The 55,172-nt window shown below is 57.3% G+C and carries 58 protein-coding genes and 1 pseudogene (1 of these 59 running past the window's edge); 27 read left to right on the top strand and 32 right to left on the bottom strand.

Annotated elements, in window-relative coordinates:
• From AC0QKW_RS03060 to AC0QKW_RS03045, 4 genes are all read right to left on the bottom strand, one after another.
• On the bottom strand, positions 1-1,045 hold the 5' portion of the coding sequence (locus AC0QKW_RS03060; protein WP_473149583.1) for a fumarate reductase/succinate dehydrogenase flavoprotein subunit. 683 nt of this gene lie to the left of the window's left edge; only the first 1,045 of its 1,728 coding nucleotides appear in the window; its start codon is at positions 1,043-1,045; its stop codon lies off the left edge, out of view.
• Between the two features lie 85 nt (positions 1,046-1,130).
• Positions 1,131-1,682 (bottom strand): 1,2-dihydroxy-3-keto-5-methylthiopentene dioxygenase, encoded by a 552-nt coding sequence (locus tag AC0QKW_RS03055; protein WP_473149582.1) that lies wholly within the window; start codon positions 1,680-1,682, stop codon positions 1,131-1,133.
• A 99-nt stretch (positions 1,683-1,781) separates the two neighbouring features.
• Positions 1,782-2,699, bottom strand: a complete 918-nt coding sequence (locus tag AC0QKW_RS03050) for a TauD/TfdA dioxygenase family protein (RefSeq protein ID WP_473149581.1) — start codon at positions 2,697-2,699, stop codon at positions 1,782-1,784.
• A 28-nt stretch (positions 2,700-2,727) separates the two neighbouring features.
• Entirely contained in the window at positions 2,728-3,423 is a 696-nt protein-coding gene (locus tag AC0QKW_RS03045; protein ID WP_473149580.1) for an NIL domain-containing protein, read from the bottom strand.
• A gap of 507 nt (positions 3,424-3,930) precedes the next feature.
• On the opposite strand from AC0QKW_RS03045, the gene AC0QKW_RS03040 reads away from it, so the two are divergent.
• The 6 genes from AC0QKW_RS03040 (at position 3,931) to AC0QKW_RS03015 (ending at position 9,429) form a co-directional block, all read left to right on the top strand.
• A complete protein-coding gene (locus AC0QKW_RS03040) occupies positions 3,931-4,464 on the top strand; it encodes an OsmC family protein (protein ID WP_473149579.1) in 534 nt (177 codons plus the stop codon).
• A gap of 69 nt (positions 4,465-4,533) precedes the next feature.
• Positions 4,534-5,685, top strand: coding sequence for an acyl-CoA dehydrogenase family protein (locus tag AC0QKW_RS03035; RefSeq protein WP_473149578.1), 1,152 nt, complete (start codon positions 4,534-4,536; stop codon positions 5,683-5,685).
• A gap of 21 nt (positions 5,686-5,706) precedes the next feature.
• Positions 5,707-6,552, top strand: a complete 846-nt coding sequence (locus AC0QKW_RS03030; RefSeq protein WP_473149577.1) for an ABC transporter ATP-binding protein — start codon at positions 5,707-5,709, stop codon at positions 6,550-6,552.
• A 34-nt stretch (positions 6,553-6,586) separates the two neighbouring features.
• Positions 6,587-7,861 (top strand): ABC transporter substrate-binding protein, encoded by a 1,275-nt coding sequence (locus AC0QKW_RS03025; RefSeq protein ID WP_473149576.1) that lies wholly within the window; start codon positions 6,587-6,589, stop codon positions 7,859-7,861.
• A 111-nt stretch (positions 7,862-7,972) separates the two neighbouring features.
• Entirely contained in the window at positions 7,973-8,749 is a 777-nt protein-coding gene (locus AC0QKW_RS03020; RefSeq protein ID WP_473149575.1) for an ABC transporter permease, read from the top strand.
• A gap of 71 nt (positions 8,750-8,820) precedes the next feature.
• Positions 8,821-9,429 carry a TetR/AcrR family transcriptional regulator gene (locus AC0QKW_RS03015; RefSeq protein ID WP_473149574.1) on the top strand — a complete coding sequence of 203 codons (609 nt, stop codon included), beginning with the start codon at positions 8,821-8,823 and terminating at the stop codon, positions 9,427-9,429.
• Between the two features lie 83 nt (positions 9,430-9,512).
• On the opposite strand, the gene AC0QKW_RS03010 is transcribed toward AC0QKW_RS03015, so the two are convergent.
• A complete protein-coding gene (locus AC0QKW_RS03010) occupies positions 9,513-10,964 on the bottom strand; it encodes an iron uptake porin (RefSeq protein ID WP_473149573.1) in 1,452 nt (483 codons plus the stop codon).
• Positions 10,965-11,463: 499 nt separating this feature from the next.
• On the opposite strand from AC0QKW_RS03010, the gene AC0QKW_RS03005 reads away from it, so the two are divergent.
• A complete protein-coding gene (locus tag AC0QKW_RS03005; RefSeq protein ID WP_473149572.1) occupies positions 11,464-13,755 on the top strand; it encodes an FAD/NAD(P)-binding protein in 2,292 nt (763 codons plus the stop codon).
• A 62-nt stretch (positions 13,756-13,817) separates the two neighbouring features.
• Here the strand turns inward: AC0QKW_RS03005 and AC0QKW_RS03000 are convergent, their stop codons facing one another.
• Positions 13,818-14,411 (bottom strand): Uma2 family endonuclease, encoded by a 594-nt coding sequence (locus AC0QKW_RS03000; RefSeq protein ID WP_473149571.1) that lies wholly within the window; start codon positions 14,409-14,411, stop codon positions 13,818-13,820.
• A gap of 123 nt (positions 14,412-14,534) precedes the next feature.
• A pseudogene (locus AC0QKW_RS02995) lies at positions 14,535-15,540 on the bottom strand (isopenicillin N synthase family dioxygenase).
• A 529-nt stretch (positions 15,541-16,069) separates the two neighbouring features.
• On the opposite strand from AC0QKW_RS02995, the gene AC0QKW_RS02990 reads away from it, so the two are divergent.
• Together AC0QKW_RS02990 and cpcA are read left to right on the top strand one after the other, a co-directional pair.
• Complete coding sequence (locus AC0QKW_RS02990; protein WP_473149570.1) at positions 16,070-16,591, top strand: phycocyanin subunit beta; 522 nt, start codon at positions 16,070-16,072, stop codon at positions 16,589-16,591.
• Positions 16,592-16,715: 124 nt separating this feature from the next.
• Positions 16,716-17,207, top strand: a complete 492-nt coding sequence (cpcA, locus tag AC0QKW_RS02985; RefSeq protein WP_473149569.1) for a phycocyanin subunit alpha — start codon at positions 16,716-16,718, stop codon at positions 17,205-17,207.
• 254 nt (positions 17,208-17,461) lie between these two features.
• Here the strand turns inward: cpcA and AC0QKW_RS02980 are convergent, their stop codons facing one another.
• Both AC0QKW_RS02980 and AC0QKW_RS02975 read right to left on the bottom strand, forming a co-directional pair.
• A complete protein-coding gene (locus tag AC0QKW_RS02980; RefSeq protein ID WP_473149568.1) occupies positions 17,462-18,460 on the bottom strand; it encodes an MBL fold metallo-hydrolase in 999 nt (332 codons plus the stop codon).
• Complete coding sequence (locus tag AC0QKW_RS02975) at positions 18,457-19,164, bottom strand: cation diffusion facilitator family transporter (RefSeq protein WP_473149614.1); 708 nt, start codon at positions 19,162-19,164, stop codon at positions 18,457-18,459. Before AC0QKW_RS02975 ends, AC0QKW_RS02980 begins: the two co-directional genes overlap by 4 nt.
• An 85-nt stretch (positions 19,165-19,249) precedes the next feature.
• On the opposite strand from AC0QKW_RS02975, the gene AC0QKW_RS02970 reads away from it, so the two are divergent.
• Positions 19,250-20,317 carry an IS4 family transposase gene (locus AC0QKW_RS02970; protein ID WP_473149567.1) on the top strand — a complete coding sequence of 356 codons (1,068 nt, stop codon included), beginning with the start codon at positions 19,250-19,252 and terminating at the stop codon, positions 20,315-20,317.
• Between the two features lie 289 nt (positions 20,318-20,606).
• Positions 20,607-20,750: a hypothetical protein gene (locus AC0QKW_RS02965; RefSeq protein ID WP_473149566.1), complete on the top strand. Its 144-nt coding sequence runs from the start codon at positions 20,607-20,609 to the stop codon at positions 20,748-20,750.
• A gap of 184 nt (positions 20,751-20,934) precedes the next feature.
• On the opposite strand, the gene AC0QKW_RS02960 is transcribed toward AC0QKW_RS02965, so the two are convergent.
• The 4 genes from AC0QKW_RS02960 to AC0QKW_RS02945 all read right to left on the bottom strand — a co-directional run bounded on the left by AC0QKW_RS02960 (position 20,935) and on the right by AC0QKW_RS02945 (position 24,135).
• Positions 20,935-21,246 carry an NIL domain-containing protein gene (locus AC0QKW_RS02960; protein ID WP_473149565.1) on the bottom strand — a complete coding sequence of 104 codons (312 nt, stop codon included), beginning with the start codon at positions 21,244-21,246 and terminating at the stop codon, positions 20,935-20,937.
• A gap of 11 nt (positions 21,247-21,257) precedes the next feature.
• A complete protein-coding gene (gene cysW, locus AC0QKW_RS02955; protein ID WP_473149564.1) occupies positions 21,258-22,136 on the bottom strand; it encodes a sulfate ABC transporter permease subunit CysW in 879 nt (292 codons plus the stop codon).
• On the bottom strand, positions 22,129-22,974 hold the full coding sequence (gene cysT / locus AC0QKW_RS02950) for a sulfate ABC transporter permease subunit CysT (RefSeq protein ID WP_473149563.1): 846 nt from the start codon (positions 22,972-22,974) through the stop codon (positions 22,129-22,131). Before cysT ends, cysW begins: the two co-directional genes overlap by 8 nt.
• Positions 22,975-23,058: 84 nt before the next feature.
• Positions 23,059-24,135: a sulfate ABC transporter substrate-binding protein gene (locus tag AC0QKW_RS02945; protein WP_473149562.1), complete on the bottom strand. Its 1,077-nt coding sequence runs from the start codon at positions 24,133-24,135 to the stop codon at positions 23,059-23,061.
• 322 nt (positions 24,136-24,457) lie between these two features.
• On the opposite strand from AC0QKW_RS02945, the gene AC0QKW_RS02940 reads away from it, so the two are divergent.
• The 6 genes from AC0QKW_RS02940 to AC0QKW_RS02915 all read left to right on the top strand — a co-directional run bounded on the left by AC0QKW_RS02940 (position 24,458) and on the right by AC0QKW_RS02915 (position 29,078).
• A complete protein-coding gene (locus AC0QKW_RS02940) occupies positions 24,458-25,489 on the top strand; it encodes a sulfate/molybdate ABC transporter ATP-binding protein (protein ID WP_473149561.1) in 1,032 nt (343 codons plus the stop codon).
• 283 nt (positions 25,490-25,772) lie between these two features.
• Positions 25,773-26,576: a sulfite exporter TauE/SafE family protein gene (locus tag AC0QKW_RS02935; protein WP_473149560.1), complete on the top strand. Its 804-nt coding sequence runs from the start codon at positions 25,773-25,775 to the stop codon at positions 26,574-26,576.
• Positions 26,573-27,043, top strand: a complete 471-nt coding sequence (locus tag AC0QKW_RS02930) for an HAD family hydrolase (protein WP_473149559.1) — start codon at positions 26,573-26,575, stop codon at positions 27,041-27,043. The genes AC0QKW_RS02935 and AC0QKW_RS02930 overlap by 4 nt, the downstream gene beginning before the upstream one ends.
• A gap of 54 nt (positions 27,044-27,097) precedes the next feature.
• A complete protein-coding gene (locus AC0QKW_RS02925; protein ID WP_473149558.1) occupies positions 27,098-27,604 on the top strand; it encodes a DUF7980 family protein in 507 nt (168 codons plus the stop codon).
• 8 nt (positions 27,605-27,612) lie between these two features.
• On the top strand, positions 27,613-28,257 hold the full coding sequence (locus AC0QKW_RS02920; RefSeq protein ID WP_473149557.1) for a phosphatase PAP2 family protein: 645 nt from the start codon (positions 27,613-27,615) through the stop codon (positions 28,255-28,257).
• 35 nt (positions 28,258-28,292) lie between these two features.
• The gene (locus AC0QKW_RS02915) at positions 28,293-29,078 is read left to right on the top strand and encodes a phosphate/phosphite/phosphonate ABC transporter substrate-binding protein (protein ID WP_473149556.1); all 786 of its coding nucleotides are present in this window, start codon (positions 28,293-28,295) and stop codon (positions 29,076-29,078) included.
• A 54-nt stretch (positions 29,079-29,132) separates the two neighbouring features.
• Here AC0QKW_RS02915 and AC0QKW_RS02910 read toward each other — a convergent pair whose 3' ends face one another.
• The 8 genes from AC0QKW_RS02910 to AC0QKW_RS02875 all read right to left on the bottom strand — a co-directional run bounded on the left by AC0QKW_RS02910 (position 29,133) and on the right by AC0QKW_RS02875 (position 35,126).
• Positions 29,133-29,333 carry a hypothetical protein gene (locus tag AC0QKW_RS02910; protein ID WP_473149555.1) on the bottom strand — a complete coding sequence of 67 codons (201 nt, stop codon included), beginning with the start codon at positions 29,331-29,333 and terminating at the stop codon, positions 29,133-29,135.
• Between the two features lie 229 nt (positions 29,334-29,562).
• A complete protein-coding gene (locus AC0QKW_RS02905; protein ID WP_473149554.1) occupies positions 29,563-30,798 on the bottom strand; it encodes a tetratricopeptide repeat protein in 1,236 nt (411 codons plus the stop codon).
• A gap of 161 nt (positions 30,799-30,959) precedes the next feature.
• Positions 30,960-31,391, bottom strand: coding sequence for a YidH family protein (locus tag AC0QKW_RS02900; RefSeq protein ID WP_473149553.1), 432 nt, complete (start codon positions 31,389-31,391; stop codon positions 30,960-30,962).
• A 64-nt stretch (positions 31,392-31,455) separates the two neighbouring features.
• Positions 31,456-32,133 (bottom strand): cadmium resistance transporter, encoded by a 678-nt coding sequence (locus AC0QKW_RS02895; RefSeq protein WP_473149552.1) that lies wholly within the window; start codon positions 32,131-32,133, stop codon positions 31,456-31,458.
• A 442-nt stretch (positions 32,134-32,575) separates the two neighbouring features.
• Complete coding sequence (locus AC0QKW_RS02890) at positions 32,576-32,851, bottom strand: hypothetical protein (RefSeq protein WP_473149551.1); 276 nt, start codon at positions 32,849-32,851, stop codon at positions 32,576-32,578.
• Positions 32,852-33,010: 159 nt separating this feature from the next.
• Positions 33,011-33,649: a hypothetical protein gene (locus tag AC0QKW_RS02885; protein ID WP_473149550.1), complete on the bottom strand. Its 639-nt coding sequence runs from the start codon at positions 33,647-33,649 to the stop codon at positions 33,011-33,013.
• A 91-nt stretch (positions 33,650-33,740) separates the two neighbouring features.
• Positions 33,741-34,352 (bottom strand): cadmium resistance transporter, encoded by a 612-nt coding sequence (locus tag AC0QKW_RS02880; RefSeq protein WP_473149549.1) that lies wholly within the window; start codon positions 34,350-34,352, stop codon positions 33,741-33,743.
• 18 nt (positions 34,353-34,370) lie between these two features.
• Positions 34,371-35,126 (bottom strand): cadmium resistance transporter, encoded by a 756-nt coding sequence (locus AC0QKW_RS02875; protein ID WP_473149548.1) that lies wholly within the window; start codon positions 35,124-35,126, stop codon positions 34,371-34,373.
• 165 nt (positions 35,127-35,291) lie between these two features.
• Between AC0QKW_RS02875 and AC0QKW_RS02870 the strand changes: the two genes are divergently transcribed.
• Positions 35,292-36,212, top strand: coding sequence for a LysR family transcriptional regulator (locus AC0QKW_RS02870; RefSeq protein WP_473149547.1), 921 nt, complete (start codon positions 35,292-35,294; stop codon positions 36,210-36,212).
• A 111-nt stretch (positions 36,213-36,323) separates the two neighbouring features.
• Here AC0QKW_RS02870 and AC0QKW_RS02865 read toward each other — a convergent pair whose 3' ends face one another.
• The 8 genes from AC0QKW_RS02865 to AC0QKW_RS02830 all read right to left on the bottom strand — a co-directional run bounded on the left by AC0QKW_RS02865 (position 36,324) and on the right by AC0QKW_RS02830 (position 42,855).
• Complete coding sequence (locus AC0QKW_RS02865) at positions 36,324-37,190, bottom strand: prohibitin family protein (protein WP_473149546.1); 867 nt, start codon at positions 37,188-37,190, stop codon at positions 36,324-36,326.
• A gap of 139 nt (positions 37,191-37,329) precedes the next feature.
• Positions 37,330-37,782: a YidH family protein gene (locus tag AC0QKW_RS02860; protein WP_473149545.1), complete on the bottom strand. Its 453-nt coding sequence runs from the start codon at positions 37,780-37,782 to the stop codon at positions 37,330-37,332.
• Between the two features lie 63 nt (positions 37,783-37,845).
• Positions 37,846-39,015: a YeeE/YedE family protein gene (locus AC0QKW_RS02855; protein WP_473149544.1), complete on the bottom strand. Its 1,170-nt coding sequence runs from the start codon at positions 39,013-39,015 to the stop codon at positions 37,846-37,848.
• A gap of 20 nt (positions 39,016-39,035) precedes the next feature.
• Positions 39,036-39,242 (bottom strand): hypothetical protein, encoded by a 207-nt coding sequence (locus AC0QKW_RS02850; RefSeq protein ID WP_473149543.1) that lies wholly within the window; start codon positions 39,240-39,242, stop codon positions 39,036-39,038.
• A gap of 140 nt (positions 39,243-39,382) precedes the next feature.
• The gene (locus AC0QKW_RS02845; protein WP_473149542.1) at positions 39,383-40,333 is read right to left on the bottom strand and encodes a sulfurtransferase; all 951 of its coding nucleotides are present in this window, start codon (positions 40,331-40,333) and stop codon (positions 39,383-39,385) included.
• 161 nt (positions 40,334-40,494) lie between these two features.
• Positions 40,495-41,076: a beta-class carbonic anhydrase gene (locus AC0QKW_RS02840; protein WP_473149541.1), complete on the bottom strand. Its 582-nt coding sequence runs from the start codon at positions 41,074-41,076 to the stop codon at positions 40,495-40,497.
• A gap of 114 nt (positions 41,077-41,190) precedes the next feature.
• Positions 41,191-42,393, bottom strand: coding sequence for an NAD-dependent epimerase/dehydratase family protein (locus AC0QKW_RS02835; protein ID WP_473149540.1), 1,203 nt, complete (start codon positions 42,391-42,393; stop codon positions 41,191-41,193).
• On the bottom strand, positions 42,394-42,855 hold the full coding sequence (locus AC0QKW_RS02830) for a protein tyrosine phosphatase family protein (protein WP_473149539.1): 462 nt from the start codon (positions 42,853-42,855) through the stop codon (positions 42,394-42,396). It abuts the gene before it with no gap.
• A 232-nt stretch (positions 42,856-43,087) separates the two neighbouring features.
• Here AC0QKW_RS02830 and AC0QKW_RS02825 point away from each other — a divergent pair, with 232 nt between their 5' ends.
• From AC0QKW_RS02825 to metX, 6 genes are all read left to right on the top strand, one after another.
• The gene (locus AC0QKW_RS02825; protein ID WP_473149538.1) at positions 43,088-43,663 is read left to right on the top strand and encodes an MgtC/SapB family protein; all 576 of its coding nucleotides are present in this window, start codon (positions 43,088-43,090) and stop codon (positions 43,661-43,663) included.
• 53 nt (positions 43,664-43,716) lie between these two features.
• A complete protein-coding gene (locus AC0QKW_RS02820; RefSeq protein WP_473149537.1) occupies positions 43,717-44,007 on the top strand; it encodes a hypothetical protein in 291 nt (96 codons plus the stop codon).
• Between the two features lie 37 nt (positions 44,008-44,044).
• Positions 44,045-44,275 (top strand): hypothetical protein, encoded by a 231-nt coding sequence (locus AC0QKW_RS02815; RefSeq protein ID WP_473149536.1) that lies wholly within the window; start codon positions 44,045-44,047, stop codon positions 44,273-44,275.
• Between the two features lie 88 nt (positions 44,276-44,363).
• On the top strand, positions 44,364-45,359 hold the full coding sequence (gene cysK / locus AC0QKW_RS02810) for a cysteine synthase A (protein WP_473149535.1): 996 nt from the start codon (positions 44,364-44,366) through the stop codon (positions 45,357-45,359).
• Positions 45,360-45,393: 34 nt separating this feature from the next.
• Entirely contained in the window at positions 45,394-46,686 is a 1,293-nt protein-coding gene (locus tag AC0QKW_RS02805) for an O-acetylhomoserine aminocarboxypropyltransferase/cysteine synthase family protein (protein WP_473149534.1), read from the top strand.
• 115 nt (positions 46,687-46,801) lie between these two features.
• Complete coding sequence (gene metX / locus AC0QKW_RS02800; protein ID WP_473149533.1) at positions 46,802-47,944, top strand: homoserine O-acetyltransferase MetX; 1,143 nt, start codon at positions 46,802-46,804, stop codon at positions 47,942-47,944.
• 115 nt (positions 47,945-48,059) lie between these two features.
• On the opposite strand, the gene AC0QKW_RS02795 is transcribed toward metX, so the two are convergent.
• From AC0QKW_RS02795 to AC0QKW_RS02785, 3 genes are all read right to left on the bottom strand, one after another.
• Positions 48,060-48,707, bottom strand: coding sequence for a Crp/Fnr family transcriptional regulator (locus AC0QKW_RS02795; protein ID WP_473149532.1), 648 nt, complete (start codon positions 48,705-48,707; stop codon positions 48,060-48,062).
• A gap of 532 nt (positions 48,708-49,239) precedes the next feature.
• Positions 49,240-51,942: a MobF family relaxase gene (gene mobF, locus AC0QKW_RS02790; RefSeq protein WP_473149531.1), complete on the bottom strand. Its 2,703-nt coding sequence runs from the start codon at positions 51,940-51,942 to the stop codon at positions 49,240-49,242.
• A gap of 10 nt (positions 51,943-51,952) precedes the next feature.
• Complete coding sequence (locus AC0QKW_RS02785) at positions 51,953-52,270, bottom strand: hypothetical protein (RefSeq protein WP_473149530.1); 318 nt, start codon at positions 52,268-52,270, stop codon at positions 51,953-51,955.
• Between the two features lie 605 nt (positions 52,271-52,875).
• Between AC0QKW_RS02785 and AC0QKW_RS02780 the strand changes: the two genes are divergently transcribed.
• The 3 genes from AC0QKW_RS02780 to AC0QKW_RS02770 are packed head-to-tail and all read left to right on the top strand — an operon-like array spanning position 52,876 to position 54,928.
• A complete protein-coding gene (locus AC0QKW_RS02780) occupies positions 52,876-54,009 on the top strand; it encodes a ParM/StbA family protein (RefSeq protein ID WP_473149529.1) in 1,134 nt (377 codons plus the stop codon).
• Between the two features lie 44 nt (positions 54,010-54,053).
• On the top strand, positions 54,054-54,542 hold the full coding sequence (locus AC0QKW_RS02775) for a hypothetical protein (protein ID WP_473149528.1): 489 nt from the start codon (positions 54,054-54,056) through the stop codon (positions 54,540-54,542).
• A complete protein-coding gene (locus AC0QKW_RS02770; protein WP_473149527.1) occupies positions 54,539-54,928 on the top strand; it encodes a hypothetical protein in 390 nt (129 codons plus the stop codon). Before AC0QKW_RS02775 ends, AC0QKW_RS02770 begins: the two co-directional genes overlap by 4 nt.
• Positions 54,929-55,172: the final 244 nt, after the last annotated feature.

Here is a 55,172-nt window from a genome sequence, read left to right as displayed (position 1 = left end):
TCATCTCGACGCCGTGGGTGCGGTAGTTTTCGCCCCGGCCCTCGTGGAAGCGGCCCCGGCTGGGCCGCTCGTTGGCCCAGAGAATTGACTCGATTTCTGCAATCGTGTCGTCGTCGAGGTGGTACATCTTCAGGTTGACGGGGCCGTTGCCGGAGTTGAGTTCTTTGTAGATCTCCAGCATCATCTGGCCGCTCCAGTAGTCGCAGTTGATGAAGCGGTGGCCCTCGGCGTTGGCGGTGTAAGCGCCAAAGGGGCTGGCCACGTAGGCGCAGGCGGGGCCGTTGTAGTCTTTGATCAGCGGGTTGATCTGAAAGCACTCGATGTTGGTCAGTTCGGCCCCGGCGTGGTAGGCCATGGCGTAGCCATCGCCCGCGTTGGTGGGGTTTTCGTAGGTGCCGTAGAGGTATCCGGAGGCGGGCAGGCCCAGGCGACCGCAAGCCCCGGTGCAGAGAATCACGGCTTTGGCCTGAATTACCACAAAGTCGCCGCTGCGCACGTCAAAGCCGACGACTCCTGTGGCGCGCCCGTTTTGCACGATCACGCGGGTGGCCATCACCCGGTTGGTGACCTTGACCCCGTGGCGCTTCACCTGGCGGGTGAGAATTTTTTTGAGGTCTTTGCCTTCGGGCATGGGCAGGACGTATTTGCCCACCCGGTGTACCTGCTTGAGGTCGTAGTTGCCGTCGGGGTCTTTTTGAAATTTCACCCCCCAGCTTTCGAGTTCTTGGATCACCTCAAAGCCCAGTCGCCCGGTTTCGTAGACGGCTTTTTGGTTGACGATGCCGTCGTTGGCGATGGTGATTTCGCGCACGTACTGCTCGGGGGTAGAGTTGCCGGGAATGACGGCGGTGTTGACCCCATCCATGCCCATGGCGATCGCCCCGCTGCGGCGAATGTTGGCCTTCTCTAAAATCAGCACGTCGCTCTCGGGGTTGGCCTGCTTCGCCTTGATGCCCGCCATGGTGCCAGCGGTGCCGCCACCGACTACCAGCACATCGGTCTGAATGCGCTGGGTTTTAAAGTCGAAATTCTCTGCTGTGGTCACGCTATCTCTCCAAACGCTACGCAGGGGCAGCCACGGGAGTCGGCCCCTACAGATCCAAAATCCAAAATCGCTAATCCAAAATTCATTACGCGGCCACGGGCTGCACCTGAATCTCTCGCCCCGTATACTCTGGCACCCAGCCTTCGGTGGTGGTGAAATAGCGCACGGCTTTGATGCGGCGGCTGTCGGTGAGCACAAACCAGTGCTCGGTGCCAGCGGGCACGTAAATATATTCTTCGGGTTCGATGGTCAGTTCCACCTGGGTTTCGTCGGGCAGCACAAAGCCAAAGACGCCTTCGCCATCGACGATGTAGCGAATTTCGCTGTCGGCGTGGGTGTGAATCTTGTCGAACTTGGCCAGCAGATTCTCCAGGTTGGGCACCTGCGGGTTGAGCACGATCAGGTCGCGGCTTTGGTAGCCGTCGGACTCCTGCAACTGCCGGAAGTAGTGGTCTAACCCAGTCAGAACGGTGTCTTTTTCAGCATCGTCCAGGCTTTCTTTAGCGAGGAGCGATCGCAGCTCAGCATTCTCCCCAATGGGCCAATGGTGCAGATGAATGCCCAGCGGGGCCAGGGTGGCGGCAATGCTGGGCAGGTCAGTGATGGTGAGGCCATTTTCAAGACGAATTTTTGCCATGGTTTTTTGAGGAAGTGGATGGATGGGGAGCTGGAGGTTAGGGGTAAGGGAAACTCAAAGTTCAAAATTTTGCCTTTCTACTTTTGAATTTCTCGCCCTTTAAGAAACCGCCGCCAACAGCCCGTTATAGGCCGCAGAATCACCCTTGAGGGCTACGCTGGTTTCGCCGCTGGGGCTGACGGGCAGATCGCCGACGATGGTGACGCGCTGCACGCGGCGGGGTTGGTGGCCGTAGTCTGCGATCGCATAGTGCTGGGTGGCTCGGTTATCCCAAAAGACCACATCGCCCGGTTGCCAGCGCCAGCGCACGGTGTTTTCGGGCCGGGTGACGTAGCTTTGCAGGGTGCGCAGCAGATCCTCAGATTCTGCCTGAGAAAGCCCCTGGAAGCGGCGCACAAAGCCGCCGAGCACCAAGGATTTTTCGCCTGACTCGGGGTGAATGCGCACCACCGGGTGGCGCGTTTCAAACACGGTCGATTCAAAGGTTTGACGATACTTTTTGAAGTAGTCGCTGAGATGGGTGGCCCCGGTGGTGTAGTCGTAGGCATTGCTGTGAATGGCCCAGAGGCGATCGGCCAGGGCCTGGAGCGGTTCGGGCAGGTCGTCGTAGGCGGTGACGGTGTTGGCCCAAATCGTATCGCCGCCCACGGGGGGAATCTCTACCGCCCGCAGCACCGCACCCAGCACTGGCCGATCAATAAAGGTGACATCGGTATGCCAGTAGTTGGCGTAGCCGTGATTTTTGCCGTAGTTCAAATCCAGCACCTCGGGGCGCTGCTCCAGCGGCGGCAGGGTGGGGTGGGCGGCGGTGATGGGGCCAAAGCGGCGGGCAAAGGCAATTTGCCCCTCTGAATCCAACTCGTGCTGGTGGCGAAAGAAAATCACTTTGTACTGCACCAGGGTGCGCCGAATCGCCTGGATGACGTCGTCGCCAAGGTTACTGCTCAGGTCGAGGCCCACAATTTCGGCACCGATGCGACCGGCAACGGGCCGAACCTCAAAGGGTTGAAGAGTCATAGAACTGTCCGTTATCCGTAAAAATTTTCTAAGACTGAAGCCACAGGGCGCAGTCGGACTGGTTAAGGGTGGCGATCGCTGCTTCAAGCCGCGTGGGCAACCCCCAAAGTTCCAGCTCAAACCAGCCGTCGTGCTCACCGTGGCTAGGCAGGGAGGCGCTTAGAATGGTGACCGCCACGTCGTGGTCTTTGACCAGGTCAGAGATTACCGGCTGGGGATGGCAGTGGGCCGGAATGTGGAGCTGGAGACGAATGCGATCGCATCCCCTGGGCAATACCACCGGCTTCTGCTCTAGGGATTCCCCCTCATTCAGCAGTCTGGGTGTGGTCTTGATATCTCGCTTTGGCACAAACTGCACCTGCAAGTCTTTCAAGTAGGCCAGCGAACTTGCCTGCTGCTGAGGCCCGCCCCCCAGCGCCAGCACAAACTCGCCGCCCCGCTTGCGCCGGGCCGACAGTGCCGCCCCCAAAATGTTGACTGTCACCCCAAAGCGCGAGGTCAGCCGCGACAAAATTGGCAGCCGCTGGTACGTCGGCGGAATCACTACCTGACACACCACTGGCTCGGTAGGCGATGAACTTGCCTGGGGTGTGGCTAGGGGACGTGGGTAGCGCTGGTGCTCCCTAGGGGGAGAGAACGTCAGCGGGCGCGGCAACCCCACCGGAGCCGAGGGGAACCAGGGTTCCCCATTCACCAGTTCATATTCTAGGTTTGAGTACCACATGGCAGAGCAAAAAGTACAGAGTCTGACCATCCATCTACGGCAATCTCAGACATGGCATAAATTTACCGTTAGCAACTAAATCACAATCCTGCTCGAATTGTAAGTAGAGCGAATTACATTTGAGATTTAACTATACAGTCTGCATGCCTGCACAACTGGATCGATGTGTGCGCTACGACGACGTCACCTTAGGGATGAAACCAGAAGTTTGGCGAGAGGGCTGCCCGACCCGCTCAAAGCTAGACTAGAGCTTCTGCGATCGTCGAGCGCCTTATTGCATAGGATCCGCACTGAGACAACCCCGTAAAATTAGATTTCAGTTGAAATTCAGCCAACTTGCAATTCACTTCAGATTGTGGCACTCTTCGAACATGGTCATTGCCCCCTGGAATGTCACGGATAATGACTGGGACAAATGCTGGGCTTAGCTAAATAGCTTCCTGAGATACAACTCGGCAAGTACTATGCTGATTCAATTGTGTAGAACGTTCTATTTGAAGCATTGCTATGACTCAACTCACCGCTGAAAGCCAAGGATTGCGCCCTGTAAGCCAGGAGGGCCTCAAGGGACTGGCTGAGAAGGCCCGCAACAACCCCAATGCGATTGCCACCGTGCGCGCCAAAACCGTTTGTGAAGGTCAGTTTCGCAACCTCACCTACGTGCGTGATCTGCCCGCCCACGTGATCGACGAGCCTCCTACTCTACTGGGTCAGGACACAGCACCCAACCCCTCTGAAGCGGTGTTGGCAGCGTTGGGGTCTTGCCTCTCGGTAGGCATTCACGCCAACGCCATCGGGCGCGGCATTCAGCTCACCAAGCTAGAGCTAGAGCTGGAGGGCGACATCAATATCACCGGGGTTTGGGGCATTGGCGACCTGTCAGAAAAGCGCCTTGGCTTTAGCACCATTCGCGTCAAGGTCGATATCGAAGGCAACGCCAGCCGTGAAGAACTGGATGACTTGGTGGCCCACGCTAACGCTTGGTCGCCCGTGGCCAACACCCTGCGGCTGCCTGTGAATATGGAGGTCGCTTTGGCCTAATGAAGAAGAGTGAGGAGTGGGGAGTATCTGCCCTCACCCCTACCCCCTACCCCCTACCCACCCAATCCCATGCACCCCAACGCTCTACTTGATCGCACCGCAGAAACCTCCCCACCAGCGGCGATTCCTTTTGACCTCGCAAAGACTCAAGCCACAATCGCACAGCACCTCGCCCCCCTGGTGCCTGCCATCGACCAAGATGGACTGTATCCCCGTGAGTTTCTGCACCGCCTGGGTGCCTTGGGGGGCTTTGGGCAAAGTCTGACTCCCGCTTTTGGTGGACAGGGTCAGGGGTTTCGCTCGGCAGTGCAGGTGATTGAGGCAGTGTCGCAAACCTGTCTGTGCACAGGGTTTATGACCTGGTGCCACATTGCCTGCGTTTGGTATGCTCAAAATACCGACAATACTGTGCTGCAAAGCCAGGTGCTGCCTCAGATTGCTACGGGTGAGGTGCTGGCGGGGACGGGGCTATCGAACCCGATGAAGCACTTTGCAGACATTGAAAAAATTGCCCTGGTGGCTGAGCGGCGAGAGGGGGGCTATGTGATCGAGGGGCTGCTGCCTTGGGTGTCGAATCTGGGGTCGGGGCACTACTTTGCGGTGGTGGCCAAAATTGCCGACAGCGATGACTATTTAATGGCGATCGTCTCCGATCGCCTGCCCGGTCTCACTCTCAAATCGACCGCTCACTTCATTGCCCTGGAGGGTAGCAACACATTTAGCTGCCAGCTACGCCAGGCGTTTGTGCCTGACGAGTGGATCTTGGCCGCCCCCTGCGCTGACTACATTGATCGCATTAAGCCGGGTTTTGTGCTGGCCCAGGTAGGCATGGGGCTGGGGCTTACTCAGGCCTGCGTGGACAGCATGAAGCGCTCAAATCAGCGCTATGGCCATGTGAATGGCTATTTGGATGACTCGGTGGATCGTATTGAGGCGGATTTGGAGCGGCTGCGATCGCAGACCTACGCCCTGGCCAACACCCTCAACGCCCAGCCCCCCTATACCGAACCCGGCTTTTTTCGTCGGGTGGTGCAGGCCCGTGCCGACGCTTCGGAGCTGTCGCTGCGAGCCTCTCAAGCCGACATGCTCCACGCCGGGGCCAGGAGCTATTTGCAGGGGGGCGCGATCGAGCGTCGCCTGCGCGAAGCCTACTTTGTGGCCATGGTCACCCCAGCCCTCAAGCATTTAAAGAAAGTCTTGCAGACTCTGCCTGCTACCTGATAACTAGAGTGAGTCAGTTCCATGAGCAGTCAATTGCGTTCGTCTTCATTCCCTGTGGCCCAGGGTATTCAAAGGGCATCGCCTGACCACGCCACCCTGGTCGTGGAGGATCTGACCAAGCAGTACGCCACCGCCCAGGGGCCATTCACCGTCTTCGATAGCATTCACCTAATCGTGCAGCCTGGAGAGATCGTCTGTTTGCTGGGGGCCAGCGGCTGCGGCAAATCGTCGCTGCTCTCCACTATTGCCGGGTTGCAATCAGCAGACCGGGGCCACGTTTACCTGCACGGGCAGCGCATTCAGGCTCCCGATCCACACATTGGGCTGATCTTTCAAGAGGCGGCCCTCTTGCCCTGGCTAACAGTGCAGCAGAATGTTGCTTTGGGCCTACAGCTCAGCCACATGCCGCGCCTGTCGCGCCCCGAGCTGCGCAGCCGCATCGACCAGGCTCTGCTCAGCGTCGGGCTAGAGAGGTTTCACCGTACCTATCCCCACCAGCTCTCGGGGGGTATGGCTCAGCGAGCGGCGATCGCCCGCACCATTGCCCGCGACCCCCAGCTCCTGCTGATGGACGAACCCTTCAGCGCCCTCGATGCCATTACCCGGCTTGAAATGCAGCAGCTTTTGCTGGGGATTATCGCCCAGCGCCGCTGCACTGCCCTGCTCGTCACTCACGATATTGACGAGGCACTTCTGCTGGGCGATCGCATTCTGCTCATGAGCCGCCATCCAGGCCGCATCCATCGTGAATGGGCCGTCACCACCCCCCAGCCCCGAGTACGCCACACCGAAGACCTCATGGCCCTCCGTGCCGAGATCTTTACCACCCTCTCCGAGGTCATGGAAAAACCCATTCTCACCCCCTGACCTCCCACCCCCTACCCTTTACCCCTTCCCCCCCATGAACCCCCTCTGCGCATGCTGCGGCCTCAACCGCCGCGACTTCCTCAAACTCGCATCCCTCTTTACGGGTTCCGCCACTCTCAGTGCGATCGCCGGAGGCTGTGGCACCCAGTCCACGACCACCGAAAATGCTCCTGCGACTAATACCACCGCGATCGGCGCTCTCGATCAACCCGTCAAAATTGGCTACTTGCCCATTCTCGATGCCTCCCCCCTGCTGATTGCCCACGCTAATCAGCTCTACGAAGCCGAGGGTCTGACCACTGAGCAGCCGATTCTGTTTCGCTCCTGGGCCGACATTGTTGAAGCCTTCTTGGCCCGACAGGTCAACGTGGTACACCTGCTCAGCCCAATTACCGTGTGGTTACGCTACGGGGCTCAAAAAGTACCTGGCAAAATCGTTGCCTGGAACCACACCGACGGCTCTGCCCTCACTGTGCAGCCCGACATCAACGAGGTCAAAGACCTGGGCGGTAAGGTGATCGCCGTGCCCTTCTGGTACTCCATTCACAATGTGGTGCTGCAACAGCTGCTGGGGCAGGCGGGCCTGACGGTCGTCACCAAAGCTGGCACCCAAGCCATCCAGCCCAACGAGGTGAATTTGGTAGTCATGCCGCCACCCGAAATGGTGTCGGCCCTGGCCAACAAGAGTATTGCGGGCTACATCGTGGCCGAGCCCTTCAACGCGGCGGGGGAAGCCTCGGGCAATGGCAAGGTGCTGCGCTTTACCGGCGACGTGTGGAAAAACCACGCCTGCTGCGTCGTCTTTCTGCACGAAGATGACCTCAACCAGCGCCCCGAATGGGCTCAGGGGGTGGTGAATGCCGTGGTCAAAAGCCAGCTCTGGATTCGCGACCACCGCTCTGAAACCGCCCAATTACTCTCTAAAGACGGCGGCAGTTATACCCCCCACCCCGAGGCTGTGCTGCAAAAGGTGCTCACCGGCTTCGATGCCGACACCTACGCCAAGCAGGGGGCAATCAAACATGCTGACTGGGCCTCCCAGCGCATTGACTTTCAGCCCTACCCCTTTCCCTCCTACACCGAAGAGCTGGTGCGGCTGCTTCAGCAGACCCAGGTGGAGGGCGACAACGCCTTTTTGCAAGGGCTTCAGCCCGCTGAGGTAGCCCGCGACCTGGTGGATGACTCCTTTGTGAAGCAGGCCCTGCAATCGGTGGGTGGCCCTCAGGTTTTTGGTCTGCCCGACTCTCTGCTACGAGAAGAAAGCTTCCAGGTGGCCCAGTTGGGGCAGTTCTCGCGGGCTTATGCGTAAGCAGTGGAGAGTAGGGAGTGTCTGCGTGAGACATTGAACCCTGAAACCCAAGACCCAATTTACCTCACCCATCCCCTACCCCCTCACCCCTCCACCCCCTACTTCTTACCTATGTCCCTCACCACCTCACCACCCCGCCGTCTCTCCATCCCCATCCCTGTCTCCCTGTGGGGAGTGGTTGCCACGCTGCTGATCTGGTGGCTGGCGACTACGCCCCTGTGGCACAGCGGTGTGATTGGTGATTTTTCGCCAGAGCGCACCTTTGCGGCGATCGCGCAGATGGTGACCTCTGGGGCTATTTTTCCCCACGTTTGGGCCAGCCTGCGGCGGGTATTCGTGGGGCTGTTCGCCGCCACGCTGATCGGCATTCCCCTGGGGCTGCTGATTGGTCTGTCGCGAATGGTGGAAGAGGCGACGTCGGTGTTGTTTCAGTTTTTGCGGATGATTTCGCCGGTATCGTGGATGCCGGTGGCGGTGATGGTGTTTGGTATTGGCGACTGGCCGGTGTACTTCTTGCTGACGGTGGCTGCGGTTTGGCCGCTGATGCTGAATGCGGCAGCGGGGGTGGCCTCGGTCGATCGCCGCTGGCTGCTGCTGTCGCGCAGTCTCTGCGCCACCCGCTGGGAGACTGTGACCAGGGTAGTCGTGCCTGCGACTATTCCCCATTTGCTTACTGGGCTGCGGTTGGCGGTAGGCATCATCTGGATTGTGCTGGTACCGGCGGAAATGCTGGGGGTGAGAGCGGGGTTAGGCTACTACATTTTAGATACCCGCGATCGCCTTGACTATTCAGAGCTAGTGGCCGTAATTCTCATCATTGGTCTAATTGGCTACTTGCTCGACACAGCCCTGCGGCTGGCCAATCAATCCTGGAATCATCAGGCATAATCGAGGTGTCCAGAGGCTTGCTAGCTTTCTATTTCTAACTTTTTAGTGGTGTGGGATAGGTAACGCCAGGGATGGTTCATCGTAAACGCACCCGTGAAGACATGCTTGAGGCAATGCTGGAGCGCGTGCACCGAAAGGGGCTGAACGGCACCGGGCTAACCGAGCTGCTGAGGCTGAGCGGCGCATCTTCCGGCAGTTTCTACAACTATTTTGCTTCCAAAGACGAGCTGGGCCATGCGCTGATTGATTTTGACTGGCAACGGCTTAAGACTCACCTAATCGACCCGGCCTCTGCTCAATTCGATGACCCCGTCGCCCAGATTTTTTGGATGATTGATGCCCTAGAAGCCAAGCACCTGAGCACGGAGAATTGCTTTGGCTGCTTTCTCGGCAATCTGGTGGTGGATCTGGCGGAGTACGATCCCACCTTTCGCGATCATTTAATTGAGATTTTTCAACAGTGGGAGCAGGCCTTTGCCAGTCGGCTGGTTTCGGCCAAAGCCCAGCTCAAGCCAGCGATTGATCCTCAAGCCCTAGCCGCAGAACTGTTGACGCTAATTCAGGGAGGGCTGCTGCTGGGACGGCTCTATCAGCGGCCTGAACGGCTGAAGGCTGGGTTTGAGCAGGTGCGTCGCCATCTGCTCAACGCCCTACGAGAGGATCCTGAATCGGCTTCATAAACAGACCCCTACCCCATTCTCTCAATGGATAATGGGGTAGGGTCGATCTAAGAGTTATGCTTCTAACTCCCTGAAACTAAATCCTAGAAGCGGAAGGTAGCGCGCACAGCGCCCCAGAAGCCGGTATTGTCGGTAACCGCCGCCAGGTTGGCGTCGCCGTAGATCAGCGCGGGGGTGATAGTCAGAAACTGATTGAAGGGGATTTGCCAGTACCCTTCAACCAGAAAAGGATTGTTGCTGTAGCCAACCAGCTGAGGCAGCTGACCGCCGTAGACACCGAGCTGAGAGCCTTCAATCAGGAAGTCTTGGAAGCCTGCACCCGCTGTCCAGCTGAAGTCGTTACCGCCGTTGAAGGTTTGCCAAGCCCCATGACCGGCAATGAAAAAGCTCCCAAAATCGAGGTTGAGCAGACCCGCAAAGGTATCGGTGGCACCAGGCAGCCCGCCCTGGAAGATAGCTGACTGGTCATTGTGCAGGTAGGCAACGGCAGCGTCGAGGAAGCCATCGCTGAGGAAGCTGAGCTGAGCGATATAGCTCTGGCTGGTGGCGGCAAAGATACCCACCGCCGGGTTAGTAGCCCCTGGGTTGCCAGCGGTGTACCCGGCATCTAGCACGATGTTGTCGGTAAAGGCAATGCTGATACCAGCCCCCGCACCGTTGGAGTTGCTGCCACCAAACCGATAGAAGCCGGGGCCACCGGCATCTGCTACTGAGGGGCCATCGAAGGGCACGATGGTGCTAGTGACCCAGTCATCACCCTGTAAGCCACGGGCCGCAGCGGTGATTTTGATGCGATCACCGAGGGGAAAGCTGTAGTAGAAGTCGTCAATGGTGACGTTGTAGGCGCTACCACTTGCATTGGCCAGACCATTCAGTGGGGGAATGGCATTGCCATCACCACCCTGGAGACGAATGCGCAGGCGATCGCGGCCCGTGAAGCTAGAGTCAAAGTTCAGCCGCGCCCGAGCCGCAACGCTGGTGCTGGTTTGACCCGGCAGCGTATCGAAGGGGGTGACCAGGTGGAAGTCTGCTTGTCCCCGCAGCTTGGTGGTGGTGGAGAACTGCTGAGCCCGCAGAGTGGCGGTTTCAGCTTCTAGAGCATCGACACGACCGCGCAGTGTGGCCAGTTCAGCCTGAAACTCTTCTTGCAGGCGACGGATGGTCGCCAGGTCGTCGGGATTGATTCCAGACTGAGCGATTAGAGTCGCAATCACATCTAAGCAAGCGTTGAGACCCGCGGCAAACTCAAAGCGAGTCAGACTGCGCTGACCCCGGAAGGTGCGGTCGGGATAACCCTGAATGCAGCCATAGTTTTCCACCAGGCTTTGCAGCGCCTGGAAAGCCCAGTCGGAGGGCAGCACGTCGGTGAGTTCCGACACGCTAGTGATTTGAGCCAGTTGAATAGAGTCTTGATTGATGCTGCTGAGCTGGGGGGTGACCGCAGATTCAGCCGCAATCGCACCACTTGAAACAGCACCGACTGCGCCCAGAGCAGCGGGCACGGCCAGCAAAGATTGCCAAAGTAACTTAACCATTCATTTTCCTCACACCGTTAAATACGTGAAGGGCAAACTTGCCCCCAACTATTCAAGACGATCAAAACAAGGAAAGAAATATCTGGAACTACAAATGCAAATGAATTGCAATCTTGTTTTATTTCAGACCTGTGACTCAGTGCGGCACTTCACCTTGGCCTTGGCTAGCCAGGGCAGCAATGCCCAACCCAGGGTTAGTGGCTGAACCCCGATCGCGGCGATTGCTCAGGACATAAAAAAGCTGAAGCTGTTCCCCAAGGGCAACTTCAGCTACGGGAAGGAACTTCAGCTTGAGAAGGTGTAGGAGTAGCCCAAAGGCTAAAGCTATCTTTCTACACTAGACTCGAAATGTATGTGAATTGAGCTACAATCGCAACTAATTTCTAGGTCGGTTTGATATCCACGACAAGCAGGCTAGGTCTGGGTAGTTCTGCCTGCGATCGCGCCTCAAAAAATATTTGTCCCCCCTCCACCCCCTCACCCCTTACTCCTCCACCCCATGCTCCCCCTCAACTCGCCCCCCACGATCGCTATCCTCGGCGGTGGATTTAGCGGGTCGCTGGTAGCGGCCCATCTGCTGAAAACCGCCAATCGCCCCCTGACGATCAAGCTGGTGGAGCGTCGTCCCCAGGCGGGGCAGGGAGTGGCCTACAGCACCACTAACCCCCACCACTTGCTGAATGTGTCGGCGGGCAAAATGAGCGCATTCCCCGACGAGCCGGGGCATTTGCTGCGCTGGCTCAACTACAATCGCACGGCCCTGGCCAGGTTTTTCCCGGAGGGGTTTGACGCCAGCTCGTTTATTCCGCGAGCCGTGTTCGGGCTCTACATTCAATCCATTCTGGAAGAGGCGGAGGCCTCGGCCCCCAGCTCTGTGCGGCTGGATCGGGTCAACGATGAAGCGGTGAGTATTGTTTCCCAGGAGCAGGGGGTACGGGTGGCCCTGGCGGGCGGGCAAAGTATTGCCGCCGATCGCCTGGTACTGGCCCTGGGTAATGCCCCTGGGGTAGTTGGCACGCACGACGGTAGCAACTGCCTGCGCCACGCCTGGTCGTGGAACGCGCTGGACGGTCTCGACGCCAATGCCCCGGTGCTACTGGTGGGCACTGGCCTGACCATGGTAGATATGGTGATTTCGCTGCACAGCCGCCACCACCGTGGCCCGATTGTTGCCCTCTCTCGCCGGGGGGTAGCCCCGTTGCCCCACCGCTCGGCCCAGCCCTACCCAACCTTTTTGACCCCAGAGACTGCCCCGACTACCGTGCGCGGCCTAGTGCAACGGCTACGGCGCGAGGTGGATACGGCCACCGCCTACGGCTATGACTGGCGAGCGGTGGTCGATGCCCTGCGACCCATCACCCAAGACCTCTGGCAGCAGTTACCCCGCCCCGAGCAGCGACGCTTTTTGCGCCACCTCAACCCCTACTGGGATGTACACCGCCACCGGATTGCGCCAGAGATTGGCGACGTAATTCAAACCCTGCGGCAGTCGGGCCAGTTGAGCATTTTGGCCGGACGGATCGTGGACTATGAGGATAGTCCGGTGGGAGTGAATGTCACCTATCGCCCCCGCCGTGCCCAGGAAACCAAAGCGCTGAAAGTGAGCCGAGTGATTCACTGTACCGGTGCACAGGTGAACTACCGCACCGCTTCCCACCCGCTGATCGCTAGCCTGCGCGACCAGGGGTTGATTCGCCCCTGCAACCTGGGCTTGGGCCTCGACACTAGCGCCGATGGAGCCGTGCTAAACGGGCAGGGACAGCGATCGCCCTGGCTGTACACCCTGGGCACCCCCCGCAAGGGCCAGCTGTGGGAAACCATTGCTGTGCCAGAACTGCGAGAACAGGCCCAGACGCTGGCCTCTACGCTGCTACAATCGCTGCCGGTACGGGTGCGCCCGGTGCCCGCTCGGGTTTACGCTTTTCCCCAGCGCGACCTGGCCCTGGTGCAAGACTGTGGCGATCCTCGCCCGGTGCTGCCTACCTCCACCTTGGTCTTTCGGCAGCTATTTGACCCCGAGTCGAGCACCTATACCTATTTAATTGCCGATAGCCAAACCCAATCGGCAGCGCTAGTCGATACCGTGCTAGAAAAGGGCGATCGCGACCTTCAGGTGCTCAACGACCTGGGCCTCACCCTGCGCTACTGCCTTGAGACCCACATCCATGCCGACCACATCACCGGGGCGGGCAAGCTGCGCCAGCAGACCGGTTGCCAGGTGCTGGTGCCCCAAAACACCGCCGCCCGCGCCGCCGACCACACCCTATCCGACGGCGAAATTTTGAGTTTGGGGACGGTGCAGATTGAGGCGATCGCTACCCCCGGCCACACCAGCGGCCACCTCGCTTTTCTGGTGAACAACACCCATCTGCTGACCGGCGATGCCCTGCTGATTCGCGGCTGCGGTCGTACCGACCTGCAAGGGGGCGACGCCGGCACCCTCTACGACACCGTCATCCAGCGCCTATTTACCCTGCCGGACGACACCTGGGTCTACCCCGCCCACGACTACCAAGGCCGCACCGTCTCCACCATCGGCGAAGAAAAGCGGCTCAACCCCCGCTTTAGTGACCGCACCCGCGACCAGTTCATTACCCTGATGGCCCACCTGGGTCTCAGCTACCCCAAAAAGATGCACCAGGCCGTGCCCGCCAACGAGTACTGCGGCGATTTCATTCCCCCCGGCGATGCAGAGACGACTGCGGAAGTTCGAGAAGATCGCGACCAAACGGAGCAGAATTTGACGACCAACACTGAGATTTTCGAGAGCTACTTTGCGATGTATATCTGAGGAGTGGATGGGTGGGAAGTAGGAAGTGGGGAGTAGAAGCGCGAGGCATAAATCAGGAACGGTTACGGACGATCATATTGGGACTCTGAGGTGAGGGTAAGCTCACGATAAACTTGTTCGATCGCAAAGCGCAGGTTAATACTGCTGAGTTCGATGGTGTCGCCTGGTTTGTAGTTGATAATCATCCAGTCGCCAGCCTCATTTTTGTGATACAAGTCCATTTCAATCTGGGTAGAACTCACCAATAAATAATCCTGTAGCACTGGATTTTGACGATACATTCTAAATTTGCCGCCTCTATCGTAGGCTTCGGTGGCGTCTGACAATACTTCAACAATTAAACAGGGGTAGGTGATGTATTGGGTCGTCGTTTTATCGCGATCGTCACAGGTCACGCTGGCGTCAGGATAGGTGTAGTTTTGGGCTTCGACAATCTTGACTTTGATGTCGGAGTTTCCCGTGATGCAATCACTCCCGTCTAGATGAGTATCGAACAAGCTGGTTAAACGAACGGCAATGCGGCCATGGTTAACGCTGCCGCCGCTCATGGCGTAGACTTCGCCATTGATATATTCATGTTTCTCTAGCTGAACCTCTTCCCAAACCAGGTACTCGTCGGGGGTGAGGCGAGGGGTGCTATCGTTGGCGGCAATCATACAGCTAGGCTAGGCAAGCGTCTGAAGGGCTGAAATTAAGCGCAGTTGTCTGGGCAGGTAGGCCACTCTAATTCTAAATGCTCACCCTCACCCCCCACCCATCTACCCCCCCACTCCCTACCCCTAAATCACCTCTCGCCTCAACTCCGGAAACACCTTCCCCACTTTCCCCAGCACATAGTCCCCGTAGGTGCCCTCAAACAGTTGCAGGCTGGCTCCGTCCCAGCGATCGCAACCGTCGTCCGGCCCAGAGCCGACCAGGGAGGTAACCGGCTCGACGGTGGCTTCAAAGTTGGGGTCAAAGAAGAAGGGGAAGGAGAGACGGTCGCGCCCCGACACATTCCTCACCCGGTGCGGGGTCGAGCGGTAGAGACCGCCTGTGATGCGATCGAGCATGTCGCCAATGTTGCAGACAAACGTATTGGCGACAGGCGGGGCCTCAATCCACTGCCCCTGGGACTTCACCTGCAAGCCCCCCAGGTGATCCTGCTTGAGAATGGTGAGCAGGCCGTAGTCGGTGTGTTCTCCTACCCCCCAAGCGGTCGCTGGTGGCCTCGGCGGCAGGATAGTTGAAAATGCGAAACAAAATCAGCGGGTCACGGGTGTAGCGCTGGTCAAAATAGTCGGCCTCCAGGCCCAAGCTGAGGGCAATGCCTCGCATTACGGTGTGGCCCAACGCCGTCATTGCCGCTATGTAGTCCAGCACCGTCGGTTGCAGCTCGGGAATTGTTGATGGGAATAGGTTGCACCCGTGCAGCGGCGTACCCGCTTGTACCAGAGGGTGGTCGTTACACAGTTCGGCTCCCAGGTAGAGTCCCTCCTTCAGGTCGGGCTGGCCCGAGGTCAGCTCTCCCCCCACGGGAAAGTAGCCCCGCCAGGCGCGGCCACCCTTGGCCATGGCGATGGCTAGCTTCGCCTCTAGCGGCTGCGCAAAGAATTCGCGGCTGAGGGCTTCAAGCTGCTGCTGCAACCCCTCGTCCACCCCGTGGCCAGTGATGTAAAAGAAACCGTGCCGACGACAGGCTTGCCCCAACTGCTTGGCCACGGACAGTTGCTCGGCCACGGGCAGAGATAAATCTGGGGATAGTCGCAGTGGGGCAATGTCGATAATAGGAATGGTCTGTGACATGGTTGTTGTTAAAGCCACAACGTACTGCACTTATCTTTTTAGATCTTAAACGGATTATTTGTAGCTCGAATTACAACTAAATTAGGCATGCAAAAATGCACCTGTGACTGAAACTACAATTGTCATATAGCCTTACAAAGGCTAATTTCGGCTTCACTAAAATCCTAGAAAATTGTAATTACAGAAACAAATATAGGGGGATTTTTTGATGTTTTTGTAGTCCGAAAAACAATGGCGATCGCTAAATTTTTTGTAACAAAATAGTTTACTCATTTGCTATATAAATAAATCAAGGTTGGTTTTTCAACAGCCTTCGCTGACTCTGAGCTGCGATCGCGCTCTACTGTCCGCCCATCGACCTTATCTAGCATTGATACCCACGCAGGCTTGACTTAAGCCTGCAACTTTCAGGCATTGACCAGTGCCCAATTTTTGTGCGGGCTAGTTTAATGCAGGCTAGGTAACGGTGGTTGAGAGGGCAGAATCCAACCTGAACTTTGATGAAATTGCTCTTTAGGAGACCTGTGTTATGTCCTACGATGCCTTTTCTAAGGTGGTGGCTCAAGCCGATAGCCGAGGTGCTTACCTGAGTGATGACCAGGTAGATGCATTGATCAACTTGGTCAGAGACGGCAACAAGCGTGTTGATGCTGTTAACCGCATTACCAGCAACTCGTCGGCGATCGTCGCCAGCGCCGCCCGTGAATTGTTTGCCGAGCAGCCGCAGCTAACGGCCCCCGGCGGCAATGCTTACACCAACCGGCGGGCCGCTGCCTGCCTGCGCGATCTAGAGATTATTTTGCGCTACGTCACCTACGCAATCTTTGCTGGGGATGCCAGCATCCTGGAAGATCGCGCCCTGAACGGCCTGCGCGAAACCTATGTGGCCCTGGGTACCCCCGGTGCTTCAGTGGCGGCTGGGGTTGAAAAACTCAAAGAAGCCTCCATTCGCATTGTCAGCGACACCGCCAACATCACCCAGGGCGATTGCAGCTCTCTCATTTCTGAGCTGTCGGGCTATTTTGACCGGGCCGCTGCGGCAGTGGCCTAGGTTTTGAGCTACACCAAGTCCAGCTCGGGAGCTGTAGTTTTTCCACCGGCAGAACTCCACTTCTAGCCTTGGATGAGGTTTATTTTCATACCCTTTATACCTTTACGTTTGAGGTAATTTTTCGATGTCAAAAACACCCTTAACCGAGGCCATCAACACCGCTGACTCCCAGGGGCGGTTCTTGAGCAGCGCTGAGTTTCAGGTGGCCTTTGGTCGCTTTCGCCAGGCCGAAAACACCCTGGCGGCGGCTAAAACCCTAGCCAACAAAGCCGATAGCCTGGCCCAAGCTGCCGCCAATGCGGTTTACCAAAAGTTCCCCTACACCAACCAGTTGCAGGGGCCAAACTATGCCGCCGACGATCGCGGCAAAGCCAAATGCGTGCGCGACATTGGCTACTATCTACGCATCATTAGCTACGGCCTAATTGTCGGCGGCACCGGCCCCATTGATGACTATCTAGTGGCGGGTCTGGCCGAGATCAACAGCGCTTTTGAACTGTCGCCTAGCTGGTACATTGAAGCTCTGAAGCACATCAAAGCTAACCATGGTCTTAGCGGCGACCCGGCGGTAGAAGTCAATACCTATATTGACTACGTGATCAATGCTCTGAGCTAAGGCTGTGGGCAAGGCACCAGGCTCTCCTACCTGAACGCCTTATTGATAAACAACTGTTGAATGCGTCAAACAATCATTTGTGTAGCATCTTGGCTCTGTCCGTGGTCTTGTAAGGCGGCTGTGAGCAGAGTCAGGGGCTACGCAAGTGATTTTTTTTGCTCCGCCGAGCCAGCAATGGCCGTAAAAATCCCTGGAACCGCAGGCTAATTCTGCGATTCCAGGAGGAAGTTAGCATCCTGTCCGTAGACCGTAGACTACGACTGAAATAACAGTTGAGAGCCAAGACCACCATAGATGTAGCGGTCTTGGTAGGCTTCTTTAAATAGCCTGAAGGCAATATGGCCAGTGCAATGGGAAGGCGACACCAACCGAACGCCCAATTCGTTTTTGACTTTATCGACCAGGGCCGCAATGTAGGTGCTGTCGTAGGGAAACAGGTGAAACCCGCCAGCAACAGTATCTACCGTTTTACCAGTAGCCTCCCTCGTGGCGCTAATGATTTCTTCAACCCCGGTATGGGAGCAGCCTACTACCAGAACCTCGCCTTGAGGGGTGTCGAGGGTTAAGGAAAGCTCTGGCAAACCGTTGAGGGCGGGTTCTTCGGTGGAGTTGGGGGGATAACCGTTAAAGCCGCCCAGGTAGGGCGATCGCGTAAAGATGATTTGAATACCCGGTGCCACCTCTAGATTTTCGCGCAGATACTCTATATTGGTGGCTCGGTAAAACCGCCCGCTGGGGGTGAGGTTCACCTGGGTAGCACCGGTGCCAAAGTAGCGCTGCTCAGGGGGCAAGGCGGCGGCGGCCTCTGGGTCGGGGCCACCAAATTGAAAGGTAGACGGAGAAGCTCCTAGGGTATGGAGATCAAAGGGCAGGTAGAGTTTGACATCGGGGTTGACCTCAATGAGATAGTCGAAGCCGCTGAGATGGTCGGCGTGGGGGTGAGAGAGCACCGCAAAATCAATGGTACTTAAATCTAAGCTCAGCTTTTCGACGTTGCGCTTAAATACATCGGCGTTGTTGCCCGCATCAAACAAAATGCGTTTGCCGTTGTATTCCACCAGAGCGCTGTAGCCCCAGTCCTCTTCCAGCTCGCTGCTGTCGCTGAAGGCGTCGTACAGACTGGTAATGCGGTTTTGGCCAGCGGGGGGCAAGCTCGCCAGTGCCCCAGGGGGATGCACTAGGGTAGTCAGCCCGAACACCACCGCAAGACTAATGGCAAACAAAACTCCCAGGGAAAGTAAGCGTTTCTTCATCGAATCATATCCTCTAGAGATGGAAACAAAAGGGCGTTGATGGAGCGATCGACATTGAGATCGACGGCTAGGCGATGGGTGGGGCAATCGCAGCGATCGCCCTGCTCCACAGCGTTATCGTTGGCATCGGGGCTGCACAAATGGCGGCTGCTTTGCACTAGCAGCGGCACGGCCAAAACCAAAATCATGCCTGACACCAGCAGGCTAATCACGCCATCGGCCCAGGCCCAGCCCAGCCAGTAAACCGCGATCGCCCCTACGACCACCCCCACCGAACTCACGGCATCGGCCAACACATGCAAAAAAGCACTCTTGAGGTTGAGGCTGTGGTGGCTGCAACCCTTTAGCCAAAGGGCATTGATGGTGTTGACCAACAGCCCCGCTAGAGCTGCGAGCAGCATTGGAAGTCCAAGGATTTCGGGCTGGTCTAGCTGCAATCGATGCACGGCTTCAGCTGCCACCCAAAGGGCGATCGCCACCAGACTACCGGCATTGACTAGGGCGACCTGGGCTTCAAGTTGTTTAGCTTGACTAGGATTCTCTGGATTGGTTGATCGGTGACTCAGCCAGGTTGCCAACAGAGTAAGCCCGATGGCGGCGGCGTCTATCACAACATGTCCGGCATCCGCCAAAAGCGATAGGCTATGACTCCAATAGCCTATGCCCAACCAAGGTACCAGGACAAAAAATAACAGAGGGAGCAGAAAGCTAGAGCTGGCGGGAATTTGACAAGGTGAGGGGAGAGGAGGTGAGCTAGGAATTACCACACCCCTTAGCATCGACCTCCTCATGAACGAGATTACCCGAATTCAAGCGGCACTGCGACCCCATCTGCCCTGGCATAGAGCCCGCCTGACCTTTGTAGCGCTCTTCCTAGTGGCCGTGTTTCGAGTGGAAACCGTCAACTTAGACAAGCTCGCCTCAGTCTTTGCCAATCGGGCTCAGAGTGCCTCCAGCCACAAACGTCTGACTCGCTTTTTCCGAAGCTTTGCCGTGGATTTTGAGGCCATTGCGCGAGCCGTGGTGAGTTGGAGTCAGATCCCACAACCCTGGACGTTGTGCCTAGACCGCACGAATTGGAGCTTCGGCAGCGTTAACTTCAATATCCTGATGCTGGGCATTGTCCACGAAGGGGTGGCCTTTCCAATCCTGTGGACGCTGTTAGATAAGCGCGGCAACAGTAACAGTGACGAGCGGATGGATTTGATTGAGCGCTTCGAGCGCCTCTTCCCCAATGCCCAGATTCACTGTCTGACAGGCGACCGAGAGTTTGTGGGTCAAGAGTGGTGTAGCTTTTTGTTGTTGCCCAACGCTATGCCCTTCCGCCTCCGGTTGCGCCACAGTGACCGCATCAGCTCTCGCTCAGGCAAACGACGACAAAAGGGCGAGCGGGTCTTCGCCAACTTAGCGGTCGGCGAGCAGCGGATTCTGTCGGGCAAGCGTTGGGTGTGGGGTCGCCCTGTCTATGTCGTCGCCACCCGACTGGAGGATGGCGAACTCCTAATTTTGGCCACTGGCCACCGCCCTCAGAGCGCACTGGCGGATTACCACTTGAGATGGGGCATTGAGACGTTGTTTGCCGCGCTCAAAACCCGAGGATTTAACCTCGAATCCACCCACTTCCGCCACGCTGAGCGGCTCAGCAAGTTGATAGCGCTGCTGGCCCTAGCGTTCTGTTGGGCCATGCTGACCGGGCTCTGGCAACACCATCAGCACCCGATTCCGCTCAAGGCTCATGAGCGCCGGGCTAAAAGTCTGTTCCGCCATGGCTGTGACTTTCTGCGGCGCACCTTCTGCGATCTCTCCCTCCGGGTCACTGAATTCAATCAGGCGCTACAACTTTTGTCCCTGTACTGAGATGCCCAACTCCACAAAAAACAGTCCAGATAGTGTTCCTAGGGCTAGCAATAAACGCCTATGAGTCTGATTGTCAGGGTGCGACAGAACAGATTCTACAGCCCAATGCAACGGGGGCTGAACCGAAGCAGAATCCAGAAAGCCAGCTTGCATTACATTACAAATCTCCAACGGTTGACAGAATTTAGAATTTTGAAGGGCCAAGCGATCGCGCTAGAGAAATGCAAGAATCTACAGCGGTTTGAATTGATTTATTGAGGCACGGCAGGTAGATTCTCCACGCAGAAGTATGCCTGCCCTAGAGATTTTCACGATTCATATTGAATCGCTACAACGCTTTGCTGTCGCCCTTCTAGGCTATGGCTCAAGAAATAAAATCAAGGCTATTCTTGCAAAAATCGACAAAAAGCTTCTTCAAGAAAGGAATATTTAGCCTTGTTTAGAGTTGCATGATTGATATAAAAAACTCAGTAAGGTTAACTACAATTTCCCTCTCAAATTCGTGGGTGTTTAGCCATTGAGAAATTGGCTCAACCTATCAAAAACCTAAAAAACAATCACGCTAGGCCAAAACCCAGCGTGATTGTTTCCCTTAATGGCAAGACTAAAAACTAGTTTCAGTAACCATCGTCGGCATCGGTGTTAAACCACAGATCGGCGTCTAGCTCCACCAGATCGAGCAGTGCTTCGTGGATGGTGGCGGCGCGACCCTCGATCACCAAATCAAACCAGCCATCTTCCTGGCCATTGGCTCCGAGCAGAGCACCGAGGATGTTGACCTTGAGGCCATAGCGATTGATCAAATTAGAGATCACCGGGTCGGGGTGCCGCTCCTTGGGAATGCGAATTTTGACCTGGGTTTGCACCAGGCTTTCCGGTTCCTTGAGGTGCAGCGCCTCCAGGCCATAGTCGGGAGAGATGGATGCCATCACAAACCTCCTTAATGACCCCGATGCTGAATGCCAGTGTTGCGCTCTAGCAGATACTTCAGCACCAGGGTAACGACTGCCAGGCAGGCCAGCAGCAGAGCAGCAGTGTAGGCGGCCTGGGTGTTGTATTGAATATGGGCTTCTTCAATAAAGAGGGGCAGGGTTTGGGTTTTGCCCACGATGTTGCCCGAAACCACGGTCACCGCCCCAAACTCACCCATGGTTCGCGCGTTGGTCAAAATGAGACCGTAGAGCAAACTCCACTTGATCGACGGCAGGGTGACCCGCCAAAAGGTCTGCCACTGGGTTGCCCCCAGGGTAGCGGCGGCCTCCTCTTGCTGCACGCCGTTTTCTTCGAGGGCAGGCAGCACCTCGCGGGCAATAAAGGGCATGGTGATAAAGATACTGGCCATAACAATGCCTGGCAGGGCAAAGATAATCTTGATGCCGCCAGCCTCAAGCAGTGGCCCAAACCAGCCTCGGTTGCCAAACAGCAGCACCAGCATCAGACCCGCCACCACAGGCGAGATCGAGAAGGGCAGGTCGATGATGCTGATCAAGAGCGCTCGCCCCGGAAAATTTTTGTTGGCCAGCGACAGCGCCGCACAGAGCCCAAACACTGTATTTAGCGGCACCGTAATCGCCGCCGTAATCACCGTTAGCTTGACCGCATGCAAAAAGAACTTGCTGCTAAACGTGTCGAGCAACCCGGGTAGCCCCCCCTTCAGCGCCTGAACAAACACGTTGAGGGAGGGCACCAGCAACGTTAGCGCCAGGAAACCAAAGGTAAAGGCCACTAGCAGCCACTTGCCCCACTGAAACCCCGAGGTCGTTCCCCGGGGCTTAGACTCGGCAGCAGCAATGGATTGCCTTAGAGATGAATCAGCCATAGAAGCGCCTCCCCCGGGCCTGAATGAGGTTGATTGCCAGCAGAGCCGACAGCGAAATCAGCAGCAGCACCGTGCCAATGACTGTTGCCCCAGCGTAGTCAAACTGCTCCAAACGCTGAATAATCAGCACTGGCGCGATTAAGTCTTGAAAGGGAATATTGCCCGCAATAATCACCACCGAGCCGTACTCACCCACCGCCCGCGAAAACCCCATGGCCACCCCCGTGAGAATGGCGGGCATCAGCGGCGGCAAAATCACCCGCCAAAAGGTCTGCCACGGGGAAGCCCCCATGGACCAGGCGGCCTCTTCCATTTCCGACTCCATGTCTTGCAGCACCGGCTGCACCGTCCGCACCGCAAAGGGCAGCGCGATAAAAATCATCGCCACCAGCACCCCCAGACGGGTAAACGACACCCTGATGCCGAAGGGCTCAAGAAAGCCGCCAATCCAGCCGTTGGTGCTGTAGATGGTGGAGAGCGTTAAACCGGCCACCGCCGTCGGCAGCGCAAAGGGCAGGTCGATAATAGCGTCTAAAAAGCGCTTCCCCGGAAACTCGTAGCGCACCAGCACCCAGGCAATGATCAGCCCGGCAAAGCCGTTGATGATGCTGGCCACCAGCGCCGTAAAAAAGGTGACGTTGTAGGTGGCGATCGCCACCGGGTCAGTGGCGATGCGCCAGATTTCAGCCGGATTTAGGGTCAGCGCCTTGAGCACAAGCGCTGCCATCGGCAAAAACAAAAACAGCGTGAGATAGAACCAGGTGACTCGCCAAGGCCAGGAGGCATGGACAATTTGGTGCCAGATGTTCTGGGGTGAAAACGGTGGGGATGAAGTCATGGTTTACAGAAGAAGGGTAAGGGGTTAGAGCGTTTAGAGGTTGGAACGCCAGACTGTTCTAACGTTCCAACCCTTTGCATCTACCTACTTGCCAACTTTGGCTTGAACCTGGTCAAAGATCGCCCCGTCGGCAAAGAATTTTTTGTCAATTTCTTCCCAGCCGCCCAGGTCAGCGATGGTAAACAGGGTGTCGATTTTGGGGAACTGATCGGCAAACTGCTCACCCACCGATGGATCAGAGGGACGGAAGCCGACTTTGGCGAACTCCTCTTGGGCCTCTGGGGTAAACAGAAACTCCACAAAGGCTTCGGCCACTTCACGGGTGCCGTGCTTATCCACGTTGGCATCGACAACGGCAACGGGGTTATCGATAGAAATATTGACCTCGGGAACGATGTAGGGCAACTCTTCACCATTTTGAGCGGCCAGCAGTACCTCGTTTTCGTAGTTGATCAGCACATCGCCTTGGCCTCGGGTGAAAAATACGTCGGTGGATTCCCGCGCATCCTTGGGTAGCACCGGCACGTTTTGATAGACCTTAGTGACAAAGTCTAGGGCGGCGGCATCATCGCTACCAGTTTGGGTCAGAGAGCCCCAGGCCCCCAAAAAGTTCCACTTGGCCCCGCCAGAGGTTTTGGGGTTGGCGGTCACCACGGCTACATCGTCGCGGGCCAGGTCTTCCCAGCCTTGAATATTTTTGGGGTTGCCCTCGCGGGTGACCAGCACCGCCACCGACTTATGCACGATCGCATTGTTGGGCGCTTCGCCTTCCCAGCCGGGTTCGATCAGGCCGCCTTCTTCGATTTTTTTGGTGTCTCCGGCCAGGGCTAAGGCGACGATATCGGCTTCTAGACCGTCGAGCACGGCGCGGGTTTGGGAACCTGAGCCGCCGTAGCTCTGGTTAAAGGTGACCTCTTGGCCGGTTTCCGCCTTCCACTGCTCAACGAATTTAGGAATGATTTGCTCGTAGGCCGCCTGGGTCACCGCGTAGGAGACCAGGGTGAGTTCGACGGGGCCAGCGGCGGCGGTGGTCGAGTCGCCCGTGCTGGCCTCGGGGGTGGGGGTGGTGCTACCGCAGGCGGCCAGGGTGCCCGCCAGCCCCAGGCCAGCCATAAATAAAACTGCCGATCGCCGCGAAATGTAGCGTTGAGGTGAGGTCATGGTCGCTCTCCAAAGAATCTCCGGTATCTCGATGTGGTTGTCGAGGATTAGGTTTACGGACTGTATCACAGAATTCTTGGATAAAATTGCAATTCATTCAAGATCAAAGTAAACATTTTCTAGATCTCGCCTGCATCATGTTTTGAAGTGACTTGCATTCAAGCTGCGAGTAAGGTAGGTTTGTTTCACATTGCGGTAGCTTCCTTGACGGTAGTTCTAGGTTTGTGGCTGCTGTATGGCGCGTTTACTGGCGCTGACGTAACGTCTGGCTGAGTCGATTGAGCACCCCCTGAGGCGCACCGTAGAGTTTTGGAGATTACCCGTGGGAATTAGAGTCGAAAATGTGTCTAAGCGGTTTGGGGACTTTCAGGCCCTAGAACCGATTAACCTCGACATTAAGAGTGGTTCGCTGGTGGCGCTCTTGGGTCCGTCGGGCTCTGGCAAGTCCACCCTGCTGCGGGTCATTGCGGGTTTAGAACAGGCCGACACCGGGAAGATCTATATTTCGGCTAAAGATGCCACCACTAAATCGGTGCAAGATCGCAACGTGGGCTTTGTGTTTCAGCACTATGCACTGTTTAAGCACCTAACGGTGCGTCGAAACGTCGCCTTTGCTTTGGAGCTACAAAAGTGGCCGAAAGACCGTATCAAGCACCGGGTCGATACTCTACTGGATTTGGTGCAGCTCAATGGCTTGGGCGATCGCTACCCCGCCCAGCTCTCCGGTGGGCAGCGCCAGCGGGTGGCCTTAGCGCGGGCGCTGGCGATCGAGCCTCAAGTTCTATTATTAGACGAACCTTTTGGTGCCCTCGATGCCAAGGTGCGCAAGGATTTGCGCGATTGGCTGCGCCGCCTCCACGATGAGGTGCATGTGACAACGGTCTTTGTCACCCACGACCAGGAAGAGGCGATGGAAATCTCCGATGAGATTGTGGTGATGAGCAATGGTCGGGTTGAACAGGTGGGTTCTTCAGCTGAGATTTACGAAAACCCCGCTACTCCATTTGTGATGAGCTTTATCGGCGCGGTCAACGTGCTGTCGCCTGACAGTACATGGAAGTCGCTCCACCGCGATGCCCCGGCTCATGGTGAGGTGTTTCTGCGGCCCCACGATATCGAAATCTTTACCACTCATTACGATGGCAGCGTGGCGGCAACGGTGAACCACATCATTCACCTGGGCTGGACGATTCGAGTTGAGTTGACCCTCGATAATGGTCATCCCATTACCGCTCACATCAACCGCGAGCAGTATCACGATCTGGGTATTCAGCCAGGGCAAACCGTGTATCTGCGAGCCAAGCTGATCCGCAGCTTTGAGGGGTCACCCAGCTACTCGCAATCGGTCGCTTGAATATCGAGAATTTCAAGGCAATACGTTACGGTCTAACGACCTAGAATTCCAGCCTTTCCTAGAGGAGGGGCTGGATATTTTGTGATTGGCTATTGGTACCTCAGACTAAGCACGGTAACTACCCGATCTCTGTATGTGCCCATTAGAGACAGCAATATGGGCAAGCACTTACAGTTTCAAAACATTTAAAGCCGAATCAGAAATGTGGCATAATTCTTGCAAGGATACACCGGTAAATCGGTAGATTTTTAGGTGTATGGTTTGGTTTTACGGACAACATTCGATGGGGCTGGCATTGAGAGTGGGTTTGGAGCTAGAGGGCGGTGAGCTGGGGTTATCGGTCTGGGCGCTGGTATTGCTGGCCGGGGTCTTCTTTCTCACTAGTGCAATCAGCATGGTGACCGGTAGCACGTCGTTGATTACGGTGCCAGCGCTGTTGCATGCGGGGGTAGAGCCTCAGGTGGCGATCGCCACCAACATGGCCGCCCTCACCCTAATGAGTGTCGGCGCTACCTTACCCTTTCTAGGCCAAAGACAGCTCGACACCCGCCGCGCCCCTTGGCTGATCAGCCTTACTCTGATGGGTTCTGCCCTAGGCGCGGTGCTGCTGAAGTTGCTGCCCGATAGTGCTCTGTCACCCTTTATTGCGGCGTCGATGCTAGTAGTGGTGGGGGTATCGCTGCTGCTGGGCGACAAGGGCATCCAGCCCAGCAATCAGGTGTTGTCTCCCCTCTGGAGCGTGGCTGGGTACCTGGCCACCTTTTTTTTTGCGATCTACGGCGGGCTGTTTAGCGGTGGCTACGTTACCCTGCTGACGGCGACCTTTGTGGGCTGCTTTGGCCATACGTTTGTGGCGGCGATCGCCACCAGCAAACTGGTCAACATTTTTTCGTCTTTTATTGCCACCGCAGTCTTTATCACCCTGGGGCTGGTGAATTTTAGCCTTGGATTGTTGCTGGGCATGGCCATGTTCTTTGGCGCATTTCTAGGGGGGCGAGTGGTGCTGCACCTGCCCAACCGCTGGCTGCGCCGCATCTATGTGATTACCGTTGTTGCCCTAGCCCTAAATCTCTTGCTAAGACCATGATTGAGATCAACATTCCCGGCTTTCGCCATCTCCAGTTGGCCCATCTGGTGCTCGACTACAACGGCACCCTGGCCATCGATGGCCATCTCATCCCCCAGGTGGGTGAAAAACTGACTGAGCTTTCCCATGATCTACATATCTACGTGTTGACTGCCGACACCTTTGGGCTGGCTAAAACTGGACTGGCGGGGCTGCCCCTCGACCTCACCATTACTCCTCCAGAAGATCAGGCTGAAACCAAGCTGGCCTTTGTCAGCGACCTGGGAGCAGAACAGGTAGTCGCCATCGGCAATGGCCGCAACGACGGCCCCATGCTGAAAGCGGCGGCCCTGGGCATTGCCTTGGTGCAGAGTGAAGGCAGCGCGGTAGAAACGCTGGTAGCTGCCGATATTGTTTCCACCAGCATTCTCGATGCCCTCGATTTGCTCAGCCATCCAAAGCGGCTGGTTGCCACTCTCAGGGCCTAGGCTATCCCGTCAACGAACGCCTCTTGATATTCAACAAAATTCAGTAATCCACCTATGACAACGCCTCCCTTGCCACTTACCAAGCCAGAAACCCCGCTAGACGCGCTAACCGACACTGCCCCCACCGCAGAAACTGCGCCCCCACCCACAAATTCCTGGCTGCGCCGACTGTGGGGCGGCACCCTGGTGGTGATAGGCTACCTGCTTTCGCCCCTCTGCTGGTGGAATGACCTGGTGATCAACCTACCCCTGGCCCTGGGCTTTGGCTATCTAGCTAGCCGCCCCTGGCCCGATGCCCTGGTGCCCCTGACCGGCGTGGGCTACTGGCTCACCAACGTGGTTGGCTTTGTGCTGATGCAGCAGGGGGCCGTCACTGCCTTGCAAAAAGATGGGCAAGGGTCAAAGAGCCAATCCCTCCGCAACGGGTTAATCAGCTCGACGGTCTATACGGTGGCAGTTGTATTGCTGATTCAGTTTCACATTCTAGAGATGCCTGACTTTCTAAACGGCGACTTGATGGCTGTGTTGGATGCTTGGCTACCGAATTGGTTGATGGGGTAGCTAACACCATGTCTCAAGCTACCCTCAAACCCCTCTGGCCCCTCTGGCTAGGCGTCGCTCTACCGCTAATCGGGCTAGTCGCCCTGGGGTTGCTGGTAGCGGCTTACCCTGCCCTGCCCGCCTGGGATGCGGCTTTTTTGCTACGGCTACACCGCTACGCCAGTCCAGCTTTTAACCGCAGTGTGGTCGCCATCTCTAACATGGGTACCTTCTGGGGTGTGATGCCCGCCTCTATTGGGCTGACGGCCCTGGCGCTGTGGTATCGCCACTGGCCTGTGGCGAGGTACCTGACGCTGGTGATGGCGGGGAGCGCTGGGCTGAATACGGTCACCAAGCTGCTCTGGCACCGAGTGCGCCCAGCGCTTTGGGAAGGCATTCCGCCCCACGCCGACTTTAGTTTTCCCAGCGGCCATGCCACCTATTCCATGACCTTTGTGCTGGCTCTGGTACTGCTCAATTGGGATAGCCCTCGCCGCCCCTGGCTAGTTGGGCTGGGCGGGTTGTTTGCTCTGGTGATTGGCTTTAGCCGGGTGTACCTGGGGGTACATTTCCCTAGCGATATCGTGGGGGGCTGGCTGCTGGCTATCGCCTGGGCGATTGGTCTACACCAACTCATGTTTTACTGGGGGCCGTGGCTGCGATCGCAGGTGTAGAGCTGATTTTCCCTCATCCTTTACTTCCCCACCCCATGCTTGCCGTCTCCTACCTCTCCCCCAACCTGCTGTGGCTTTACCGGGCTGTAGGCAACTACCTAAGCCGCCTGGGCTATACGGTGGATGTGGTGCAGGGGGAGTTTGACCCGCTGGATGATCCAGATCTGACGGGCGATCGCTGGGATTTGCTCTTCATCTGCGGCTTGCCCCTGATGCGCTATGGGCGGCGCGTGCCCCACCAGTTGCGTCCCCTGGTCGCCCCGGTAATGGACGGGATGCGTTACGGCGGGCAGCCAGTGTATTTTTCGGATGTGGTGGTGCGGGCCAATAGTGCTCTGTATACGTGGGAGGATCTGGCTCAGACGGTGTTTTGCTACAACGATTGCGGTTCCCACAGCGGCTACAGCCGGGTGGGCTATGAGTTAAGCCAGCGGGGGCTGAACTGGGATTTTTTTAGGGAGAAGGTGGAGTCGGGGGGGCATTTGCGATCGCTCGACTACGTCCTCACCGGCAGGGCAGATTGCGCGGCGATCGACAGCACTGTCCTCGAACAGGCCCGGCGCGAGAATCCCATCCTGAGCCAAAAGCTCCACATTGTCACCAGCCTTGGCCCCTCGCCCATGCCACCCCTTGCAGTCTCCCAGCGGCTGGGCCAGGCTGCAATACGCAGTATACAAGAAGCCCTCCTTCAGCCCGATACTGCGCTGCAAGGGCAGCTTGCCCAAGCGGGAATGTTGCGGTTTGCAGCGGTGGACTGGGCTACCTATAGGCCGGTATTGGCTATGTATGGGATGAGTGAGGGAGTGGGGGATTGGAAGTAGGGAATAGAGAAAAAACCAAAATCCAAAATTCTCCCCCAACCACCCCCTATCTCTTCACTCCTCCACCCCTCTCGCCCGCCACGCCACAAACGCCTCCAGCGTCGGAAAATAGCGAATCACCTCATCCAAGCCCAGGGGCCTGCCTGAGCGATAGCCGTCCCAGTAGGCGGAGTCGGTGCTGCGGGGCAGCAGGCCAGCATCGCGATCGCGGCATCCCCGCTGAAACCAGTCCTCTCGTCTCGATCGAATTTCCATCGCCACCTCCACAACGGCGACAGCGGCAAAGCACTGCTGCCAAAGGTTTTAACCGTATACATTGATCGTACGAAGGAAATTCGATAGAAGCAAATAGTCTTTCTTGTCGTATTAATAGATTTTGGTGATGATAGGGAGTGGATAAAAGTTTTGAGTGTTGAGGTTTGAGTTTTTTCAGGACAGCAGAAATTCAAAACTCAACATTCAAAACTACTCTGCCCCCCACTCCCTACGCCATCGCCAATCGCCCTGGCTGCTCTATCGCGTGGCGATAGACCGCGCGAAACAGCGCCTGCTGGGTATGGCTGCCGCCGAGGCGATAGAGGTGGGGGAGCACCGGGCGCAGATGGGCGATCGCACTCTCCAAATCTCCCTGGGCGTGGGCCACCAGCCCTCTGGCCGCAGGCACCGCCAGCTTCAGCCACAGGAGCTGGGCTGGCCCATCCAGACCGCAGCCGTGGATCGTCATATTCTCAATCAGGGTGTGGGCAGCATCGGCATTGCCCGCGCGGGCCAGGGCGTAGACATAGTGCAAATCTTGAAAGGGTAGGGCCTGTTCTGCCAGACGGAGCTGGAGTGGGCGAGTTAGCGATCGCCAGCGCGACCCGACCTCTACCCCGGCCAGCTCCAGCCGCAGCAAAAGTGCGATCGCCCCCACCTGATCCTTCGGCGTGTGTTTTTGGGCGCGGCCCCACACGTGACTGTCGTAGAGCCTGAGCACTGTCGCCGTGTCGCCCAGGGCCAGGTGGGCCAGGGCCACGTGCCACCAGTTGTGGGTGTAGAGCATCGAGTTGCAGTCACCCCAGGTGTCGGCAAAGGCTCTCATCCAGTCCACAGCTTCCTGGTGGCGACCCTGGGCGTCGAGCACGTGGGCCACAGCGTGGTGTGCCCAGGGGTTGTGGCGGCGCAGTTCTGTCGCCTGCCGTCCCAAGGCTTCGGCCTGGGTGAACTGGTGGCACTGCTCTAGGCCAAAGGCCACCATGCTGTAGAGCAGCGGGTGATTGGGGTTTGCCGGAAGTGCCGCCAGGGCCACCTTTAGCAGCCCATGGCTATCGCCCCGGTAGAAATAGTGGTACTGGGCCTGCTGCACCGCTAGCAAATCTTGGGGAAACTCTTGCCCTAGGGCGACATGGCAGCCGATCGCCTGCTCAATCTGGCCCTGTCCCCAGGCCTGGATGCCGCGAATGTAGAGCTGCTCCCGGCGAGAAACCTGCGCCACCCCGGCCAGCGCCTGTTTGAGATAGGGCCTGGCCCGTACTCGGCCAGCCCAGTTTTCTTGGCTGAGGTAGTAGGCGGCGGCGTAGGCCTGGGCGATCGCACAGTCTTCATCGGCGTCAACCGCTTTGAGAATGGTGGCTTCGGCTTCGCATCCATAGGTAAGAGCCTGATCGATGAACTGGCTAATGGCTTCTACGGCCTGGGGAGAGTCGGTGGTGACAGCAAGGCCTTGAGCATCTTGAATCATGGTTAAAACAGCCGCTTACTACTAAGAGGTGCTACCACTATCCATGAATTCAGTTGAAACTCAAGCTAACTGGAAAACAATTGGGAATAATTTTAGATTTCTCAGCCGCCTGGGCAAGCTTTTCCTATACCTAGGCTCTGCAACCATGGCGATCGCTGGGGCTACTCAAACATGGCCCCAGTGATCAGCATCGGGGCGGTGAAGACGTAGTAGATAATGCCCGTGCCCAAAAAGAGCACCGCCAGGCTAAAGAGGGCTACCCAGCGATCGCCCGACTCGTAGGTCTCGGCATCGATGGCGCGGCGCACCCCGTAGTAGTGCTGAGTAGACAACAGCACCGTCAGCAGGCCAATGATCGAAAACGCCAGTCCCAGCTTCCAAGTCACCCCCGTGGAAGGCAGCAGCGGTGGCTGAAACATGCGAATACGCACAATCACCAAACCAAAACCAATCAGCGAAATGGCGCTCCGCATCCAGGCCAGGTAGGTGCGCTCATTGGCCAAGTGCTCACGGACGCGATCGGAGCGGCGCTTGACTGTGGCCTGGTCGGCAGGGGTGTCGTTAGTTCTGGAGCGGGTGAGGGTGAGGTGCATGGAGGTGGGGGTGAGGGGGTAGGGGAGTGAGGGGGGGAGGGGGTGAATGGGTGAATGGGGGGCATTAGAGACCAGGGGCGAGGGCGTAGAGCAGTTGATGGCTGCCGTTTTCGAGCAAAATTGACGAGCCTAGCCAGATCAGCACAAAGGGAAAGGCGCGGCGCACGTAGCGGCTCATAATCACCGCCGTCATCGGCTGGCGGTTGAGGCTATAGGAGACAAACAGCCACAGGCCAATGGCCGCATAGCACACCGCCAAAATAATGCTGAGGCGCGGCAGGGTGCTGCTGGCAAACAGGGGAATGTAGATGGCGATGTTGTTGCCGCCGTTGGCTAGCGTCACCGCCGACACGCGGTAGGTCTGGGGGTCACGCAGGGTGTGCCAAAGCGAGGTGCGGCGCACCTGGCGGTAGTGGGGGTTGGTGGGGTTTGCCACCGACACATCCACCGTGTCGTCTTCGCCCATGGCTTGGCGGCTGAGCAGGGCGTTGACGCCAATGGCAATGGGTAAAAAGCCCAGCAGCCCAATCCAAATGTGGGGAATCATCAAACCGGCAAAATAGCCGATGAGACTGATACCAACGAGGCCTGTAAACCCTACAAATTCGCCCACGACAATATGGCGGGGCCGAAAGGTGCGGTTGGTTTTGCTGAAGAACATCGTCAAATAAATGTTGTCGTCAAAGGTGGTGGCTGTAGCGGTGGCCACCCCAAGGGCGACAGTTGGTAAAATCCAATCCATTGGGAATACCCCTGAAGGAAGAGCACCCTCAATTTACGGGGAGTAAAAAATAAGAGCAAATGCTCTTTTTTGTAGAAACGATAAATTGCAGTTATGCACGCCACAAAAAGCTTGAAACCCTTGTCTAAAAACGGTTCTATCACAGCAGTTTTGCCAATTGGCAGTACCCAAACGGGTTTATTTTTGAGAGGAAAATTGTCTGTTTTTTGAGTGTAATGTAGCCACTTGGTAACGCGCAGAATTGCTCCCAAGGACAGTCGTTATCCCATCCCTGAGTCCCAAAGTGCCGCCTCTGACACCAAGCCCAATCGGTGGATAGTAATTATGGCTAGAACAGTGCTGCTAGAGTAGCTGTTCAGCACTGAGTGCTAATCCCCAAAGCCAAGATCCCAGGGTTTTTCAAAAACCCTGGGATCTACATCGCAGCACTGCTTTTCATAAATTATTCAACGCTGTCGTCCACCAATTCCACCAGACGCGAAAACCAGTAGACAATCTCAGGGTCGCAGCAGGTCGTTAGGCGGGCAATCTCCCGCGCCAGTTGGTAGGTTGCCTCTCCTTTGGGGTGGTGTGTTAACCCAGCGTGGGCCAGCAGCGCCGTTTTTAGATCGCCCTGAAACTCCGGCAGCCGCTGGCCCTCGGCCTGCTGCATTTGGTTGAGAATCGGCTGCCAGTCAATCTCCTGCTTTGGTCGCCTACGGGGAAGTGGAATTTGCATAGAGTCCTTCTTTTTTATAGGTTGATGTATTTGTTTTTATTATTCCCAGGAGGGGTAGGGGGTGGATGAGTGGGGGGTAGGGGGTAATTGGGTTGTTGGTTGCAGAGTTTGGGTGTTCACTCAAGGACTCCCCACTCCCCACCCCCTACTCCTTACGCTCTAATCAACCGGAGCATTTGCCACTTGCGCGGCTACGTCAGCCAAGCTGAGCTGGGGCAGGGGAGTAGCGGTATCTGCTGCTTTCAGCACCTTATAGAGGGGGGCATCAAACTCGATCGCGCCTGTAACTGGGTTCTCGCTAATGGTGAGGCGGGTGCCGTCGACCAGCGATGCGATCGCCCCTTCGCCGCCTAGGTCAAGCCCTGTTACCGCAGCATCAGCGGGCAGAAATACTCCCGTGCAGGCCCAGTCGTCGTCGGTGGTTTGGCCAGCGCCCAGGTAGGCAATGTCGGGGGTGGCGTTTTTGCGATCGGGGTCGTAGCCGTAGACGCCCACGGTGGAGGCGGTAGTGTTGCTACAGATGCCGAAGTCTTCGCTGGTCTCTTGGATGTACTTTTGAAAGCGCAAATCGGAGAGTTTTTGGCTGAGCGAGGCAGCAGTGTAGCCAGCGGCTTCCAGGTCGGCGTTGGGGTCAGTTTGAAGCTGGATTAGTTCTGTGAGGGTTTGAGTAATTTCGGCGTACTGGAGGCTCTTTTCGGCGATCGGGTCGGCGCTGGCCGGGCGAGCCAGACCGATGAGCACCAGCAGCACCCCCGCAAACAGTAGAAAACTCAAGGCATTTTTGAGAGCATGAAGCATGGGAAGGTCTCCTTTTCTAGGGTTAAACTTGCAAAAATTCAAAACAATGTCGGCACCATCGTTAGCTCAGCCGCCGCCAAACTCACTCACCTCAGCGGGCTATCAATCGATAGGTTTCGCTATCGATCAAAATGAACAGGCCCAGGCCAATGAGTACGAGGGGCATTAACCGATGGCCCACCGTTGTCAGGCGGTTGCCTACCAGGGGATGGCTAACTAATGCCTGGGCTAGCCAGTACCAGAGGGCGACTAGCACTCCAAACACCAGCAGCGTCAGGCCCAGCTCGGCCCAGGTTTGACCGGCAAACAACGACACATAGATGCCAATATTGTCGCCACCGTTGGCCAGGGTAATGCCTGCGATCGCCGCCATTTGAGCATTGACCAAGGGCAGTTTGGGGGCATTTGCTAGCTGCACCTCGGCCTCGTCTTCTCTCTTGAGCAACTGCCGAAAGCCAATCGCGATGGGCACCACACCCAGCAGACCAATGTAGGCTTTAGGCAACACTAAACCACCAAAGAAACCGGGCAGACTCAGCGCCACCAGGGCGGCAAAGCCTAGGTAACGACCCCAAAAAATTTGGCGGTAAGAAAAGCGGCTGGGCACCTGAGAAAAGAACACCATAAGTAGAACAAAGTCGTCTAGGTTGGTGGCTACAAATGCGGCTGTGGCTTTGATTAGGGTTTGCAATGGCCAGGCCATAGAGAAGCAGGGGAAATGCTACCCGTCTATTCTCTGGGGTGCAGGCACCGGCTGACCCAGAGCCACCGATTGAGACAGCCGAGCGGCGGTGCGCAACAGATGAATCACGCAGATGCCAATGATGGTGAGCGCCAGGGCCGTTAAGCCCCGATACTCTAGGGTGTGGCTATCGACCAAAATTAGCCCGCCCAGCGCCATCAGCACAAAGGGCACCACCTGCGCTCCATAGCGGGTCAGCAGTGCAGAGATGGCTCCAACCTTGGTGAGTTGGTAGGCCACAAAACACCACACCCCCACCAGTCCAAAAAACACCGCCAAGATGATCCCCAGCCCCGGCCCGTCGCAGTTGGCAAACATCGGCATGTAGACACCGATATTGTCGCCACCGTTGGCCATGGTAATGGCCGCTACGCTGGTGGTCTGGGGCGAGAGCCAGCTAGCGCCGCCGCTTGTGGGGGCCAGCAGCATCTCCCCAGAATCTTCGCCGTTTTCCTCATCAATGGTGACCGACAGCAGTTGACTGAGGCCAATGACAATGGGAACCACCCCCAGCAAGCCAATCCAGGGGCGGGGAAACAGCAAGCTGCCAAAGAACCCCGGCAGGCTGAGGGCCACCAAACCCGCAAAGCCCACGTACTGCCCCGCTACGATATGGCGTTTGCGCAGGGCCACCCCCACCTGGGAAAAAAACAGCATCAATATGACGATGTCGTCGAGGTTGGTGGCAGCAAACGCCATGGAACTGCGAAGTAGGGTTGTCAGTAGGTCGGTCATGGGCGCTGCACCTCGGGGGGGTTAAACGGCTTTACCAATTGCCTACAACATTAGGGTGAACAAATAAATGGATCAAACACTCTTTTTTGTGAGTTCCATAAATAGAATTTATGCAATAATTAGACAGCATTTTAAGCCTGTTTTAGAGTTTGTAATTTCACCGCCATGAAGCTTGAACAACTCCGGGTTTTTATGGCCGTGGCCGAACATTTACACTTCACCCGAGCGGCAGATTCTCTCTACATTACCCAGCCTGCAGTCAGTGCCTCAATTCAAACTTTAGAAGAAGAGTATGGGGTTAAGTTATTCCACCGTATCGGTCGTCACATTGAACTGACCGATGCTGGAGAAATGCTGCAAATTGAGGCGCAGAAAATTCTTGACCAGGTGGAGGTTACCGCCCAGGGTTTGCGCGAACTCAATGATCTCCAGCGGGGCGAACTCAAAGTGGGCAGCAGCTTAACAGTGGGCAACTACTGGCTCCCCCATAAAATTAGCCACTTCAAACAAAACTATCCCGGCATTTCAATTAGCTGCACCATCGCCAATGCCGAAGAAATTGTCAGCGGCACCGTCACTGGGTTGTTTGATCTAGGGCTGGTCACGGGTGAGGTAAAACCCTCCCTCAGCCAAAACCTGGTGGTATCGGTAATTGGGCAAGACGTCGTGGCGATTGTGGTGGGTCAAAACCATCCCTGGTTTGAGCGAGACCGGGTCTCCCTTGCCGAACTCACCGACACCTGTTGGATCATGCGAGAACCCGGATCTGGCTCTCGCTATATATTTGAGCGATCGCTCCAAAATTGGGGCATTGACCCCAGCACCTTAGAAATCACCCTCATTCTCACCACCAGCGAAATGATCAAGGCCGTAGTCGAAGGTGGCATTGGCGCCGCGGCATTGCCGAGATCAATCGTGCGATCGGAACTTAAGCTAGGTACTCTTAAGGCGATCGCAGTAGTCGATGATCTCGACAATTCTCAACACACCTACGAAATGACCCAGCCAGTCATTCTGCTGCGCCACCAAAAGCGATTTCGCACCCGCATTTCCAAAGCCTTTGAAGAGATTTTGGTAGAGGGATGAATTAATTTTGAATGTTGAGTTTTGAGTTTTGAATTTTTGCTGTACAGAAACAACTCAAAATACAAAACCAAGCATTTCTCCTGCGGAGACGCTCCGCGAACGAAACTTCCATCACTTCTTCTCCGGCATCAAATCATCCAATTCAATCACCGTACTCGTCCCTTCGCCTGTGATCATAGGCAAACGACCATCCCATTTTTGTAAGGCTTCGTACCTAAGGATTCCGGGGGTTAGGGTTTCCTGCAAAATCTGGTGGGCTTCGGCGGTGCCTCGGGCTAGATTGATCTCAATTTCAGCCTGGCGCAGGGCTTTTTGGGCAACAAATTCAGCCTGTTTAGCTTCTTGTACCGCGATTTGTTTGGCCTCTACCGCATCGCGAAACTGCTGAGAAAAGTGAATCGTGGTCAGCGATACGTCGTCGATCGCCAGATTGTAGGGAGCGAGGCGCGATCGCAGCCCCGCATCCACCTCCGCCTTCACCTGGTCGCGCTGGGTGATCACCTCTTCGGCGGTGTAGTGCGCCATCACCGCTTTGATCACCTCTTCAATGGCGGGGTTGATGATTGAGCGCACCACGGCAGCCTCGTCGCCAATTTGGCGATACACCACATTGGCCTGGTCGGGCAAGATGTGCCAGTTGAGGGCCACATCGCTAAACACATCCTGCAAATCCTTCGACGCCGCTTCGGTGGCAATTTCCTGCTTTTGAACCCGAGTACTCAGGGTCTCCACCGAATCGACCAGGGGAATCACAAAATGCAGCCCCTCGGCCAAAACTTCGTCCTGCACCTGGCCGAAGCGCATCCACACGCCGCGCTCCCCGGCGGGGATGACCACCCAAAAGCTGACAGCCAGGGCCAACCCCAGCAGACCTAGCAAAATCCAGGCCGCTAGAGTAGCTCCGCTGCTGATGGCCGAGGTGGCGAGCGGGGTAGTGGAGTTGCGATCGCGGGTGTCATTAGATCTGGTGTCTATCAAGGGGAGTCCTGGGAGGTAAGGGGGTGGGGGGGTAGTTTTGTTCGCGGAGCGTCTCCGCAGAAGAAATGTCTAGTTTTGAGTTTTGAGTTTTTGGCGTACAGAAGACATTCAAAATTCAAAACTTAAAATCTAAAACTTTCTACATCACCGGAAACCCCTTCACCGTCGCCGGGGCCGAAAACAGCACGTACAGCACCCCGGCCCCCAGCAGCGTCACCACCAGGCTAAAGAGAATCACCCAGCGGCTGTTGGGTTCGTAGGTGTTGTTTTCGATCGCATCAAGCACCGCAAAGTAGTGCCAGGTTGAAAGCAGCACAGTGATTAGGCCAATGGAGGATAGGCCCAGCCCCACCAGCCAGCCCTGGCCGGTGCCGGGCACATCGGGGGAGACCAAATAGCGCAGGCGGGCGATCAACACGCCAAAACCGATCAGGGCGATCGCGGTGCGCATCCAGGCCAGGTAGGTGCGCTCGTTGGCCAGGTGGTCGCGGGTGCGGGAGCCCAGCTTTTTGGGGGGGGCTGGGCTGGGCGCCAGGGGTGCATCGCCGTTGCGATCGCTTTGAATATCGGTAGATTGGGGAGTCTGCGTCATGGAAAAACAATTAGGTAACAGTCAGTGCAGCGGCAGTGGGGCATAGCCCTTGGCCGATGCAAATCAATTGGTAAGCTGAAACAGTGGCCTGAGTCGGACTCCAAGGAAGGTGCCTAGCAGGGCGAAAGTTATCCAAAGCCAGCCGTGCAGGCTGGTGGAGGCAATGCCGCTAAAGTAGGCACCGACGTTGCAGCCAAAGGCCAACCAGGCTCCATATCCCATCAGCAAACCGCCAATTAGGGCCGCCAGTACCGCTCGCCGCGAAGGGGGCCGCCGCACGGTGAGCTGTCCAGCGATCGCCGCCGCCAGCGCGGCCCCCAGCACAATGCCAAAATTCATCACCGAGGTCACGTCGGCAAAGACGCTGGCTTGCAGCACCTCTAAAATGCTCTCCTGGCTCCAAAACTCGCTGCTGGTCGGGTTCCAGCCAAGCAGGGTGGCCAGCTTGGCGCTCCAGAGGGTGAAGCCCCAGGTCACCCCCCAGGGCCGACCGGCCAGCAGCAGGGTGAGGGTATTTAGCAGCGCCAGGGCAATGCCGCCTACCACTAACGACCAGGGGCCATAGAGGAGTGATCGCCAGTTGGGCCAGTGGCTGAAACCCAAAGTTTCGCCCCCATTTTGGGTTTGCCAACGCCATAAACCCAGCCCCAAGAGTCCCAGCAGCCCCAGTTGCAGCGCTGCGCCACCCCAACCCCAGAGCCCAATTAACGACACCGCCTCAGTTTTGGGCAATCCCTGCCAAAAGCCGTTGGTCAAGGTGCCCAAAAACGATCCGGTGCCAAAGGTTAGCAGCGTCAGCACCATCATCGAACTACCGCCGCCAATGGTGTAGAGGGTGCCGCAGGCGCAGCCGCTGCCCAATTGCATGCCCACCCCAAACAGCAGCGCCCCGATCGCCCCCTGCACCGCCACCGGAGCGAGGGCACCACGCCCCACCCCGCCAATCAAAATCGGCGCAAACAGCAGCGTGGCCACCGCCAGCATCAGCACCTGGGCCAACACCCCTTGCCCGTCGCCATGCACCACCAGGCGGCGGTAGGCCGAGGCAAAGCCAAAACTGGCGTGGTATAGGGTGAGGCCAAACAGCGTGCCCACCAGAAACAAGGTGCTCTGACGCCAGCCAAACGACGTTAGCCCCGCCGCCAGGGCGAGGACTACAGCCAGCAGTAGGTAGAGGAGAAATGACTGCGATTGCGGCAGCTGAGTGCGCGATCGCTCGACAAACTGAGCCATAGCAAACCTACATCAAAACATCACGAAAAGCGGCCTCGGGTAGGGCGACGGGGTTCTTCATCGTCGTCCTCCTCCTCATCGTCCTCATCGGGTTGGGTTGGCGCGCAGGAGGCCACTGGGTTAAGGGTGTCAGACCCAGTCGTCTGAAACGTCGGTGACCAAAACGTGCTTCCCACCAGGGTTAGGGGGGTTAGGGCACTGGCAATTAGCAGCAGTCGCAGCAGCATAGATCAGTCATTCCTGAAAAACAGTTCGTTCTTCCAGTCACAGCACCGATTGCCCCGATTGGGGGTAAAGGTAGCCGGTTGCACCTGTGGGATAAAACCAGCTACCCGATGACTCTCGGTGTTATACCCTCACCGGGGTCTTAAACGTTGGGGTCACGCCCCGTGGCCACGGGCAGGTCAGGCTGGGCCGAATACTCCGTCCACGAGCCTTCATAAATTCGCACGTTGGGGTAGCCCAGCAGGTGCTTCAGCACCACGTACTGCAACGAGGCTTCCCGCCCAGTGCTGCAGGTCACGACAATCTCGTCGTTGGGGGTAATCTCCCGCCGAGCCAGCAGCGCGCGAATCTCATCGAGGGACTTGAGCTGGTGAAAGTTGTCTTCGCCTACGGTGAAGCTTGGCCAAGGAACATTGTTGGCCCCAGGAATGTGGCCATTGCGAATGAACAGGTCTTCTTCACCGGCAAACAAGGCGGGCGGGCGTGGATCAATGAAGGTAATACGGGTGCTGCGGTCGCGCACGATCGATCGCACCTCGTCGAGCGAGACGCGAATATCGCTGTTGTCTTCCAGGGTAAAGTTGCCCTTGGCATACTCAGGGAACTCCTTAGTCACCGGCAGACTGGCGTCTTTGTAAGCTTTAAAGCCCCCGTCAAGTACCGAAACCTGACCTCCGTAGCTGCCCCGCTCCAGCAGATAAGCCACCTGGGTACTGCCCAAAATGTTGTTGCCGTCAGAATAAATCACCACGTGACTGTCGTTGTTGACGCCAGCTTCTTGGAACAGCGACTCAATTTTTTGCTGCTCCCAAAACTGCACGGGCAGACGACCGTTGGGACCACGAAAAGTGTTTTCTGCAATGTTCACCGCGCCGGGAATGTGGCTGTTGATGTAGTCGAGGGGGTTAGTGCGCACGTCGAGAATACGCAGGTTGGCATCGCGAGAATGCTGCGCCAGCCACTGAGGGCTAACGAAATCAATGGTGGTCGCCGCTGCACTGGGCTGCACCAGGGCGGGCAGGGTGGCCACAGCCAAAACCGCCGCTAAAAAGGCAACCAGCTGGATTTTCCAGCGCTGTAGTTGCTTAAGCATCGAGTGTTACTCCTTTTGTTTTGAACAATTTGTCTTGGAAGCGTGTGAGGGGTGTGGGGTAGGGGGGTAAATGGGTGAGGCGTAGGATTTATTAACTACAGGGCTTAGAGCTTCGCTCTACCCCCCACTCCCCACCCCTTACTCCCCACTCCCCCACCCCCTCACCCAGCAACTCCCACTGCCGTCGCCTCCGGCACCTCCACTAGCCGCCCCGTCTTCACGTCGTAGACGTAGCCGTAGATGGGGATTTCGGCGGGCACCAGCGGGTGATTGCGAATGCGGGCGACATCTTCCACCACGCTCTGGGTCAGGTCAGAGATGGTAAGCCAGCTAATGAAGTCGCCCTCATTGGAGCCTGGCCCCTGGCCCACGTCGTGCCAGCCGTCGGCATCGACCTTGGCGGTCTCTAGGCTGTGGGCCAGCAGCCCGCGAATCACGGCATCGGTAAAGGTTTCCATACCGCAGTCGCTGTGGTGGATGACGAACCACTCGCGGGTGCCCAGCAATTTGTAGGAAATCACCAGGGAGCGAATGGCGTCGTCGCTGGCCCGCCCCCCGGCATTGCGGATCACGTGGGCATCGCCCTCGCTCAGCCCGGCAAATTTGGCCGGGTCGAGGCGGGCATCCATACAGGTCAGTACCGCAAAGCGGCGACCGGGGGGCAGGGGCAAGTTGCCTTTGTCGCCAAAGTCGGCGGCGTAGGCATCGTTGGCGGAGAGGACAGCTTGAAGGGTTTGGGACATGGGGGGAGTTGGGGGTAAGGGGTGAGGGGTGAAGGGTAGGGGGGGTGGTTTGGTTGTGGGTTGCAGAGGTTAGCGTTTCAATCAGCTACGCCCCACTCCCCACGCCCTAACCCCCTACGCCTTCACCCATTTCGACGTGCAGGGAATCTTGCTGCGATCGCACCTCCCCGCGTACTTCTCCGCCACCTCTGTCACCTCCAGCAGCAGGCCTTTGCTGAGGGTGGTGGGCTCTAGGCCCAGGTCGAGGAAGCAGCGATTTTCGACGAAGAGATCGTTTTCGGCGGCTTCTTTGCGGGGGTTATCCAGGTGGGCGATCTCGGCTCCGGTGATGTCGCTGACCAGCTGGGCCAGGTCGCGCACGCGGTGGGTTTCGGTCATCTGGTTGAAGATCTTCACTGGCTCTCCCGGCTCGGGCGGGTTTTCGAGAGCCAGCTGAATACAGCGCACGGTGTCTTGAATGTGAATAAAGGCGCGGGTTTGGCCGCCCGTGCCGTGCACCGTCAGCGGGTAGCCGATCGCCGCCTGCATCAAAAAGCGATTCAGCACGGTGCCGTAGTCGCCGTCGTAGTCAAAGCGATTAATCAGCCGCTCATCTAGGCGGGTTTCGGCGGTGTGGGTGCCCCAGACCACGCCCTGGTGGAGGTCGGTGACGCGGATGCCGTCATTTTTGTTGTAGTAGAAAAAGAACAGCTGATCCTGGGTTTTGGTCATGTGGTAGATGCTGCCTGGGTTCGCCGGGTAGAGAATCCGCTGGGCGATGCGATCGCCGCTCTCGGTGGGAATCTCTACATCCAGGTAGCCCTCAGGAATTTTCATCCCCGCCGTGCCGTAGCCGTAGACCCCCATGGTGCCGAGGTGGGCCACATGAATATCTAGCCCCGACTCGACGATGGCGCAGAGCAGGTTGTGGGTGGCGTTGAGGTTGTTATCGACGGTGTAGCGTTTGTGGCGGGGCGATTTCATCGAGTAGGGGGCGGCCCGCTGCTCGGCAAAGTGCACCACCGCATCGGGGCGATACTGCTGAATCAGGGCCAAGAGCTGGTCGTGATCCTGGGCAATATCTACTCGATGAAAAGGGATATCGCGGCCCGAGTGCTCTTTCCACGCTGCCAGCCGCACTCCCAGAGGCGAAATCGGGGTGAGAGAGCTGACCTCTAATTCATTATCGATGTTGCGGCGGGAGAGGTTGTCGAGAATGACGACCTCGTGGCCCAGAGCCGACAGATGCAGCGCGGTAGGCCAGCCGCAAAAACCATCGCCCCCGAGAATGAAGACCCGGAGCGGCTGGGTATAGGGCTGAGCGTTGCCAACAACCATCTAGACGATCTCCTGCTGGTCGGGCACAGGGGCACCGTAGTAGTCGCGCAAAAACTGCTGGATTTGCGGCTGCTCTGGCCCTAGACCGTTGGCAGCAGCCTGTTCTAGGAATGCCTCTTGGGAGAACTTTTCCTGGGTGGCGATCGCGATCAGCGCCACCGCCGTCGCCCGTCCGCCGCCCCGGCAATGAATTAGCACCGGCTTCGGCAATGCATCCAACGCCGCAAGGGCTTCTTCTAGAGCTTTGCCTTCCGGTGTGGTGGGGCTCACTGGAGCCTGGGCATAGCCGAGACCAGCGGCGGCAGCTTGCTCTGCTTCGTCGGCCAGGGTGCCCGGTTCGACGGGCGACCTGAGATTTAGCACCGACTTAAACCCCTGGACTGCCGCCTGCTCAATTTGCTCAGGGGTCAGCTGCCCAGCACTGCTGTAGTCGTCATTTACGGCGCGAATGTTGTCTGTCATGGCTAAAAACAAGTTGTATGCCCAGGGGCTCTCTCAAGGTGCCATTGCAAAAGCGCCTTGATACGTGCTGCATCCCCGGCAAATTTAAACGCACAAGCATCGTACATGAAACTAAAATTGTTTGCAATCTAATTGAAAATTACTGGCCGTCGTGCCATAGTGAGCAAACATCAATCAATCACCGGTAAACTCATCGGGTTTTCGGTGTATGCAATGCTAAGGATGGAGTGACTTGGCAATTCACGCGGGATATATCGAACCCAGCGACTGGCTCAACTTGATCTTTCGGGTAGGGCTGTCGGTTGTTATCGGTGGGCTGATTGGCTTTGAGCGCCAGTGGACGGGCAACAACCGCTCGGCAGGAGTGCGTACCCATATGGTGATCAGCCTGGGGGCGACGTTATTTATCCTGCTGCCGTTACAAATCCCCCAAGACTACTCCTCGGTCAATGCCCTGAGCCGTACCGTTCAAGGCATTGCTACGGGGGTAGGTTTCATTGGGGCCGGGCTGATCTTGCAGCAGTCGCACCGGGGCAAGGTCAAGGGATTGACCTCTGCCGCCGCCATCTGGGCCACCGCCGCCCTGGGAACCGCCGTTGGCTTTGGGCTGTGGCAACTGGCCGTAGTGGGGACAGTGGCCATGCTGATTGTCCTCAGCGGCGTTAAGCAAGCCAAGCGGCCTATCGCCGTGCGACTGGGTCGATTGCCTTTGCGGTCAGCCAAAGACTCCGCTGCAGAATTACCGCCGGAGCGTTCAGAGGTGCGATCGCGCCTCAGTCGCTTCTCCTTCTATTCCAGGCGGGACTAGTTCCCAACGCATCCTCTTGAGATTTTCCTGTTGTTTCCACTGGTTTAAGCGCCATGACAACTCCTCAAACCCAGCTCAGACTCAGAATCTACGGTTCTCCTCAAGTCTCCGTCAAAGCGCTACTCGAAGATTTGGCCGAAAGCTGTCGGGTGGTTGTTCGCGCCATCGCCCAAAACGGCCAACCCACCACCTTCTCCGTCAGCAGCCTAGCCCAGTCAACCACCTTAGAGATTGAGCTTTCTGGCCCCTTGAACGCCGTACAGTGCTGGCTCAAACAGCTACAAAAGTACCCCATCACCATCCAGGGCAAAGGTCATGCTGATGGCGATAGCTGGCACTACTAGAAAAGTTTTCTGTTGTTCTCTCTACTCTCTCTCCGCCATGACATCCTTCTCTCTAGACACCTCTGAAACCGTCCTCGCCTATCCCCCCACCCCCCAGCCCCTACCCCTTTCCCACCGCCGCCCTCTCCGAAACCGCTGGAGCTATGGTCGCGGCTACACTGTCATCGCCCTGCTCGCTCCCGTGGTGTTGGGTAGCCTGCTGCTGGTTTACCTGCACAAAGCGACTCAGACCCATCTCAGCTTAGGTCGGCTGCGGTTATGGCAGTGAGGGCAGGGAGTAAAAGGCGTATCTGAGTGAAACCCCAACCCCTGCAACCAACAACTAAACCTACCCCCTACCCCTACTCTTCTCCCCCATGCCCATTGCAAACAACATCACCGAACTCATTGGCCACACCCCCATCGTGCGCCTCAACCGCATTCCCCAATCCGAGGGATCTGGGGCTGATATTGCCCTCAAGCTAGAGAGCTTTAACCCCGCCTCCTCGGTCAAAGACCGCATCGGGGCCAGCATGATTCAGACGGCGGAAGAGGCCGGGCTAATCAATCCCGAAACTACCATCCTGGTGGAGCCAACTTCGGGTAATACCGGCATTGCCCTGGCTCTGGTGGCTGCCGCCAAGGGTTACCGGCTGATTCTCACCATGCCCGACACCATGAGCCTGGAGCGGCGGGCCATGCTGCAAGCCTACGGTGCCCAGCTCGAACTCACCCCCGGCAGCCAGGGCATGGTCGGGGCGATTAGGCGGGCGGCAGAAATTGTCGAGTTTTTGCCTAATGCTTTTATGCCTCAGCAGTTTCGAAACCCCGCCAACCCCAAAGTTCACCGCGAGACCACTGCCGAGGAACTGTGGGCCGACACCGACGGGACGATTGATATTTTGATTGCCGGAGTTGGCACGGGCGGCACGATTACCGGCGTGGCCGAGGTGATCAAGCAGCGCAAGCCAGGGTTTAGGGCGATCGCCGTCGAACCGGTCGAAAGCCACGTGCTCTCTGGCGGTGCCGCTGGCCCCCACAAAATCCAGGGCATTGGCGCAGGCTTTGTACCCGAGGTGTTGAAGGTCGATCTGATTGACGAGGTAATCCAGATCGACAGCGACACTGCCGTCAACTACAGCCGCCGTCTGGCCCGCGAAGAAGGCATTCTCTCCGGTATTTCTGCCGGGGCTGCCCTTGCCGCTGCCATCCAGGTCGGACAGCGCCTTGAGAATACGGGCAAGCTAATCGTCGCTGTACAGCCCAGCAACGGCGAACGCTACCTCAGTACCGTGCTGTTCCGCGACTTGCCGCCCAACCAAGTCGCCGATCTGTCAGCCCTGAATAAGGAACTCACAGGCGTAGCTAGCTAAGCCCGAATATCCCCTCACCCATCCACCTACTCCCATGACTCATCGCTACGAAACCCTACAAGTCCACGCTGGCCAAGAACCCGCCCCCGGCACCAACGCCCGCGCGGTGCCCATTTACCAGACCACCTCCTACACCTTTGACGATGCCGACCATGGGGCGCGGCTGTTTGCCCTGCAAGAGTTTGGCAACATCTACACCCGCATCATGAACCCCACCACCGATGTGTTTGAAAAGCGCATCGCGGCCTTGGAGGGGGGCGCGGCGGCCCTAGCTACGGCCAGCGGTCAGGCGGCACAGTTCTTGGCCATTAGCAACCTGGCCCAGGCAGGGGATAACATTGTTGCCACCAGCTATCTCTATGGCGGCACCTACAACCAGTTCAAGGTGACGCTGCCCCGTTTGGGCATTGGGGTGAAACTGGTAGAAGGCGACGATGCCGAGACCTTTCGCCAGGCGATCGATGAGAACACCAAAGCCCTCTATGTCGAGAGCATTGGCAACCCGCAGTTCAACGTACCCGACTTTGCCGCCCTGGCCCACGTAGCCCACGAAAACGGCATTCCGCTGATTGTCGATAACACCTTTGGGGCGGCGGGCTACCTGGTGCGACCCATCGACCACGGGGCCGACATTGTGGTTCAGTCTGCGACCAAGTGGATCGGTGGCCACGGCACCTCCATCGGCGGCGTGATTGTTGACTCGGGCAAGTTCGACTGGCGCAACGGCAAGTTTCCGCTGTTTACCGAGCCTTCCCCCGGCTACCACGGCCTGAACTTTTCTGACACCTTTGGCCCTGACGGCCCCTTTGGCAATATCGCCTTCATCATTCGGGCCAGGGTGGAAGGGCTGCGCGATCTCGGCCCCGCCCTCAGCCCCTTCAACGCATTTTTGCTGCTGCAAGGGCTAGAAACCCTCTCCCTACGGGTCGAGCGCCACGCCAGCAACGCCCTCGCCCTGGCCCACTGGCTGAAAGAGCAGCCCCAGGTGGAGTGGGTCAACTACCTCGGCCTACCTGAGCACCCTTACCACGAGCGGGCCACCAAGTACCTGCACAACGGCTTTGGCGGCGTGCTGAACTTTGGTATCAAAGGCGGTCTAGAAGCAGGGCGCAAGTTCATCAACCACGTTAAACTCGCTAGCCACCTGGCCAACGTGGGCGACGCTAAAACCTTGGTCATCCACCCCGCCAGCACCACCCACCAGCAGCTCAGCGAGAGCGAACAGCGCTCTGCCGGAGTTGCCCCCGACCTGGTGCGGGTGTCGGTGGGCATTGAGCACATTGACGATATTAAGGAAGACTTTGCCCAGGCGTTTGCGGCGCTGTAGGGGAGTGGGGAGTAGGGAGTCAGGAGTGGGGAGTAGGGGGTGGGAAGCGGGTGTCTGAGTGAAACGCTAACCCCTGTAACCAACAACCAAACCTAACCCCCTACCCCTAACCCCCGTGACCTACCTTCACCTCGTTTCACCCTACACCCAGCTCTACCACCTCCCCGCGCCCCTGGAACTTGAACTGGGTGGTGTGCTCCCCGACGTACAGGTGGCCTATCGTACCTGGGGCGAGTTGAACCGCCGTGGTGACAATGCCATTTTGGTTTGCCACGCCCTCACTGGCCATGCCGATGTGGATGACTGGTGGCAGCCACTGCTCGGGCCAGGGAAAACCCTCGACCCGACACAGGATTTTATTGTGTGCAGCAATATCCTCGGCAGTTGCTATGGCACCACTGGCCCCACCAGCCTTAATCCTGAAACGGCACAGCCCTACGGCCCTACCTTTCCGGCTATCACCGTGCGCGATATGGTGCGATCGCAGGCCCAGTTGCTAGCGGGGTTGGGGGTGCAGTCCCTGCGTCTGGTGATGGGTGGCTCCTTAGGGGGCATGCAGGTGCTGGAGTGGGGCGCACAGTATGGTGATCGCGTTCAAAGCCTTGCCGTCATCGCCGCCCCCGGTCGTCATTCTCCTTGGTGCATCGGCCTCAGCGAAGCCCAAAGACAGGCCATCTATACCGACCCCCGCTGGCAGGGCGGCCACTACACCCCAGATAATCCCCCCGTTCAGGGTCTCGCCGTCGCCCGCATGATCGCCATGAGCACCTACCGCTCCTGGGCCAGCTTCCACCACCGCTTTGGCCGTGAACCCCAAGTGCCTACCGTCCCACCAGTAGGGCAGACCCGTGTGTCTGCCCCTACGCACCACCCCTCACCCCCCACCCCCTACGCTATCACCCACTACCTCCACCGCCATGGCCAAAAGCTGGTTGATCGCTTCGACGCCAACACCTACATCGCCCTCACCCACGCCATGGATCGCCACGAGATTGGGGGTGATCAGCCAGGTGCAGACCCGAACCAGCGCTACCAATCGGCGCTGCAAAGCATACCCCACCCCACCCTAGTGGTGGCGATTGATTCCGATATTCTGTACCCCCCTGCCGAGCAGCAAGAATTGGCTGAACTGATGCCCCAGGCCCAGCTCAACTGGCTCTATTCCCCCCACGGCCACGATGCTTTCTTGATCGATATGGAAAATTTGAACGAACAGGTTGTGGCGTTTCGTCAGCAGTGGGCGTTGGTTGAGGGGTAGGGGGTGGGAGTAGAGAGTAAGGGATGTGGAGTAGAGAGTGCTGAGTGAAACGCTAACCCTTGTACCCAACAACCAAGTCCACCCCCTACCCCTTACCCATCCACTCCCCACTCTCCTAAATCTCGTAGTGCCAGTGATCGCTAGTCTCAGCCAAGATTAGCTGGCGCGATCGCCGATAGATTAGCCCCTGTTCTTCAAACTGACGCAGTAGGCGAGTCACCGTCACCCGACTGAGGCCACTGAAGTCAGCTAGGTCTTGGTGAGTAATTTTGAGGTCGATGAGGCAACCCCGGTCAATCTGCAAGCCGAAACGGTTAGCCAGCCACTGCAATAGACCCAGCAGAGCGGTTTCGGCCCGGCGGTGGGTGCGCACTACCATAAGAGCTTCGGTGTGCTTCAGGTAGCTGGTGATGACATCCACGGGGGGTTGCCAGTCGCTAAGGGCGATAGAAACCGCCTTTACCTCCGTCAATGCCTCAATCAGATAAGGATCGGCGTCGGAGAGGGACTGTCCGATAATGTCGCCAGTGCTCCACAGACCCAGGGCGATCGCCGTACCATCTTCCTGATAGGTGATCGTTCGCACGACGCCCGCCTTGAGCAACCAGAGGCGATCGCGGCGAGCGGGCAAATAGCCGCGTCGCCCGCAGGAACTAACATCAGCCAGCGGCCACCGCTGCAACTGCTCCAGAGAAAGCCCCTGCAACGGCTTGGCAGAGACGACTGGTGGCACAGCCCCAGCACTATCCAACTGGTTCAACATGATTATTCTCCTAATCTTGGGGTTTCAACCAAACCTCTGCCCCAAGCGTTGATAGCTAGGCACTTGCGATTCAGCCACTAGGGCGTTGCAAAATCAATCCCCTAGAGATTAACACAATCTCAAAACATTTTGACTTCAAGCACAGCACGTTTTAATTTGACTTCTGCGCAAATTCTGCTTTGTCAGCAATACATGAGTCAAGCCGCTTCAGCCCCGGCCCACGACCAGGTTGCCCTGGTGCTGGCGGGGAGGCTGGCGTTGAACCTGATGACGAATCTGGAGCGGTGCTGAGCACTTTGAATTGCCCATTTTGACACAGGCTAGGGGCTGCCGCTGGGGCTAATGGGGGTAGCTCTGCTGTGTGGTCTGGCGGCTGACTTACCTACCGCTATCGCATTGAAGCCAAAGGTGAATTTCTAAACAACTTAGCTGAGCTAGCGACTGACTGCTTCTAGATATTAGGTTAGGTGTTGCTAAGCCTGAACCATAGACTGTGCTAATGCGGGTAGCCTCTCTACAAGTTGTCTACCTACTATTCCAGTTCGGGCTGCTGCGATGCAGGTGTCGATGGATAAGCTCTATTCCTGGTAGATCCTACAAGTTGCTGATATGAGGTCATTATTTCTACCTGGGCATTTTGGCTAACCAATGGTCTCGCTGACACCCAATCTTCTCTCTGGGGAATCAACACATTAGTATCGCTGGGATTTTCCTTCGCCTTAGGCCGCTCCACTCGCTCGATCAGCCGATCCAAATCTTCTGAGACATACAACCGCAGATCCCACTTAACCCGGCTCACCGTCACATAAAAACTCTCTCGCCCCACATGACGATCCAGCGCCCCAATTACCCGCTCCGCCGATTTTCCCTGGGCCGCATAGGTGGTGCTGACCAGCGCGTAATCCAGATGGGCTAACTCTGAACTCTCGAAGCACCCCACCTCACCCCGCCCCCAGCGAATCAGCACCTGCCCCTCCTCCATGCCCACCACCTCAAACTCCTGGCCATTGCGTCGCCCCAGGGCATGGTCATTGCGCGTCCACCGCAGGCGATCGCCCACTGCAATCTCCATCTCCTCCACCTCATAGACCGACTTTCGCCTAATCTGAGCTGGATCCACCTGCAACGCTGCCCCCAATTGCCCCCGCAGCATTAACCTATTACTGTGGCTATCCGTCGCCAGCACCTCGTAGCGTTGCCCCTTTTCCAACCCCAGCCGCTTGTAGCTGGCCTGGGGAATCAGCACATTCCCCGGCTGAAAATGGTGGGCATAGCCCGCCTGGGTCTCCGTTAAATCCCTCGCCTTCAGCCGCTTTACCATCAAACTCTGACCCAGGGTTCCTTCTGCCTTCAGCCCATCCCGCACTAGCTGGGTGATCGCTAAACGCTCTTGGTTGGTGCCTGCCAATAACAAGGTTTTCTTTCGTTCCTCTGGGTTCAGGGCGAGATAGTCACGGGCGATCGCCGCTGCTCTCGCCTCCTGACTACTCACCTGCTGAATGTAGGGTTTCAACTGCCGCACCCCCGCCGCAATTTCCCCAGCGGCGATCAGGTCAACGCCCGCCTTGATCTGCTGGTTCTTCTGCCGCAAGGACTGGGTGAGGTAGGCCGTTGCCATTCCCGCCTGCTGCAAACTCTTGAACGGGTTCCCCGCATCCACCGCCGACAGCTGCCGGATGTCTCCTACCAAAACCACTCGGGCCTGCTGCGCCTGGGCTTTGGTCACCAGGGCCAGCGCATCCTTGGCACTCAGGAGTCCCGCCTCGTCCACGACCCAAATCTCAGACTGAGCCGGGTTGAGTTCCACCGGTTGAGCACACAGCAACGCCGCCACCGTTTCCACCGGCTGAATCTGTGCCGAGTCACCCAACGCCTTCGCCGCCTCCGCACTGGGGGCAAAGCCCCGGACGGTGTAGCCATGGGACTCCGCAATCTGACGAAACTGATTCAGGGCGTAGCTCTTCCCGGCCCCGGCCACCCCCTGCCAGGCAATGAAGCGATCGCGGGTTGTAGCTGCCAACATCACCCCCTGCACCTGCCCCTCGGTCAGCCCTTGATCGCGCAGATGTCTTTCCACCAAGACTGGCGAGGCGATCGCCCCCACCTCCCCCCGCCCATCCAGCACGGTGCGGATGGTCTCCAGCTCTCGCAGCACCGCCGTCTGAGTGGTCAACCGCTGATCATGAGTATGGATCACCTCCGGATCGGTATTCAAGGTCTGCTGCACCTCATCAAAGAGCTGCTGCCCCAGATGATTCTCCAGGGCAAACCGCTCTACCTGCTCCCGTGTGAACACCGCCTCCCGCTCGGCGCAGTGGGTGAGCCCCGCTTGGGTGGCCCGCTTTGGCTGGCTATGCCAATCCATCTGCTGAGGCTGGGGATGTTCCAGCTTTAGCGCCTCGGCCTGCTGCCGCCAGTAGGTGCGTAGCTCTTCCCGAGGGATTTCCTTGCCTTTAGGCGCACGGGTCATCAGCGTCGCTAGCTCTCGCGCCTGGGCCGTCGCGTTCTCCTCCACCGCCGCCAGAATCTGCTCCCGCCGTTTGGAGAAGGTCTGGAGATCTTCGGCTTGATACCCCCGAAGTTCAAACTGGCCGTTTGCCCTGGGCTCAATACCATAGCCCAGCCGCTGCACCTCTACCGCCAGTTCGTTCTGGTAAATCATCCCCAACAGCTTTTGCTGCTTGAAGAGGATGTCGTTATGGAGCGACTGCCAGCGAGCATTGTTCAACTGCGTGGCATTGATCACCACACAATGGGTGTGCAGCTGCGGATCCTTCTCGCGGGAAGTGTCGTGGTGGAACTGGGCGACAATTAGGTTGCCGGTGCCAACTGCCTGCCGTCCCTCCGCTGTCCGCACCCGCGTTTGGGCATAGCGCTCCTCGATGATGGCCAGGGTGCGCACCACCGCTATGCGATGGGCCTGCTCGATCGCTTCATTGCCGCCCACCAAGGCCGCCAGGCTGATGCTCTTGGGCGCACTAAAGGTCAAATCCAGCCCGGCTCGATGGCGCTCCGGGTCAATCTTTCGACCCGATAGGGTTTGATGCCCCTGAGGATGGGAGCCATGGAGCAGATTCTTGAAGTCGCCTCCCTGCACCTGTCCTGCCAGACCCAGGCTCTTGGCCCCCTGGCCCCACCAACCAGAGTGGGCCTGGTTCTCTTCGCTGGTGTAGTAGTTCTCGGCGGTGTAGTAGGTTTCGCCTTGGTTGGCGCTGATTACCGTCAGGCTGAGCATGACTGACCTCCTAGCCTTCGACCAAACCCTGGCGCTTGCGGATTTCCTGAATCAGCGCCTTGCGATTTTCCATCGCTTGCGGCCCTCGGGCATTGGCCTGCTCCAGGGCAATGGTCTCCAGCAAAATCTGGAGCCCCTGGAACTGCACTTGCAGCAGCTCCATCCGGGCCTTCAGGTCATCCACCTGCCGTTCCAGTTCCCGGCGCTGCTGACCATCGCGCATCATCAGGCGAATGATGCTGGCGGCGGGTAGCCCCAGCCGATTGGCCTCTTTCTCGACGATCGCTGCCTCTTCGAGGGGCAGCGAGACGCTAAATCCTTTACCCATGAGCTTTTCCGTGAATTCGTCAGTGATTCGTAAACGACCGGCCATTGGCTCCCATGCCTGGAACCCCTGATAGTGCTGGGTTTCAGCAACCCCCTGGCCCAGGGCTGGGCGTGGTGTGTGAAACGCGGAGCTACGAAACGCAGTGGAGTGGCGTAGCCCCCCAGGGCAACCCATCAGGCTTCTGCCGGGGCGTTTTGTGCGAGGGGATTGGAAACAATTACCTCTGTTTTAGCCCACAGAAAATGTCAGTTCTGTTCAGCTAAGAGAGCTGCAAAGTTTGTTCGTATTCATCAATCTATTGATTGGAATCTGTACCCTATAAAAGGAGAAGTCGTGATTAAGTCGTTATCAAGTCGTGAATAATTGGATGATTCCAGGCTTGCTTTGGGTTCTGGATAGGCAAGTCGTTATCAAGTCGTGAATAAGTCGTGAATGAAATTCACTAGTTATCAAAACGATGATGGATATTGCTGAAGATAACAATTCAGTCGTTATCAAGTCGTGAATAAAAACGACAACTCAGAATACAGATATCGATCAACAAGCTGGAAGGCATTCTTGCAACTTCAAGCTGTTGATTAAACGCTGTCATTGGCATCCAAACTATGACCCAAATCATCCAGACCTATATCGACATGGGCAGCTCTGCCACCAAATGCCTCTACTGGCAGGGCCAGCCCTACCTGCTGCATCTTGACCCCCAGGTAGCTCGGTTGAACCCCGCTCGGCTTGACCGGCTGATGCTCGGCGGGCTGACTAGCCAGGAACCCGAGGACAGTGCCTATGTGATGGTGGGCAATAGTGCTTATGCCATTGGGGCCTTAGCAATCGCCCAAAAAGGTGACTCGGGTCTCGCTCTGCCCAAGCGCGATCGCGCCGTCTACAAAATTCTCGCCACCCTCGGAGTCATCGCTGAGAAGACTCTGGCGGCTCAGGACGCTGACAGCTCAGGTTGTGAGTTCACTGCTCAACTGGGCCTGCTGTTGCCGCTGGAAGAATACTGGCAAGACCGTAAGGAGTTGAAGGCTCAGATTCTGGGAGCCATTTCAGACTTCAGCTTTCGGGGCCGGTCTCTGTTTGGGCAGCTAGAGCGCATCGAGATGCAACCAGAGGGGGCCGGGCTCTACCTGGCCAAGGGGTTGCAGCTGGCCAGAGCTGGGGTAGGGATTCGCGATTCCACTGTCGTCGTCCTGATGTTTGGCCACCGCAATCTCTCCATCCTCACCTTCGAGAAGGGCAGCACGCCCCAAGAAACCAACAGCACCTCCCAGGGGCCAGGGTTCGTGGAATACATGAAGCAGTGTGCCACCGAATTACCGGGTGTCGCTCCCGATGACCCGGCTCTTCTGGAAGCAATCCTTCAGGAGCACCCCACCTTTCACGTCCCAGGCCGCAAGGAAGCCCTTGACCTGGCTAAGGCCTGTAGCTACGCTCGGGAGTTTTATCTGGATCGGGTGAATCAGTTTCTGGTGCAGTGGCTGCCCTCGGCTGAGGTGGAGGTGATTGTCGGCGGGGGTGCTGCCTATTTCATTCGGCCAGAGCTGGAACAGTTTTTTGACCAGCGCGGGCTTGCTCAGCAGATTACCTGGGTCGAGGCTCTACGACAGGAGATGACCGATGTGCTGCGAGGCCAGGAGGGTACGGCAGAACCCGACTTGATCACCAGCGTCCGCTGGGCCGATGTCTATGGGTTGTTCAAAACGTTTATGTACAGCGCCAAGCCAACCCAGGCTCGCTAGCGCCGAACTCTCCCCAGTTGCAGCAACGATAAGGAATTAGAGGGATGACCCAAACGTCAGAAACAAAGGCCCGGATTCAGTACTCCAGCCGGGATGAGCTGGATGTGGCGGTGATTGGTTATTGCCGGGGAAAGTCTCGACATGATCTCCATGCCCGTATGCGATCGGCCTTGAATGGTTGTTATGGGCCGTTTGCGATGGCGGCGGTTCAGGCTCCCCAGGATGAAATTCGGCGGCAGGCTGTGCGATCAATTCAGCAGTTGACGACTCAGATTCTAGAAATCAAGGAGCGGTTTCTCCCAGAGCTGGAAGCCTTCGATGATTCGATCACGCCACCCAAGACCGCTCTCTCACTGGTTGGGCCAAACCCACGACATCTACCATCAGCCAATAGCTTCATGGCATCTACCTCAACAGCATCCATCAAAACCCTACCCGGCCCAGGGCCGGTTGATCAGCCGCTTCGGGAGTTTTTGGGCGACGATGCCGCCATCATGGCGGGGCTCAATCCCTTCATCAATGACCTGACGTGACCTCGCCGCGACCCAGAATACCGATCCCCGTTGACCGCCAGACCCAGGAGCAGATTGCGGGGACGGCGGTGCTGCTGCTGGAGCGGTTTTGCCAGGGGCAGCACCGAGGGCAGCGGGTGTTTGAGGGCAGGCAGTTCTACACAATTGTGGAGCGGGGGCGCGATTTGAATATCGAGTTTAGGGGCGATGCTCACCACCTGCCGGAGACGATTCTCACGTTGAGGATACAAAAGCAGGATGGGCAAACGTTCTATGAACTCGAGTCTTGGCTAACCCAGGCCGATGTGCAGCGGTTCGCTCTGATTCGGCAGGAGCTGCAGCGAGACCTTTCATCAGTAAGCTCAGGGAAAAGCCACCGGCAGCCCAGTAAGGAGGCTGAAGCCTGATATTTCTGGCTACCCCGTTTTGAAAGCTGAGGCGGGCTATGAGGTAGGAGGAAATCTGCGAATTTGAAACTGAATCCAGTGCCGCTGCGATCGGGGATTCCCTGGGTCTTGAGAATCTGGAGGAGATTGTTGTGTTTGGTGTGGACAGACTGTTACGGTCTCTGCCCGACTGACACCAGAGACTATTCTCCCACCGCTGCCAGACGCTACTCGTCATCCTCCAAGAGCAGGCCGAGGTTGTGGG

It is taken from the genome of Pseudanabaena sp. PCC 9330 (genome assembly GCF_055795045.1).
This window is presented reverse-complemented; position numbering and strand designations above follow the sequence as displayed.

Bases quoted from the DNA above. Each gene is read 5' to 3' on its own strand.
- AC0QKW_RS02785 (WP_473149530.1), bottom strand. From the start codon at position 52,270: ATGGGTAAAGGATTTAGCGTCTCGCTGCCCCTCGAAGAGGCAGCGATC.
- AC0QKW_RS02885 (WP_473149550.1), bottom strand. From the start codon at position 33,649: ATGCTTCATGCTCTCAAAAATGCCTTGAGTTTTCTACTGTTTGCGGGG.
- AC0QKW_RS02835 (WP_473149540.1), bottom strand. From the start codon at position 42,393: ATGGTTGTTGGCAACGCTCAGCCCTATACCCAGCCGCTCCGGGTCTTC.
- AC0QKW_RS02970 (WP_473149567.1), top strand. From the start codon at position 19,250: ATGAACGAGATTACCCGAATTCAAGCGGCACTGCGACCCCATCTGCCC.
- AC0QKW_RS03035 (WP_473149578.1), top strand. From the start codon at position 4,534: ATGCACCCCAACGCTCTACTTGATCGCACCGCAGAAACCTCCCCACCA.
- AC0QKW_RS02945 (WP_473149562.1), bottom strand. From the start codon at position 24,135: ATGACCTCACCTCAACGCTACATTTCGCGGCGATCGGCAGTTTTATTT.
- AC0QKW_RS02980 (WP_473149568.1), bottom strand. From the start codon at position 18,460: ATGAAGAAACGCTTACTTTCCCTGGGAGTTTTGTTTGCCATTAGTCTT.
- AC0QKW_RS02870 (WP_473149547.1), top strand. From the start codon at position 35,292: ATGAAGCTTGAACAACTCCGGGTTTTTATGGCCGTGGCCGAACATTTA.
- AC0QKW_RS03000 (WP_473149571.1), bottom strand. From the start codon at position 14,411: ATGATTGCCGCCAACGATAGCACCCCTCGCCTCACCCCCGACGAGTAC.
- AC0QKW_RS02935 (WP_473149560.1), top strand. From the start codon at position 25,773: ATGGGGCTGGCATTGAGAGTGGGTTTGGAGCTAGAGGGCGGTGAGCTG.
- AC0QKW_RS02925 (WP_473149558.1), top strand. From the start codon at position 27,098: ATGACAACGCCTCCCTTGCCACTTACCAAGCCAGAAACCCCGCTAGAC.
- cysK (WP_473149535.1), top strand. From the start codon at position 44,364: ATGCCCATTGCAAACAACATCACCGAACTCATTGGCCACACCCCCATC.
- AC0QKW_RS02965 (WP_473149566.1), top strand. From the start codon at position 20,607: ATGCCTGCCCTAGAGATTTTCACGATTCATATTGAATCGCTACAACGC.
- AC0QKW_RS03055 (WP_473149582.1), bottom strand. From the start codon at position 1,682: ATGGCAAAAATTCGTCTTGAAAATGGCCTCACCATCACTGACCTGCCC.
- AC0QKW_RS02890 (WP_473149551.1), bottom strand. From the start codon at position 32,851: ATGCAAATTCCACTTCCCCGTAGGCGACCAAAGCAGGAGATTGACTGG.
- AC0QKW_RS02845 (WP_473149542.1), bottom strand. From the start codon at position 40,333: ATGCTTAAGCAACTACAGCGCTGGAAAATCCAGCTGGTTGCCTTTTTA.
- AC0QKW_RS03005 (WP_473149572.1), top strand. From the start codon at position 11,464: ATGCTCCCCCTCAACTCGCCCCCCACGATCGCTATCCTCGGCGGTGGA.
- AC0QKW_RS02990 (WP_473149570.1), top strand. From the start codon at position 16,070: ATGTCCTACGATGCCTTTTCTAAGGTGGTGGCTCAAGCCGATAGCCGA.
- AC0QKW_RS02875 (WP_473149548.1), bottom strand. From the start codon at position 35,126: ATGACCGACCTACTGACAACCCTACTTCGCAGTTCCATGGCGTTTGCT.
- AC0QKW_RS03030 (WP_473149577.1), top strand. From the start codon at position 5,707: ATGAGCAGTCAATTGCGTTCGTCTTCATTCCCTGTGGCCCAGGGTATT.
- mobF (WP_473149531.1), bottom strand. From the start codon at position 51,942: ATGCTCAGCCTGACGGTAATCAGCGCCAACCAAGGCGAAACCTACTAC.
- AC0QKW_RS03045 (WP_473149580.1), bottom strand. From the start codon at position 3,423: ATGTGGTACTCAAACCTAGAATATGAACTGGTGAATGGGGAACCCTGG.
- AC0QKW_RS02795 (WP_473149532.1), bottom strand. From the start codon at position 48,707: ATGTTGAACCAGTTGGATAGTGCTGGGGCTGTGCCACCAGTCGTCTCT.
- AC0QKW_RS03020 (WP_473149575.1), top strand. From the start codon at position 7,973: ATGTCCCTCACCACCTCACCACCCCGCCGTCTCTCCATCCCCATCCCT.
- AC0QKW_RS02855 (WP_473149544.1), bottom strand. From the start codon at position 39,015: ATGGCTCAGTTTGTCGAGCGATCGCGCACTCAGCTGCCGCAATCGCAG.
- AC0QKW_RS02820 (WP_473149537.1), top strand. From the start codon at position 43,717: ATGACAACTCCTCAAACCCAGCTCAGACTCAGAATCTACGGTTCTCCT.
- AC0QKW_RS02805 (WP_473149534.1), top strand. From the start codon at position 45,394: ATGACTCATCGCTACGAAACCCTACAAGTCCACGCTGGCCAAGAACCC.
- AC0QKW_RS02815 (WP_473149536.1), top strand. From the start codon at position 44,045: ATGACATCCTTCTCTCTAGACACCTCTGAAACCGTCCTCGCCTATCCC.
- AC0QKW_RS02830 (WP_473149539.1), bottom strand. From the start codon at position 42,855: ATGACAGACAACATTCGCGCCGTAAATGACGACTACAGCAGTGCTGGG.
- AC0QKW_RS02840 (WP_473149541.1), bottom strand. From the start codon at position 41,076: ATGTCCCAAACCCTTCAAGCTGTCCTCTCCGCCAACGATGCCTACGCC.
- cpcA (WP_473149569.1), top strand. From the start codon at position 16,716: ATGTCAAAAACACCCTTAACCGAGGCCATCAACACCGCTGACTCCCAG.
- AC0QKW_RS03050 (WP_473149581.1), bottom strand. From the start codon at position 2,699: ATGACTCTTCAACCCTTTGAGGTTCGGCCCGTTGCCGGTCGCATCGGT.
- AC0QKW_RS02920 (WP_473149557.1), top strand. From the start codon at position 27,613: ATGTCTCAAGCTACCCTCAAACCCCTCTGGCCCCTCTGGCTAGGCGTC.
- AC0QKW_RS02850 (WP_473149543.1), bottom strand. From the start codon at position 39,242: ATGCTGCTGCGACTGCTGCTAATTGCCAGTGCCCTAACCCCCCTAACC.
- AC0QKW_RS02905 (WP_473149554.1), bottom strand. From the start codon at position 30,798: ATGATTCAAGATGCTCAAGGCCTTGCTGTCACCACCGACTCTCCCCAG.
- AC0QKW_RS02900 (WP_473149553.1), bottom strand. From the start codon at position 31,391: ATGCACCTCACCCTCACCCGCTCCAGAACTAACGACACCCCTGCCGAC.
- AC0QKW_RS03025 (WP_473149576.1), top strand. From the start codon at position 6,587: ATGAACCCCCTCTGCGCATGCTGCGGCCTCAACCGCCGCGACTTCCTC.
- AC0QKW_RS02780 (WP_473149529.1), top strand. From the start codon at position 52,876: ATGACCCAAATCATCCAGACCTATATCGACATGGGCAGCTCTGCCACC.
- AC0QKW_RS03040 (WP_473149579.1), top strand. From the start codon at position 3,931: ATGACTCAACTCACCGCTGAAAGCCAAGGATTGCGCCCTGTAAGCCAG.
- AC0QKW_RS02775 (WP_473149528.1), top strand. From the start codon at position 54,054: ATGACCCAAACGTCAGAAACAAAGGCCCGGATTCAGTACTCCAGCCGG.
- AC0QKW_RS02930 (WP_473149559.1), top strand. From the start codon at position 26,573: ATGATTGAGATCAACATTCCCGGCTTTCGCCATCTCCAGTTGGCCCAT.
- AC0QKW_RS02960 (WP_473149565.1), bottom strand. From the start codon at position 21,246: ATGGCATCCATCTCTCCCGACTATGGCCTGGAGGCGCTGCACCTCAAG.
- cysT (WP_473149563.1), bottom strand. From the start codon at position 22,974: ATGACTTCATCCCCACCGTTTTCACCCCAGAACATCTGGCACCAAATT.
- AC0QKW_RS02910 (WP_473149555.1), bottom strand. From the start codon at position 29,333: ATGGAAATTCGATCGAGACGAGAGGACTGGTTTCAGCGGGGATGCCGC.
- AC0QKW_RS03015 (WP_473149574.1), top strand. From the start codon at position 8,821: ATGGTTCATCGTAAACGCACCCGTGAAGACATGCTTGAGGCAATGCTG.
- AC0QKW_RS02915 (WP_473149556.1), top strand. From the start codon at position 28,293: ATGCTTGCCGTCTCCTACCTCTCCCCCAACCTGCTGTGGCTTTACCGG.
- AC0QKW_RS02895 (WP_473149552.1), bottom strand. From the start codon at position 32,133: ATGGATTGGATTTTACCAACTGTCGCCCTTGGGGTGGCCACCGCTACA.
- AC0QKW_RS02880 (WP_473149549.1), bottom strand. From the start codon at position 34,352: ATGGCCTGGCCATTGCAAACCCTAATCAAAGCCACAGCCGCATTTGTA.
- AC0QKW_RS03010 (WP_473149573.1), bottom strand. From the start codon at position 10,964: ATGGTTAAGTTACTTTGGCAATCTTTGCTGGCCGTGCCCGCTGCTCTG.
- AC0QKW_RS02860 (WP_473149545.1), bottom strand. From the start codon at position 37,782: ATGACGCAGACTCCCCAATCTACCGATATTCAAAGCGATCGCAACGGC.
- cysW (WP_473149564.1), bottom strand. From the start codon at position 22,136: ATGGCTGATTCATCTCTAAGGCAATCCATTGCTGCTGCCGAGTCTAAG.